The 57,671-nt window shown below is 62.5% G+C and carries 51 protein-coding genes (1 of these 51 only partly in view); 36 read left to right on the plus strand and 15 right to left on the minus strand.

Annotated elements, in window-relative coordinates; genetic code table 11:
- The 3 genes from M0D66_RS13730 to fixL form a co-directional block, all read right to left on the minus strand.
- Positions 1–858 carry the 5' portion of a DUF3300 domain-containing protein gene (locus M0D66_RS13730; RefSeq protein ID WP_200650636.1) on the minus strand. The gene continues 465 nt to the left of window position 1, outside the view, so only the first 858 of its 1,323 coding nucleotides appear in the window; its start codon is at positions 856–858; the stop codon falls past the left edge of the window.
- A 528-nt stretch (positions 859–1,386) separates the two neighbouring features.
- Positions 1,387–2,031 carry an oxygen response regulator transcription factor FixJ gene (fixJ, locus tag M0D66_RS13735; RefSeq protein ID WP_011488992.1) on the minus strand — a complete coding sequence of 215 codons (645 nt, stop codon included), beginning with the start codon at positions 2,029–2,031 and terminating at the stop codon, positions 1,387–1,389.
- On the minus strand, positions 2,028–4,544 hold the full coding sequence (gene fixL / locus M0D66_RS13740; protein ID WP_054038009.1) for an oxygen sensor histidine kinase FixL: 2,517 nt from the start codon (positions 4,542–4,544) through the stop codon (positions 2,028–2,030). The genes fixJ and fixL overlap by 4 nt, the downstream gene beginning before the upstream one ends.
- Positions 4,545–4,819: 275 nt before the next feature.
- On the opposite strand from fixL, the gene aceE reads away from it, so the two are divergent.
- From aceE to lpdA, 3 genes are all read left to right on the plus strand, one after another.
- On the plus strand, positions 4,820–7,516 hold the full coding sequence (gene aceE / locus M0D66_RS13745) for a pyruvate dehydrogenase (acetyl-transferring), homodimeric type (protein ID WP_093633567.1): 2,697 nt from the start codon (positions 4,820–4,822) through the stop codon (positions 7,514–7,516).
- Positions 7,517–7,602: 86 nt separating this feature from the next.
- Positions 7,603–9,255 carry a dihydrolipoyllysine-residue acetyltransferase gene (gene aceF / locus M0D66_RS13750; RefSeq protein ID WP_266210905.1) on the plus strand — a complete coding sequence of 551 codons (1,653 nt, stop codon included), beginning with the start codon at positions 7,603–7,605 and terminating at the stop codon, positions 9,253–9,255.
- Positions 9,256–9,528: 273 nt separating this feature from the next.
- Positions 9,529–11,304, plus strand: a complete 1,776-nt coding sequence (gene lpdA / locus M0D66_RS13755; RefSeq protein WP_200617824.1) for a dihydrolipoyl dehydrogenase — start codon at positions 9,529–9,531, stop codon at positions 11,302–11,304.
- A 339-nt stretch (positions 11,305–11,643) separates the two neighbouring features.
- Here the strand turns inward: lpdA and M0D66_RS13760 are convergent, their stop codons facing one another.
- Positions 11,644–12,216 (minus strand): phasin family protein, encoded by a 573-nt coding sequence (locus M0D66_RS13760; RefSeq protein WP_054038013.1) that lies wholly within the window; start codon positions 12,214–12,216, stop codon positions 11,644–11,646.
- 779 nt (positions 12,217–12,995) lie between these two features.
- Here M0D66_RS13760 and pbpG point away from each other — a divergent pair.
- Entirely contained in the window at positions 12,996–14,180 is a 1,185-nt protein-coding gene (pbpG, locus tag M0D66_RS13765; protein ID WP_093633563.1) for a D-alanyl-D-alanine endopeptidase, read from the plus strand.
- 104 nt (positions 14,181–14,284) lie between these two features.
- On the opposite strand, the gene M0D66_RS13770 is transcribed toward pbpG, so the two are convergent.
- Complete coding sequence (locus tag M0D66_RS13770) at positions 14,285–15,091, minus strand: IclR family transcriptional regulator (protein WP_093633562.1); 807 nt, start codon at positions 15,089–15,091, stop codon at positions 14,285–14,287.
- A gap of 180 nt (positions 15,092–15,271) precedes the next feature.
- On the opposite strand from M0D66_RS13770, the gene M0D66_RS13775 reads away from it, so the two are divergent.
- Both M0D66_RS13775 and M0D66_RS13780 read left to right on the plus strand, forming a co-directional pair.
- Positions 15,272–15,994, plus strand: coding sequence for a (Fe-S)-binding protein (locus M0D66_RS13775; protein WP_211706223.1), 723 nt, complete (start codon positions 15,272–15,274; stop codon positions 15,992–15,994).
- Between the two features lie 157 nt (positions 15,995–16,151).
- Complete coding sequence (locus tag M0D66_RS13780) at positions 16,152–17,567, plus strand: lactate utilization protein B (RefSeq protein ID WP_211706224.1); 1,416 nt, start codon at positions 16,152–16,154, stop codon at positions 17,565–17,567.
- A gap of 82 nt (positions 17,568–17,649) precedes the next feature.
- Here M0D66_RS13780 and M0D66_RS13785 read toward each other — a convergent pair whose 3' ends face one another.
- Entirely contained in the window at positions 17,650–18,201 is a 552-nt protein-coding gene (locus tag M0D66_RS13785; RefSeq protein ID WP_211706225.1) for a hypothetical protein, read from the minus strand.
- A 274-nt stretch (positions 18,202–18,475) separates the two neighbouring features.
- Here M0D66_RS13785 and M0D66_RS13790 point away from each other — a divergent pair, with 274 nt between their 5' ends.
- The 10 genes from M0D66_RS13790 (at position 18,476) to iscX (ending at position 25,671) form a co-directional block, all read left to right on the plus strand.
- A complete protein-coding gene (locus M0D66_RS13790) occupies positions 18,476–18,715 on the plus strand; it encodes a hypothetical protein (protein ID WP_211706226.1) in 240 nt (79 codons plus the stop codon).
- 119 nt (positions 18,716–18,834) lie between these two features.
- Positions 18,835–19,332, plus strand: a complete 498-nt coding sequence (locus M0D66_RS13795; RefSeq protein WP_211706227.1) for a low molecular weight protein-tyrosine-phosphatase — start codon at positions 18,835–18,837, stop codon at positions 19,330–19,332.
- A gap of 141 nt (positions 19,333–19,473) precedes the next feature.
- Complete coding sequence (iscR, locus tag M0D66_RS13800) at positions 19,474–20,004, plus strand: Fe-S cluster assembly transcriptional regulator IscR (RefSeq protein ID WP_028199491.1); 531 nt, start codon at positions 19,474–19,476, stop codon at positions 20,002–20,004.
- A 74-nt stretch (positions 20,005–20,078) separates the two neighbouring features.
- Positions 20,079–21,302 (plus strand): IscS subfamily cysteine desulfurase, encoded by a 1,224-nt coding sequence (locus M0D66_RS13805; RefSeq protein ID WP_093633556.1) that lies wholly within the window; start codon positions 20,079–20,081, stop codon positions 21,300–21,302.
- A gap of 72 nt (positions 21,303–21,374) precedes the next feature.
- The gene (gene iscU / locus M0D66_RS13810) at positions 21,375–21,788 is read left to right on the plus strand and encodes a Fe-S cluster assembly scaffold IscU (RefSeq protein WP_093633555.1); all 414 of its coding nucleotides are present in this window, start codon (positions 21,375–21,377) and stop codon (positions 21,786–21,788) included.
- A gap of 161 nt (positions 21,789–21,949) precedes the next feature.
- Positions 21,950–22,273 (plus strand): iron-sulfur cluster assembly protein IscA, encoded by a 324-nt coding sequence (gene iscA / locus M0D66_RS13815; RefSeq protein ID WP_200650629.1) that lies wholly within the window; start codon positions 21,950–21,952, stop codon positions 22,271–22,273.
- Between the two features lie 190 nt (positions 22,274–22,463).
- Positions 22,464–22,991 (plus strand): Fe-S protein assembly co-chaperone HscB, encoded by a 528-nt coding sequence (hscB, locus tag M0D66_RS13820; protein ID WP_093633554.1) that lies wholly within the window; start codon positions 22,464–22,466, stop codon positions 22,989–22,991.
- Positions 22,992–23,104: 113 nt separating this feature from the next.
- Positions 23,105–24,976 (plus strand): Fe-S protein assembly chaperone HscA, encoded by a 1,872-nt coding sequence (gene hscA, locus M0D66_RS13825; RefSeq protein WP_211706228.1) that lies wholly within the window; start codon positions 23,105–23,107, stop codon positions 24,974–24,976.
- A 140-nt stretch (positions 24,977–25,116) separates the two neighbouring features.
- Positions 25,117–25,458 carry an ISC system 2Fe-2S type ferredoxin gene (gene fdx, locus M0D66_RS13830; protein WP_012433562.1) on the plus strand — a complete coding sequence of 114 codons (342 nt, stop codon included), beginning with the start codon at positions 25,117–25,119 and terminating at the stop codon, positions 25,456–25,458.
- A 15-nt stretch (positions 25,459–25,473) separates the two neighbouring features.
- Positions 25,474–25,671 (plus strand): Fe-S cluster assembly protein IscX, encoded by a 198-nt coding sequence (iscX, locus tag M0D66_RS13835; RefSeq protein WP_007181290.1) that lies wholly within the window; start codon positions 25,474–25,476, stop codon positions 25,669–25,671.
- Between the two features lie 123 nt (positions 25,672–25,794).
- On the opposite strand, the gene M0D66_RS13840 is transcribed toward iscX, so the two are convergent.
- The 5 genes from M0D66_RS13840 to M0D66_RS13860 all read right to left on the minus strand — a co-directional run bounded on the left by M0D66_RS13840 (position 25,795) and on the right by M0D66_RS13860 (position 32,641).
- Complete coding sequence (locus M0D66_RS13840) at positions 25,795–26,514, minus strand: glycine zipper 2TM domain-containing protein (protein ID WP_200573953.1); 720 nt, start codon at positions 26,512–26,514, stop codon at positions 25,795–25,797.
- A gap of 318 nt (positions 26,515–26,832) precedes the next feature.
- A complete protein-coding gene (lysS, locus tag M0D66_RS13845; protein ID WP_211706267.1) occupies positions 26,833–28,359 on the minus strand; it encodes a lysine--tRNA ligase in 1,527 nt (508 codons plus the stop codon).
- A 133-nt stretch (positions 28,360–28,492) separates the two neighbouring features.
- Positions 28,493–29,597, minus strand: a protein-coding gene (prfB, locus tag M0D66_RS13850; RefSeq protein ID WP_200650626.1) for a peptide chain release factor 2 whose coding sequence is annotated in 2 segments (ribosomal slippage) — positions 28,493–29,515 and positions 29,517–29,597 — 1,104 coding nt in all. Because the reading frame shifts where the segments join, the coding sequence is not laid out codon by codon here.
- Positions 29,598–29,748: 151 nt separating this feature from the next.
- On the minus strand, positions 29,749–31,455 hold the full coding sequence (gene recJ / locus M0D66_RS13855) for a single-stranded-DNA-specific exonuclease RecJ (protein ID WP_211706229.1): 1,707 nt from the start codon (positions 31,453–31,455) through the stop codon (positions 29,749–29,751).
- A gap of 28 nt (positions 31,456–31,483) precedes the next feature.
- On the minus strand, positions 31,484–32,641 hold the full coding sequence (locus M0D66_RS13860) for a regulator (RefSeq protein ID WP_266210906.1): 1,158 nt from the start codon (positions 32,639–32,641) through the stop codon (positions 31,484–31,486).
- A 120-nt stretch (positions 32,642–32,761) separates the two neighbouring features.
- Between M0D66_RS13860 and M0D66_RS13865 the strand changes: the two genes are divergently transcribed.
- The 10 genes from M0D66_RS13865 (at position 32,762) to ftsB (ending at position 44,808) form a co-directional block, all read left to right on the plus strand.
- Positions 32,762–33,007, plus strand: coding sequence for a hypothetical protein (locus M0D66_RS13865; protein ID WP_093633549.1), 246 nt, complete (start codon positions 32,762–32,764; stop codon positions 33,005–33,007).
- 371 nt (positions 33,008–33,378) lie between these two features.
- Positions 33,379–34,632, plus strand: a complete 1,254-nt coding sequence (locus M0D66_RS13870; RefSeq protein ID WP_093633548.1) for a lipoprotein-releasing ABC transporter permease subunit — start codon at positions 33,379–33,381, stop codon at positions 34,630–34,632.
- Positions 34,625–35,368, plus strand: a complete 744-nt coding sequence (gene lolD / locus M0D66_RS13875; protein WP_093633547.1) for a lipoprotein-releasing ABC transporter ATP-binding protein LolD — start codon at positions 34,625–34,627, stop codon at positions 35,366–35,368. The genes M0D66_RS13870 and lolD overlap by 8 nt, the downstream gene beginning before the upstream one ends.
- A gap of 56 nt (positions 35,369–35,424) precedes the next feature.
- Positions 35,425–36,213 (plus strand): TatD family hydrolase, encoded by a 789-nt coding sequence (locus M0D66_RS13880; RefSeq protein ID WP_211706231.1) that lies wholly within the window; start codon positions 35,425–35,427, stop codon positions 36,211–36,213.
- Between the two features lie 112 nt (positions 36,214–36,325).
- Positions 36,326–39,226 (plus strand): DNA internalization-related competence protein ComEC/Rec2, encoded by a 2,901-nt coding sequence (locus M0D66_RS13885; protein WP_266210907.1) that lies wholly within the window; start codon positions 36,326–36,328, stop codon positions 39,224–39,226.
- A 107-nt stretch (positions 39,227–39,333) separates the two neighbouring features.
- The gene (locus M0D66_RS13890) at positions 39,334–40,137 is read left to right on the plus strand and encodes an alpha/beta fold hydrolase (RefSeq protein ID WP_093633544.1); all 804 of its coding nucleotides are present in this window, start codon (positions 39,334–39,336) and stop codon (positions 40,135–40,137) included.
- Between the two features lie 152 nt (positions 40,138–40,289).
- Positions 40,290–41,963, plus strand: coding sequence for a CTP synthase (locus M0D66_RS13895; RefSeq protein WP_093633543.1), 1,674 nt, complete (start codon positions 40,290–40,292; stop codon positions 41,961–41,963).
- Positions 41,960–42,814: a 3-deoxy-8-phosphooctulonate synthase gene (gene kdsA / locus M0D66_RS13900; protein WP_093633542.1), complete on the plus strand. Its 855-nt coding sequence runs from the start codon at positions 41,960–41,962 to the stop codon at positions 42,812–42,814. The genes M0D66_RS13895 and kdsA overlap by 4 nt, the downstream gene beginning before the upstream one ends.
- A gap of 170 nt (positions 42,815–42,984) precedes the next feature.
- A complete protein-coding gene (gene eno, locus M0D66_RS13905) occupies positions 42,985–44,268 on the plus strand; it encodes a phosphopyruvate hydratase (protein ID WP_054038196.1) in 1,284 nt (427 codons plus the stop codon).
- Positions 44,269–44,376: 108 nt separating this feature from the next.
- Entirely contained in the window at positions 44,377–44,808 is a 432-nt protein-coding gene (ftsB, locus tag M0D66_RS13910) for a cell division protein FtsB (RefSeq protein ID WP_093633541.1), read from the plus strand.
- Between the two features lie 155 nt (positions 44,809–44,963).
- On the opposite strand, the gene M0D66_RS13915 is transcribed toward ftsB, so the two are convergent.
- From M0D66_RS13915 to M0D66_RS13925, 3 genes are all read right to left on the minus strand, one after another.
- Entirely contained in the window at positions 44,964–45,344 is a 381-nt protein-coding gene (locus M0D66_RS13915; protein WP_093633540.1) for a hypothetical protein, read from the minus strand.
- A 170-nt stretch (positions 45,345–45,514) separates the two neighbouring features.
- Positions 45,515–46,465: an Hsp33 family molecular chaperone HslO gene (gene hslO, locus M0D66_RS13920; RefSeq protein WP_200565519.1), complete on the minus strand. Its 951-nt coding sequence runs from the start codon at positions 46,463–46,465 to the stop codon at positions 45,515–45,517.
- A gap of 63 nt (positions 46,466–46,528) precedes the next feature.
- Complete coding sequence (locus M0D66_RS13925) at positions 46,529–47,053, minus strand: gamma carbonic anhydrase family protein (protein ID WP_172173977.1); 525 nt, start codon at positions 47,051–47,053, stop codon at positions 46,529–46,531.
- Positions 47,054–47,413: 360 nt separating this feature from the next.
- Between M0D66_RS13925 and M0D66_RS13930 the strand changes: the two genes are divergently transcribed.
- The 10 genes from M0D66_RS13930 to M0D66_RS13975 all read left to right on the plus strand — a co-directional run bounded on the left by M0D66_RS13930 (position 47,414) and on the right by M0D66_RS13975 (position 56,544).
- Complete coding sequence (locus tag M0D66_RS13930; RefSeq protein WP_234486489.1) at positions 47,414–48,298, plus strand: ferritin-like domain-containing protein; 885 nt, start codon at positions 47,414–47,416, stop codon at positions 48,296–48,298.
- An 85-nt stretch (positions 48,299–48,383) separates the two neighbouring features.
- Complete coding sequence (locus M0D66_RS13935; protein ID WP_093633537.1) at positions 48,384–49,268, plus strand: alpha/beta fold hydrolase; 885 nt, start codon at positions 48,384–48,386, stop codon at positions 49,266–49,268.
- A 103-nt stretch (positions 49,269–49,371) separates the two neighbouring features.
- Complete coding sequence (locus M0D66_RS13940) at positions 49,372–50,202, plus strand: 3',5'-nucleoside bisphosphate phosphatase (protein ID WP_211706233.1); 831 nt, start codon at positions 49,372–49,374, stop codon at positions 50,200–50,202.
- A 151-nt stretch (positions 50,203–50,353) separates the two neighbouring features.
- Positions 50,354–50,989 (plus strand): L-threonylcarbamoyladenylate synthase, encoded by a 636-nt coding sequence (locus tag M0D66_RS13945; protein WP_054038207.1) that lies wholly within the window; start codon positions 50,354–50,356, stop codon positions 50,987–50,989.
- Between the two features lie 47 nt (positions 50,990–51,036).
- Positions 51,037–51,699 carry a site-2 protease family protein gene (locus M0D66_RS13950; protein ID WP_093633535.1) on the plus strand — a complete coding sequence of 221 codons (663 nt, stop codon included), beginning with the start codon at positions 51,037–51,039 and terminating at the stop codon, positions 51,697–51,699.
- A gap of 6 nt (positions 51,700–51,705) precedes the next feature.
- Positions 51,706–52,908 carry a tryptophan--tRNA ligase gene (locus tag M0D66_RS13955; protein ID WP_093633534.1) on the plus strand — a complete coding sequence of 401 codons (1,203 nt, stop codon included), beginning with the start codon at positions 51,706–51,708 and terminating at the stop codon, positions 52,906–52,908.
- Positions 52,909–52,924: 16 nt separating this feature from the next.
- Positions 52,925–53,536, plus strand: coding sequence for a bifunctional 2-polyprenyl-6-hydroxyphenol methylase/3-demethylubiquinol 3-O-methyltransferase UbiG (locus tag M0D66_RS13960; protein WP_266210908.1), 612 nt, complete (start codon positions 52,925–52,927; stop codon positions 53,534–53,536).
- 43 nt (positions 53,537–53,579) lie between these two features.
- Positions 53,580–54,494, plus strand: coding sequence for a 4-hydroxy-tetrahydrodipicolinate synthase (gene dapA / locus M0D66_RS13965; protein WP_093633532.1), 915 nt, complete (start codon positions 53,580–53,582; stop codon positions 54,492–54,494).
- A 129-nt stretch (positions 54,495–54,623) separates the two neighbouring features.
- Positions 54,624–55,763 carry an outer membrane protein assembly factor BamC gene (gene bamC, locus M0D66_RS13970; protein ID WP_211706235.1) on the plus strand — a complete coding sequence of 380 codons (1,140 nt, stop codon included), beginning with the start codon at positions 54,624–54,626 and terminating at the stop codon, positions 55,761–55,763.
- 7 nt (positions 55,764–55,770) lie between these two features.
- A complete protein-coding gene (locus tag M0D66_RS13975; RefSeq protein ID WP_175053688.1) occupies positions 55,771–56,544 on the plus strand; it encodes an MBL fold metallo-hydrolase in 774 nt (257 codons plus the stop codon).
- A 151-nt stretch (positions 56,545–56,695) separates the two neighbouring features.
- Here M0D66_RS13975 and M0D66_RS13980 read toward each other — a convergent pair whose 3' ends face one another.
- Complete coding sequence (locus M0D66_RS13980; protein ID WP_120343664.1) at positions 56,696–57,394, minus strand: Bax inhibitor-1/YccA family protein; 699 nt, start codon at positions 57,392–57,394, stop codon at positions 56,696–56,698.
- Positions 57,395–57,671: the final 277 nt, after the last annotated feature.

Below are 57,671 nucleotides of genomic sequence, written 5' to 3' on the forward strand. Positions count from 1 at the left end.
GCGGTTGATGTTCGCGTTGTTGACGTTGCGATTGACGTTGGTGTTGCGGTTCCAGTTCGTCGTGCTGCTATTCACGTTGAGCCGGTTGTTCACATTGATGTTGTTGTAGTGGTTCACGTTGATGTTGACGTCGTGCGTGTTCCAGTTGAAGCCTCCCCACAGCGAATTGGCAACCGCGACACCGGCGCCGAACGCGAGGCCGGCCGCCAACCCGCTTGCGATTGCATAACCGGGCGGCGGTGGCACATACACGGGTGGGTAGGCGGGATAGGGCCATGTGCCGTAGACCACAGTCGGGTTATAGGTAGGCACGTAGACCACTTGTGGATTGGCCGGCACGATCTGAATCGTGCTTTGCTCGACCACAACCTTTTGTTGCGAGCTCGTCTTCAGATTGCCTGCCGCTTGCGCCTGTTTGCGCAGGCGTTGCACGGAGTCCATCACGTCATTCGACTGGCCAAGAAAGGCCGTGCCGAGTTGCGCGACCCAATCGGGTTTCGACGCCATCGTTGCGAGGACCTGCGGGAAGGCGACGAGTGACTGCACGCTCGGGTCCCAGGGCTCCGACGCGACCGCTTTGACGGCGTCGTCGCCTTGCAACTTCGAGTTTGCTTTCGACCACGCGGCTGCGGCCTGCACGTCTTGCGGGAAGGTGGCGGCCATCAGCACTTGCGCAAGCAGTGCATCGGGATAAAGCGCGATGGGCGCAGTCAGCGAATCGAGTTGCTGGTTCGACAGCTTCGCGGCGCTTTGCGCATAGACCGCGCTCGGCATGGTCAGACCGACGAAGAATGGTGCGCCCGCAAGTGCGGCGCAAACAAGCAACACACGCGAACGGTGTGTTCCGGATCGTTTCACGATGAAATCCTCCCGGCTGCGTTAGACGCGCGAGATCGATGCGCAGCGCATGCTGCGTTGCTTTCGCGCGATGGAATGGAGAAGGCAGCGAATAAAGCGAGTAAAGGTCGGCTCAGCTTCGCTTGAACCGTTCGATAAGACTGATGCCTCAGCAATGCGGCCGAACCGCTTTAACCGATTTGCGCCGCAAGGCGACGCCGCATACGACAACGACAGCACATGTGTCCTGTGTTCATCGGGCATCAAAGATTCCTGCTAAGGAGTTCTTTATAAATTAAGGGGCGCAGTGAAGCTTGTCAATCTTGTCGGAGGAAAGAAGTTATTGCCGCGCAGCGTAAGCGTTTGCTGAGTAATGCGTAATGATTACGGGATAAAGATGCGGTGCGGATGCGCACGCGTCGAACTATGCCGCGCATCGCTGTAGCGAAGCGGGAGAAGGGGGAAGGAGAATGGAACAGACCGGACTTTTCGACAGTCCGGCCGTTGAAACTCAGTAACGAGCCGCGGGCCGCGCCGCGGTCGTTAAGTTTATTGCGCCGGTTGCGGCTTGTTCGACAGCGCCAGTCGCAGCAGATCGGCGACCGTGTTGACGTTGAGCTTTTCCATGATGTTCGCGCGGTGCGCTTCAACCGTCTTGATGCTGATGCCGAGGTCGTCGGCGATCTGCTTGTTCAGGCGGCCGGCGATGATGCGCTCGAGCACCTGGTGTTCACGCGCGGTCAGCTTGCCGAGACGTTCGGCCGCTGCGCGTTGCTGCTGCACGCTGGTGCTTTCGCTGCGTGCCTTGTCGAGCATGCGCTCGACCAGCTTGCGCAGTTCGGCTTCGTCGAACGGTTTTTCGATGAAGTCCATGGCGCCTTTTTTCATCGTCGACACAGCCATCGGCACGTCGCCATGGCCCGTCACGAAGATGATCGGCAGCGACGCGTTGTCGGCGATCAGGCGTTCCTGCAACTCGAGCCCGCTCATGCCGGACATCCGCACATCGAGAATCAGACACGCGATCTGGCCCGGATGCGTATGCGGCTGCCATGCGTCGATGAACTGCTCGGCGCTGGAGAAGCATTGCACGCGGTAGCCGTTCGCCTCCAGCAGCCAGCGCAGCGAATCTCGCACGGCCTCGTCGTCGTCGACAACAAATACCGTTTCCTGTGTGGTGACTGGGCTGTTCATATCTCTCCCGTAACGGTTTGTGGTTTCGGCGCCTCTGACCCGCCGTTGCTCGGGCCGTCAGGCTCTCCAATGGGCAGACTGCAATGGAACGTGGCGCCTGTGATGTGGCCGTCAGATTCGACGTTGTTAACCACCCACAGACGGCCGCGGTGCGATTCGATAATCGAACGGCAAATGTTCAGCCCCATGCCCATACCATCGGACTTGGTGCTGTAAAACGGTTCAAACAGACGCTCGGCCGTCGCTTCGTCGACACCCGGTCCCTGGTCGACGACGCTGATGCAGACAAACCCGCTCTCCAGTCGCACGACGACGCGAATCACCGGGTCGACCGCATTCGGACGCGCATCGTGCATGGCCTCGACGCCGTTCTTCAGCAGGTTCACCAACACCTGCTCGATCAGCACCGGGTCGACGTAAATCACCGGCAGGCGCGAGCGCAGATCGGTCACGATGCGAATCTTGCGCTTGCGCGCTTCGAGTTCGGCGAGACCCACGGCATCGGCGACGATATCGGCCACGCGCGTAGCCTGGCGTTTCGGCTCGCTGCGTTTCACGAACTCGCGAATGCGCTTGATGATCATGCCAGCCCGCACTGCCTGTTGGGCGGTTTTCTCGAGCACGGGCAGAAGATTGTCAGGCGTCGTTCGACCGGATTTAACCAGTGCCACGGTTCCAGAGCAATAGTTATTGATCGCGGCGAGCGGCTGATTCAGTTCGTGCGCGAGCGAGGAGGCCATTTCACCCATCGTCATCAGGCGGCTGGTGAACTGCAGCTTCTCGTCCTGCTGACGCGAGAGTTCCTGAGCCTGCTTGCGGGTGGTGATGTCGGTCGCGATCTGCATCTGCGCGAGGTGGCCATCCACCCACTGGATGTACTGGCGGCGCACTTCGAACCATTTCTGAATGCTTTGCACGTAGACTTCCTGCGCGTCGGCGGTGCTTTCGGTCAATGCGGCGGCCGGCAGACCCGCGTATGCATCCACCATATCGATCGAATCAGACGACGCCTGTGCGCTATCGAACCCGCCACCCGCCAATTCCAGATGGCCGTCCGGGCGAATGCCGAAGAGATGCCGGTAGTAGCGGTTAGCGAACAGTAACTCGGCTTCGTCGGCGGCCAGCACGGAGACGGCGGCGTCAAGACTTTCGAGGACGGTTGTGAAGCGTTCGTGTGCTGCGGCGAGCTCCTCGCGCGCGCGCTTCGGTTCGGTAATGTCGGTCATCGACGACATCCAGCCGGTCTGGCGGCCCGAGCTGTCGATCAGCGGCGACACATAGAGGCGTGCATGGAAGAGCGATCCGTCCTTGCGGCGCACCCGTAATTCGAAGCCCGAAGAGGGCGCCTTGCCGCGCAGCGTCATGTCGAGCTGGCGTTGCATCTCAGGATAGGCGTCGCGCGGCCAGTAAGCGAACGGCGCGTTCTTGCCGACCAGATCGCTTTCGTCCCAACCGGTCATGCGGCAAAAGGCCGGATTGACGTGAGTGATGCGGCCGTGCATGTCGAGCACGCGCATACCGATCAGCACCGAGTTTTCCATTGCGCGGCGAAAGAACGCTTCGGCGTAGAGCGCCTGCTGCGCCTCGAAACGTTGCCGCGTGTGCTTCCACAAGCTCCACAGACTCCACAACACGAAGCACGACAGGCCGGCCACCAGCCAGACCAGCGTGTTGTTGGTGAAGTTGGTCATCTGCGGGAACGCGTAGACGCGTACCGAGACGCCCTGGCCCGGCGGGTCGAGCGGCAGATCGTAGAACATGTCGCGCGGCAGGCGCGGGCGGGTCGACGTGGTGGTCAACTCGCGGTTGTTCACGTCGATGATCGAGATTTTGTATTTCGCCGACAACTCGGGCGGAATGTCGTGCTTCAGGATGCCTTCCACCGAGAACACGGCGGCAATCGTGCCGAGGAAGTCACGGTCGCGGTAGACCGGCGTCTGCAGCGTGATGTAGCCGTTGCCGAGGTCGTCGTAGATCAGCGGTGAGTACACCTGGCGGCGCGTATTGCGCGCCTCGTTGAAGGCGGCTTTGACGGCCTCGTCCATCTGCGCGTCGTTCGGCTTGGCGAGACGCTGGCCGAACACGGGGAGTGCAGTATTGGGCCAGCGCGGTTGCTGCAGGCTCGTGTACCAGTTCATGTAGAGGATCTCGGGATGCCCCTGCATGATGTCCGTGGTGGACACCTGGAATGAATGCGGATCGGCGTGGCCGGCGACGAGATCGCGGGCGAGGGCCTGAATCTGTTCCTGCGCGCCCGTCATGGACAGGCGGATCTGCTGCTGCGCCCACGCGACGTTGCGATAGAGCGTGTCTTCCTGCTGCTGCTGTTCGCGCCGGTTCAGACTCCACAGAATCAGGCTCATGACGACCAGGAAAACCAGGATCGACAGCAGCGGCGTGAGCAAATAGGAGTTCGACCACCACGGTCCGTGGTGCCAGCGGGAGGACGGCGTCGAATCCGCCGGCGAACCAGCGGTGCGCGCCGAGCGAGCGAAAAGCCGTTCGGTCAACATGCGTGGCATTGTAGCGCAGCGAGTCACTAGCAAATGGCGCAAAAAAGCGCTGAAAGAACCGTTATTCGGCGCAAACTAGCCGACGTATCGGTCGATCGGCAGTCAAATCAGGTTGCGCCGCAACAATTTTCCGCATTATGAGATTCGATCTCGTGATTCGAAATTTTTGTTGCGCAGACGTCGGGACCCCTTTTACAATCGGCCGAAGCTGCCGCGGCCGTGCTTCGTCCGCGTCGTCTGTTCAAAGAGCGTTCCTCTATATCCAGGAGACGAGCATGTCCGCTGTACCCGACGAAGTCATGAAATATGTCGCTGCCGAAAAAGACGACGATCCCCAGGAAACCGGCGAATGGCTGGAAGCGCTGGATGGCGTGATTTCTGCTGTGGGCCCCGATCGCGCTCACTACCTGATCGAGAAACAGATCGAATTCGCCCGCGTACATGGCGAACATCTCCCGTTCTCTGCAAACACCCCCTACATCAATACGATTCCCGTGTCGCGTCAGGCGCCGATTCCCGGCGACCAGGACCTCGAACACCGGATTCGCTCGTACACGCGCTGGAACGCCATCGCCATGGTGCTGCGCGCGGGCAAGGATACGAACGTCGGCGGTCACATCGCCTCGTTCGCGTCGGCTGCCACGCTGTACGACGTCGGCTACAACCACTTCTGGCACGCACCGTCCGCTGAACATGGCGGTGACCTCGTGTTCGTGCAGGGTCACTCGTCGCCGGGTGTCTACTCGCGCGCGTTCCTGCTCGGCCGTCTGACCGAAAACCAGCTCGACAACTTCCGTCAGGAAGTGGGCGGCGAGGGCATCTCGTCGTACCCGCACCCGTGGCTGATGCCGGACTTCTGGCAATTCCCGACCGTCTCGATGGGCCTCGGCCCGATCATGGCGATCTATCAGGCGCGCTTCATGAAGTACCTGCAGGCGCGCGGCATTGCGAAGACCGAAGGCCGCAAGGTCTGGGCCTTCCTCGGCGACGGCGAAACGGATGAACCGGAATCGCTCGGCGCAATCGGCATGGCCGGTCGCGAACGCCTCGACAACCTCGTGTTCGTGATCAACTGCAACCTGCAGCGCCTCGACGGTCCGGTGCGCGGTAACGGCAAGATCATCCAGGAACTCGAAAGCGAATTCCGCGGCGCCGGCTGGAATGTCATCAAGGTCGTCTGGGGCAGCCGCTGGGATGCGCTGTTTCAACGCGACAAGTCGGGCGCGCTGATGCGCCGGATGATGGAAGTCGTCGACGGTGAATATCAGACATACAAGTCGGAGTCGGGCGCGTATGTTCGCGAACACTTCTTCAATACGCCTGAACTGAAGGCGCTGGTTGCCGAGTGGTCCGACGAAGAAATCTGGAACCTGAACCGCGGCGGCCACGATCCGCACAAGATCTACGCAGCGTTCTCGGAAGCTTCGAACTCGCAGGGCCAGCCGACCGTCATCCTCGCGAAGACGATCAAGGGCTACGGCATGGGCGAAGCCGGCCAGGCGATGAACATCACCCACCAGCAGAAGAAGCTGCACGTCGATCAGCTGAAGAAATTCCGCGATCAGTTCCGTCTGCCGATTCCCGACGAAGACCTCGTCAACGTGCCGTACCTCAAGTTCGAAGAAGGTTCGAAAGAACTCGAGTACATGCGCGCTCGCCGTCAGGACCTCGGCGGCTATCTGCCGGCGCGTCGTCAGAAGGCCGAGTCGCTGCCGGTGCCGGCGCTCGACGCGTTCGAGCCGCTGCTGAAGGGCACGGGCGAAGGCCGTGAGATCTCCACGACGATGGCGTTCGTGCGGATTCTGAACATCCTGCTGAAAGACAAGGCGCTCGGTAAGCGCATCGTGCCGATCGTGCCGGACGAGTCGCGTACCTTCGGTATGGAAGGCCTGTTCCGTCAGATCGGTATCTGGAATCAGGAAGGCCAGAAGTACGTGCCGGAAGATTCTGACCAGCTGATGTTCTACCGCGAATCGGAAACCGGCCAGATCCTGCAGGAAGGGATCAACGAAGCCGGCGGTATGTGTGACTGGATCGCAGCCGCGACGTCGTACTCGACGCACGGCGAGATCATGATCCCGTTCTACATCTTCTACTCGATGTTCGGCTTCCAGCGTATCGGCGACCTGGCATGGGCGGCGGGCGACATGCGTTCGCGCGGCTTCCTGCTGGGCGGCACGGCTGGCCGCACGACGCTGAACGGCGAAGGCCTGCAACACGAAGACGGCCACTCGCTGCTGTGGGCGGCATCGGTGCCGAACTGCATCAGCTACGACCCGACGTTCGGTTATGAACTCGCGGTCATCATGCAGGATGGTCTGCGTCGCATGGTTGCTGACCAGGAAGACGTGTACTACTACATCACGGTGATGAACGAGAACTACGAGCACCCGGCGATTCCGCAGGGCGATGCTGTAGCGGCCGACATCATCAAGGGTATGTACTCGTTCAGGAAGGCCGATGCTGATAAGAAGGCACCGCGCGTTCAGCTGATGGGCGCAGGCACGATCTTCAACGAAGTGATTGCCGCTGCTGACCTGCTGAAGAACGACTGGGGCGTCGCTGCCGACCTGTGGAGCGTGCCGAGCTTCACCGAACTCGCTCGTGAAGGTCACGAAGTGCAGCGTTGGAACCTGCTGCATCCGACGGAAGAGAAGAAGGTCTCGCACGTCGAGAAGCTGCTGAAGGACGCACAAGGTCCGGTCATCGCTTCGACCGACTACGTGCGCGCGCTGACCGAGCAGATCCGCGCGTTCGTGCCGCAGAAATTCGTCGTGCTGGGCACGGATGGCTACGGCCGTTCGGACACGCGTGAAAAGCTGCGTCACTTCTTCGAAGTCGACCGCTACTGGGTCACGGTTGCCGCGTTGAATGCACTGGCAGATGAAGGCACGATCGAACGCAAGGTCGTCGCCGAGGCGCTCAAGAAGTACAACCTTGATCCCGCCAAACCCAACCCGATGACCGTCTAAGGCATCATTCCCCGTGTGCCACGGCGTGCGCGCCTGCTCCTGATCGACAGGAGCGGGCGGCGTGCGCGGCCCAGGAGACACTAACAATGAGTCAAGCGATCGAAGTCAAGGTGCCGGACATCGGCGATTACAAGGACATTCCTGTGATCGAGGTGCTGGTGAAGGCGGGTGACACCGTCGAGAAAGAGCAATCGCTCGTTACGCTGGAGTCCGACAAGGCGACCATGGACGTGCCGAGCTCGGCTGCCGGCGTCGTCAAGGAAGTGAAGGTCAAGGTTGGCGATAACGTGTCAGAAGGCTCGCTGATCGTCGTGCTGGAAGGCGCGGGCGCTGCGGCTGCCGCACCGGCTCCGGCGCCTGCCGCTGCAGCAGCTCCGGCTGCTGCGCCTGCCCCGGCTGCCGCACCCGCTGCTGCCGGCGGTGGCCTGCAGGAAGTCAAAGTGCCGGATATCGGCGACTACAAAGACATTCCCGTGATCGAAGTCTCGGTGAAGGTCGGCGATCGCGTCGAGAAAGAGCAGTCGCTGGTGACGCTCGAATCCGACAAGGCGACCATGGACGTGCCGAGCTCGGCCGCCGGTGTCGTCAAGGAACTGAAGGTCAAGGTCGGCGATACCGTGTCGGAAGGCTCGGTCATCGTCGTGCTGGAAGCGGATGGCGCGGCTGTGCCGGCTGCGGCCGCCGCACCTGCGGCGAAGCAGGAAGCGCTCGAGAAGCCGTCGGATGCGCCGGTTGCTCCTTCGCCTGCGCCGGCTTCGCCGTCTGCGCTTGCACAAGCGCCGCTGATTCAAGCTGGCGAGGGTGGTGCTCGCCGCGCGAGCCACGCTTCGCCGTCCGTGCGCAAGTTCGCGCGCGAACTCGGTGTCGACGTGACGCAGGTACAGGGCACGGGTCCGAAGGGCCGTATTACGCAAGCGGATGTGACCGGCTTCATCAAGGGTGTGATGACGGGTCAGCGTGCTGCACCGGCAGGCGCTGCTGCGCCGGCTGCTGCGGGTGGCGGCGAATTGAATCTGCTGCCGTGGCCGAAGGTCGACTTCACCAAGTTCGGCCCGGTCGATCCGAAGCCGTTGTCGCGCATCAAGAAGATCTCGGGCGCGAACCTGCATCGCAACTGGGTCATGATTCCGCACGTCACGAATAACGACGAAGCGGACATCACCGATCTCGAAGCGCTGCGCGTGCAGTTGAACAAGGAAAACGAAAAGGCCGGCGTGAAGTTCACGATGCTGGCGTTCGTGATCAAGGCGGTGGTTGCTGCCTTGAAGCAGTTCCCGACGTTCAATGCGAGCCTCGACGGCGACAACCTGGTGTTCAAGCAGTACTACCACATTGGGTTTGCTGCTGATACGCCGAACGGCCTGGTCGTTCCGGTGATTCGCGACGCGGACAAGAAGGGCTTGATCGATATCGCGAAGGAAATGACCGAGCTGTCGAAGGCTGCGCGTGACGGCAAGCTGAAGCCGGATCAGATGCAAGGCGGCTGCTTCTCGATTTCTTCGCTGGGTGGGATTGGCGGGACTAACTTCACGCCGATTATCAATGCGCCGGAAGTTGCCATTCTCGGGTTGTCGCGTGGCGCGATGAAGCCGGTTTGGGATGGCAAGCAGTTTGTGCCGCGTCTGATTCTGCCGCTGTCGTTGTCGTATGACCATCGGGTGATTGATGGTGCTGCGGCGGCGCGGTTCAATGCGTATCTGGGTGCGATTCTTGCCGATTTTCGGCGTGTGATTCTTTGATGTGGTGATGGCGTTGCGCGGGGCGCGGGGTTTGTTTGTTTTTTTCTGTTTATCCGCGTCTCTCTGTAGAACCTGCTTTCTTGGTGGTCTATTAGCGTTGCCCCTGTGCGGGGCGGCACCTACTTTTCTTTGTCTTCCAAAGAAAAGTAGGCAAAAGAAAGGCGCGTCCTTGGGCGGACAGCAAAGGAAGTTGCTGTTCGCCGCGCTGCCTGCTTTTAGGCTGCTTTTTTCTGGTTCTTCGTCTCATCACGATCAATAAGAGAAGGGGACACTATGAGTCTCGTCGAAGTAAAAGTGCCGGATATCGGTGACTTCAAGGACGTCGATGTCGTCGAAGTCAATATCAAACCGGGCGATGTCATCGAGAACGAGCAGGCGCTGATGACGCTCGAGTCCGATAAGGCCTCCATCGAAGTGCCAAGCGATACCGCCGGCACCGTCAAGGAAGTTCGCATCAAGGCCGGCGACAAAGTCTCGCAAGGTACGGTCATCGCGCTAGTCGAAACGTCCGCAGACGCAGCACCGGCTAAGGCGCCTGAGAAAGCGCCCGCTCCGGCAGCAGCGCCTGCACCGGCGCCGGCGCCTGCGTCCAAAGCGGCAGCGCCCGCGCCGCAAGCCGGTAGCTTCTCCGGCAGCGCGGATATCGAGTGCGACATGCTCGTGCTTGGTTCGGGCCCCGGCGGTTACTCGGCTGCGTTCCGCTCGGCCGATCTCGGCATGAAGACGGTGCTCGTCGAACGTTATTCCACGCTCGGCGGCGTCTGTCTGAATGTCGGTTGTATCCCGTCGAAGGCGCTGTTGCACACGGCCCTTGTTATCGATGAAGCGGAAGCGCTCGGCTCGCATGGCATCACGTTCGGCAAGCCGCAAATCGATCTCGACAAGCTGCGCGACTTCAAGTCGGGCGTCGTCAAGAAGCTCACTGGCGGTCTCGCCGGCATGGCCAAGATGCGCAAGGTCGAAGTCGTGACGGGTACCGGCTCGTTCGTCGATCCGTATCACATGGAAGTCGTGACGGACGGCGGCAAGAAGGTCGTCAAGTTCAAGCAGGCGATCATCGCCGCGGGCTCGGAAGCGGTGAAGCTGCCGTTCATTCCGGAAGATCCGCGCGTGGTCGATTCGACCGGCGCGCTGGAGTTGCGTCAGATTCCGCAACGCATGCTGGTGATCGGTGGCGGCATCATCGGCCTGGAAATGGCGACGGTCTACGCCACGCTCGGCGCAAAGATCGATGTGGTCGAAATGCTCGACGGCCTGATGGCCGGCGCGGACCGCGATCTGGTCAAGGTCTGGGAGAAGTACAACAGCAAGCGTTTTGCCAACGTCATGCTGAAGACCAAAACCACCGCAGCGGAAGCGAAAGACGACGGCATCTACGTGTCGTTCGAAGGTGAAAAGGCCCCGGCCGAAGCGCAACGCTATGACCTCGTGCTGGTCGCTGTCGGCCGTACGCCGAATGGCAAGAAGATCGGCGCGGACAAGGCAGGCGTGGCCGTGACGGACCGAGGTTTCATCGACGTCGACAAGCAGATGCGCACCAACGTGCCGCATATCTTCGCGATCGGCGATATCGTCGGTCAGCCGATGCTCGCGCACAAAGCCGTGCATGAAGCTCACGTCGCTGCGGAAGTCGCTCATGGCGAGAAGGCGTACTTCGATGCACTGCAGATTCCGTCAGTGGCCTACACCGATCCTGAAGTGGCGTGGGCCGGCAAGACGGAAGATCAGCTGAAGGCCGAGGGCGTCAAGTACGGCAAGGCGGTGTTCCCGTGGGCAGCCTCGGGCCGCGCTATCGCCAACGGTCGCGACGAAGGCTTCACCAAGCTGTTGTTCGACGAAGAAACGCATCGCGTGATCGGCGGCGGGATCGTCGGGTTGAACGCCGGTGACCTGATCAGCGAAGTGTGCCTCGCAGTCGAGATGGGTGCGGACGCAACGGATATCGGTAAGACGATTCACCCGCACCCGACGCTCGGTGAATCGATCGGTATGGCCGCCGAGTTGTACGAAGGCGTCTGCACTGACTTGCCGCCGCAGAAAAAGAAGTAATGCTGCTGACCCCGCCTGCATGCAGACAGGCGGGGTCGAAAAAGTAGAGGCAAAAAAAACGGCGCGCCCCGCAAGGGGCGCGCCGTTTTTTTGTGCAGCAAGCAGCGTAGAGCGTTTATCGCGAAGCGACGCATGTAACATGCGCCGCGCATCTCAGGCAGCGGGAAAAAAAATCCCGGCCTTTCGCCGGGCAAACGATACGTCATTCAACGTATCGGAGCGTTCGGCCAGATGAAACCGTGTGAGCGGCAACGGCACGACGCAGTTGCTTGCATGTTGTTGCTGCAATCGCGCCGGCCCTGCCATGAGGCGAGGCCGGCGTGATGTGCGGCTTGAAACTTAGACTGCCTTCTTTGCCGAGCGCGATGCTTGTGCAGCGGCTTGCGATGCTGCCTTCGATGCGGCCGTTGCGGCTGCATTGAAGTTGCTTTCAGCGATTTCGACAGCTTGCTTGGTTGCCTTGTGGACCGTTTCGTACGTGGTGTTGGCGGCGGTGATTGCCGACTTCAGCACGGCGACAGCGGTTTCCGAACCGGCCGGGGCATTCTTCGCAACGTTTTCGACGAGCGACTGGACCTTGCGGTTTTGCTCTTCGAATTGGGCTTCTGCGACGCGGGTGAACTCACCTTGCGTTGCCGAAACGATCTCATACACGTGACGGCCGTACGACAGCGCCTTTTCAGCCACCGGCTGTGCGAGGCTAGCTTGCAGTGCCAGCAGTTCCTGCGCGTCCTTTACCGACAGGGCGCGTTGGGCATTTTCCTGGCTTTCCGCGAGCGTCGATTTCACGACTTGCAGGTTCAGTTCAACCAGCTTTTCGACGCCTTCAAATGCTTTGGTCGTCAGGCCGAACAGCGTTTCAAAGTTGGCTTTCTGGGCTGCAGCGAATTGCTCAGGGGTCAGCAGAGTCATGGTTTACGCTCCTGGATCGCGGTCTGTCTGTGCGGACCGCATTGGGTTGGTGGCGAGACGCTCTCAGATCGTCTCCCCGGACCGCGATGTTTTGTGCATCGCAGCAATGGTTCCCATTTTAGGATGGTGTTAACGAATGTCAAGTGTTTTTTGTGCGTCGCACAATATTAAGAAATTACTGATAAAACAATACCTTATGCGGTGGGCATGACATTCGTTTGACGCAGGTTGATTTGTCCGTTGCACCGCTCTGGTGCAGAATAAATCTGCATTTGTTACCGATTTCAGGAGGGATTTTGACCGCGCGATGCGACCCGGTGCGGGTGGAATGGCAAATCGGCGTTTGACAAAAAACCCGTCGATTGCCCTTCCCGATGTAAACCAGAAAGTGTCACGGAACGTTAATGCTCTATGCCGGTCGAATGCGCGTTGGCGGTCTCCAGCAGGTGTTTAACAGCCCGCGGCAGGACTCGCTCGACGTCCCGGCGTGCCGGCAAGGCTTTACGTGCCTGCGCTCTGACCGTATTTCCCCTGATCAAGGTTGTCTCGAAATTGCCGTTATGCTGAAAGAATCGGTACGATTCCGGCATTTGGCGGCAAAGGCGAGGCGAAGCGCGTTGGCGATCGTTTTTTTCGATCGGAACGTGGCACTTATTTGTGTTTTTGCGATCGGAGCTTACAAGCCGGTTTAAGGAGCGCGTATAAGTGCTTCAAATTGCTAATTTTTCGTTGTTTTACTACACTTGCGGAAACCTCTTGCCGCTCCCTACTGAACACCCATGAAAACCGACATGTTTTCGTCGCTAAAAGTGATCCACGGCGCGGCTCGCAGCACCGCTCTGTCGGTGGCCGTCTCCATGGTCATCGCAGCGGCGTTCGCCACGCCTGTCAGCACTTTTGCCGCCACGCCCGCCACCACGGCAAAAACCTCCAAACACGCGAAAGCGGCCAAAAAGCCCGCCGCGGCCCCGGCTGACAAAGTGTCGAGCAAGAAGGCCGCCAAAGGCGCCGCTGCGAAGACCGTGGCCGCTGCAGATGACGACGCGCCGCGCGCGAGCGTCAAGCGCAAGCGCGTGACGTACTCGTCGAACGGTCGTCACCACTCGGTGATGCGCCGCGTCGCGTACGAACCGCGTCCGCCTACCGTCGGCCAGGCTTTCGGTCTGCACGACACGCCGGACGCGCTGATGCTGCGTTCGAGCGTCGCCTATGTGATCGATCAGAACACCGGCGAATCGCTGTTCGACAAGAATTCGCGCGCCGTGGTGCCGATCGCGTCGATCACCAAGCTGATGACCTCGATGGTGGTGCTCGACTCGAAAGAGCCGATGACCGACCAGATCGAGGTCACCGACGAAGACCGCGACTACGAGAAGAACACCGGTTCGCGTCTGTCGGTGGGCTCGGTGCTCTCGCGTGAAGACATGCTGCACATCGCGCTGATGGCCTCGGAAAACCGCGCGGCCGCCGCGCTGTCGCGTTACTTCCCGGGTGGCCGTCCGGCGTTCCTCGCGGCAATGAACGCGAAGGCCAAGCAACTTGGCATGACCGATACGCACTTTGAAAACCCCACGGGTTTGACGAGCCAGAACGTTTCGAGCGCGCGCGACCTCGTGAAGATGGTCAACGCGGCGTATCAGTATCCGATGATCCGCAAGTTCTCGACCGACCACAGCTACGAGGTGTACACCGGCAAGCGTTCGCTGGCGTACAACAGCACGAATGCACTGGTGCGTAACCCGACGTGGGACATCGGTCTGCAAAAGACCGGGTTCATCAACGAAGCGGGCGAGTGCCTCGTGATGCAGGCGACCATTCACGGCCGTCCGATGATCATCGTGCTGCTCGATTCGTCGGGTAAGTACTCGCGCTTTGCGGATGCGACGCGTCTGCGCACGTGGCTCGACAACGGTGGCGATCAGCCGCGCATCACCAGCGCGGATGCTGGCGGCTCGGGTACCTGAAGCCGCCCTGGCATCATCTCGCGGCCGGTTTTCGAACCGGCCAGAAAAAAAGCCTCGCAGATGCGAGGCTTTTTTATTGCGTCGGAGGACGCGTGATCACCCGCTTATGCGTGCTGGGGATGCGTATGCTCCTGTGGCGTCTGAGGGCGATAACCCAGCGACGCGGAAATCAGCAGCGCCGTTTGGCTGAGCTGCCCCAACCACGAGTCCTGCAAGCGATCCGCCGGGGCCGACAGCGACAGGCCCGCAACCAGTTTGCCGGTGTCGTCGTAAATCCCCGCTGCGATGCAGCGCACGCCCAGTTCCAGTTCTTCGTTATCGCGCGCGCAGGCCTGCTGGCGCACGTGCGACAGCTCACGTTCGAGCTTGGTCAGATCGGTGATGCTGTTCTGCGTGTGGCCGGACAGTCCGGTACGCGTGGCGTAGGCGCGCACGCGGGTTGATTCGTCCGCAGCGAGGAAGAGTTTGCCCACCGAGGTCAGATGCAGCGGCGCCCGCCCGCCAATCGCTCGCACCACCTGCATGCCGGAGCGCTCGGAGTAGGCGCGTTCTATATAGACGATCTCGTCGCCCTGACGCACCGACAGGTTCACGGTCTGCCCGGTTTGACGGTGCAGTTCGCGCATCGGCGTGAGTGCAGCGTCGCGTACCGAGAGCCGCGCCTTCACCAGATTGCCCAGTTCGAGCAGGCGCATACCGAGACGGTAAGTGCCGGGATCCGACCGGTCGACCAGCCGGCACATCACCATGTCGTTCAGGATGCGGTGCGCGGTGGACGGGTGCAGCTCCGTGCGGATGGCGAGTTCTTTCAGGCTGACCGGGTCGCTATGCGCAGCGAGTGCATCGAGCAAGCGCATCATGCGTTCGATCACCTGGATCGAAGTTTTGGGATCCGGGTTCGTATCGCTCATGGGGAGGAATCGGTTGACGCGTCAAACAGCGGAAATTGATTGTATCCCGTATTGTGAAAAGATGGAAAGCAGTTGGAACGTCTATTCCAATTTAACGTGGCATTCGTCTTATGCCTTCCGGCCGTTGGTATTGTGCGGCAAACAGCGGATAATCAGGGACGTTTTCCCGAAGGAGGGCTCATGCGAGTCGGATTGTTCGTCACCTGCCTGATCGACCTGATGCGTCCGGAAATCGGTTTTTCGGTCATCAAGCTGATCGAAGGCGCCGGTTTCGAGGTGGTGGTGCCGCCCGCGCAGACCTGTTGCGGGCAGCCCGCGTACAACTCGGGTGAGCGGCGCATCGCGCGCGATCTGGCCGAGAAAACCCTGCGTGAATTCGAACAGTTCGACTATGTCGTGGTGCCGTCCGGTTCGTGCGGCGGGATGATCCGCGCGCATTACGGCGACCTGTTTGCCGACGATCCGGAGTTGATGAACCGCTTCGGCCGCTTGCGCGCCAAAGTGTTCGAGTTGACTGATTTCCTTGTCAACGTGGCCAAGGTGCAATTGCAACCCGGTGAGTTCGCGGGCCAGGTGACGTACCACGATTCCTGTTCGGGGCTCCGCGAACTGGGTGTCAAAATGCAGCCGCGCGCGCTGCTGGCGCAGGTGGGCGTGGCGGTGACCGAAATGAAGGATTGCGAGCACTGCTGTGGCTTTGGCGGCACCTTCGCGATCAAGTACGGTGACATCTCCACGGCAATCGTCGATGAGAAATGCGCGAATATCGGCGCGAGCGGCGCCGGCACGGTGGTGCTCGGCGACCTCGGTTGCATGCTGAATATTGAAGGCCGCTTGCGACGCACCGGCGATACCGCTACACGCGTGCTGCACATCGCTCAGGTGCTGGCGGGCGACGCGTAACGATCGTCGCAGCATCCAGAACGCGCAGTTGATTCGGTACACGCCATTTCGCGCGCTTCACTCGTTCATTTGATTCGCTTTTCGCTCGCGCATTTCAACAGCGCGTTTCACTTGTTTTTTTCGTTCGCGCTTTCACTCGAATACGCTCAAGGCCGCCATGCAAGTCCAATCGATGCATTTCAAGGCCCGCGCGGGCCAGAAACTCGCCGACCAGCGTCTGCAGCAGAACCTGACCAAGCTGTCGACCAAGTTCGTGTCCGCCCGCGCTGCGGCCATGACCGCGATCGATTTCCCCGCCACCCGCGCAGCGCTGAAGGAGCGTCGCAATCGCGCGCTGGAAAATCTCGACGTCTGGCTTGAAACCTTCGAACGTGAAGCGACCCGGCGCGGCGTCACGGTCCTGTTCGCCGAGACGACGCAGGAGGCCGCGCGCCTTGTCGGCGATATTGCGCGCCGGCACGAGGTGAAGAAGGTGATCAAGACCAAGTCGATGGTCACCGAGGAAATGCGCCTGAACGAAGTGCTCGGGCAGATGGGCGTGCAATCGATCGAAACCGATCTGGGTGAATACATTCTGCAGATCAACGACAACGAGCCGCCCAGCCACATCATCGCGCCGGTCGTCCATAAAGATAAGGAGGAGATCGCCGACCTGTTCGCGAAAACGCACGGCCGGCCGCGTCTGACCGAGATCACCGACATGACCCGCGAAGCGCGCGAGATGCTGCGTCCGCACTTCATGACCTCGGACATGGGCGTGACCGGCGGCAACTTCGTGGTGGCGGAGACGGGTTCGGTCGTGCTGGTCACGAACGAGGGCAACGAGGGCATGTGCACGGTGATGCCACGCGTGCATGTGGCGGTGACCGGCATCGAAAAGGTGTTGCCCACGCTGGAAGATCTCGCGACTGCAATGCGTTTGCTGCCGCGCTCGGCAACCGGTCAGGCGACGTCCAACTATTTCTCCGTGCTGACCGGGCCGCGCGGCGCCGGCGATCAGGACGGCCCCGAGCATATGTACGTGGTGCTGGTCGACGGCGGGCGCACGGGGCTGATCGGCGGCGACTTCCAGGACATGCTGCGCTGTATCCGCTGCGGCGCATGCATGAATCACTGCCCGGTGTATCAGAAGGTGGGCGGTCACGCCTACGGCTGGGTTTATCCGGGGCCGATGGGGTCAGTGCTGACGCCGAGCTACGTCGGGATCGACAAGGCACTGGATCTGCCTCAGGCGGCGACGTTGTGCGGCGAGTGCAACAGCGTGTGTCCGGTAGGCATTCCGTTGTCCGATCTGCTGCGCAAGCTGCGCGAAAAGCAGGTCGAGCGGCATCTGCGGCCGTGGCGCGAGCGGGCAGGGCTCGCAGTGTGGGGCTTCCTCGCATTGCACCCGGACGCTTATGCGCTCTTCACCAGGCTGGCGGTTCGCGTGCTGGAAAGAATGGGCGGGCGAAATCGTTCGATTGCCAGGTTGCCGCTGGGTGGAGCGGGCTGGACCAACACGCGGGATATGCCGGCGCCGGTCGGCCGGACGTTCAGAGAGTTGTACGCCGCGCAACGCAGCCATATTGGTTGAGCGAGCAGCGCAGCGTTGAGGTTTTGCGCGGCTCATACAGGAAGCGCGACGCGAGACTACGCCCGCGTCGCGCCCCGCCGGATCAATGGTCCGTCATCCCTGGCTGGCGGCCGTTATTGCTTCTGGCCTGCGAATTCCCGCCATTGCCGCGACCACCGTTGTTGCCTGCCTGTTGTGGCGGAGGCGGCGGTGGGTTGCCTGCTCCCGGCCGCGGAGCATTAGATCCGCTCGGTCCTCTCGGCCCGCCAACCGCACCTTGAGGGGGCGGCCCCCCATGCTGCCCGCCGCCGTTCGGCTGACCATGCCAGCCGTTATCTCCCCGGTTGTTGTTTCCATCGTTGCCGTTATTCGGCCGCCCGCGGTCCGGATAACCCGGGTAGCCCCGATAGCCGGGCCCGGGCCCGTAATAGCGGCCGGGCCCATCGTAGTAACCGGGGCCCCCATAATTGCTGTAGCCCATGTAGACGTTGGTCTGCGGCACAACCGGCACGCCGGTGGCATAGCCATCGTAACCGTCATAGCCGCTGTAACCGCCGCCGTAGCCGGCCATCGGCGAGCCGTCCGGATAGACCGCGCAGCCGGCTAGCAACGCAGCAGCGACCATCAAACCGGCGAGTGGAGCAATACGTTTCATTGGAACGACCAGTGCGAAGATTTCATATCTGTAAGACAGCTATTATCGCTAAGCGTCGCACCAGCTTTGTATTCGTTTGTAAGGATTTCTTTTTCATGCCATGACGCAGGTCAGCGTCGTAGCGGCAGAGACAGGCCAGTTAATGGACTGTTCCATCCAGCGCAACGCTGTATCTCGCGCCAGTAGGTTTTTCCCGATTGTAAATTCCTATAGCATTTCGACTGGGCATAGTGGGTCACGAACTCACGAGCCCCTAATCGGAAGAAACCACATCATGAAAAAGACAATATCGGTGTACTGGCCCCTCGCCATCGTTGTGCCGCTTGCTGCGGCAGCCTATCTGCACATTTCCGGCGACGCGGCTTCGCGCGCCTCGCAGGCTCCGCTCGCCGCTGACCAACTGACCGCGGAACTGGCGCGCGCCGTCTCGTACGGCATGGTCGACAACACGACGACGTTGCCGGCCAAACCCATGCACGCTGTCACGGCAATGCCGGCGGCTGAAGCGTCGTAAGCGTCTTAGCGGCGTCCTGAGCGCGCGTAGCCTCCGGCGCGATCTGGTCGACCTTTGTATAATCGCGCCACCGTTTCCTAACTGCCGATCCGCGGGCGTTGAGCGTCCGAAAGCCTCTGATGAAAACCGTGTCCGTCTGCTTTGTCTGCCTGGGGAACATCTGCCGTTCGCCGACCGCGGAAGGCGTGATGCGCCGTCTGGTCGACGAGGCGAAGTTGACGGAGCGCATTCTGATCGATTCCGCCGGCACGGGCGACTGGCACATCGGCCAACCGCCTGACGACCGCGCGCAGCACGCGGCTGAACAGCGGGGTTATGAGTTGGCCGCCTTGCGCGGCCGCCAGGTCGCGGCTGCGGACTTCGAGCGTTTCGATCTGCTGATCGCAATGGACGACAAAAACGTCGCCGCGCTGCGCCAGATCTGCCCGGCGGAGCAGCGCGACAAAATCCGTCTGTTGATGGAATTCGTGCCTGAGACGGACGGCCGCTGGGGCGGCGCTCGCGAAGTCGTCGACCCTTATTTCGGTGGCGCCGAAGGGTTCGAGCAGGTACTGGATCAATGCGAAGCAGCCTGCCGCGGACTGATCGCAGCGTTGCGTCCCCAATTGATCACGTAAGACTGGCGGGTCATCGCCGAAGTCTGGACCGGCTTATCCAGCAATTAAGCAAATGACCCAAATCACGATAGGGATACTTGACTAATTCAGTCATGTATTTATACTTGACCAAACTTGTCGAGAATTGCGGTTCCCACACATATGAGACTCACCACGAAAGGCCGTTTCGCCGTCACGGCGATGATTGACCTGGCACTGCGCCAGGAGCAGGGCCCGGTGACGCTTGCGGGTATCAGCCAGCGCCAACATATCTCCCTGTCCTATCTCGAGCAGCTGTTTGGCAAGCTGCGTCGTCACGAAATCGTCGAGTCCGTGCGCGGACCGGGCGGCGGCTACAATCTGGCCCGCCGTGCTGAAGACGTGACCGTCGCCGACATCATCATCGCGGTCGACGAACCGCTCGATGCCACCCAATGCGGCGGCAAGGGCTCGTGCGAGGGCACCAAACAGCACGATGGCCACTGCATGACGCATGAATTGTGGTCCACGCTGAACCAGAAAATGGTCGAGTACCTCGATTCGGTGTCCCTGAAAGATCTGGTCGATCAGCAGCGTTCGCGCGAAGGTGCGCCGGCGGTGTTGCGCGACCGGCGCAACGAGGCGCCGGCGGTCGAACCCGCTCGCGTCGTGCCGAAAGGGCCTAATTCAGTTTTCAACATGGCCGGTTCCTAGGCGCGGCAATCTGAACGCACCGCAGCCTGATCAGGAAACCAGAAGCCAGAGCAATGACGTCCCCGGAGCAATTGATGAACAACGACACTCTCCACCTGCCCATTTACATGGACTACAGCGCGACGACGCCGATCGATCCGCGCGTGGTGGACAAGATGATTCCGTACCTGCGCGAGCAGTTCGGCAACCCCGCGTCGCGTAGCCACTCGTATGGCTGGGCCGCGGAGCGCGCGGTCGAAGAAGCGCGCGAGAACGTCGCCGCACTGGTGAATGCCGATCCGCGCGAGATTATCTGGACCTCGGGCGCAACGGAGTCGGACAACCTCGCGATCAAGGGTGCGGCGCACTTCTACAAGAGCAAGGGCAAGCACATCATCACGGTGAAGACCGAGCATAAGGCTGTGCTCGACACCTGCCGCGAACTCGAGCGCGAAGGCTTCGAAGTCACGTATCTGGACGTGAAGGACGACGGCCTGATCGACCTCGAAAAGTTTAAGGCCGCGCTGCGCCCGGACACGATTCTGGTGTCGGTCATGTCGGTGAACAACGAGATCGGCGTGGTCCAGGACATCGAGGCGATCGGCGAGATCACCCGTGAAAAGGGCATCATTTTCCACGTCGACGCGGCGCAAGCCACCGGCAAGATCGCGATCGATCTGCAGAAGCTGAAGGTCGACCTGATGTCTTTCTCGGCGCACAAGACGTACGGTCCGAAGGGCATTGGCGCGCTGTACGTGCGTCGCAAGCCGCGTATCCGTATCGAAGCGCAGATGCACGGCGGCGGTCACGAGCGCGGCATGCGTTCGGGCACGCTGGCTACGCACCAGATCGTCGGTATGGGCGAAGCGTTCCGTATCGCGCGTGAAGAAATGGCAACGGAAAACGAACGCATCCGCATGCTGCGCGACCGTCTGCTGGCCGGCCTGTCGGAGATGGAAGAAACGTATGTGAACGGCGACATGGAAAAGCGTGTGCCGCACAACCTGAACATCAGCTTCAATTTCGTCGAAGGCGAATCGCTGATCATGGCGGTGAAGGACGTGGCGGTGTCGTCGGGTTCGGCGTGTACGTCGGCTTCGCTGGAACCGTCGTATGTGCTGCGCGCACTGGGTCGTAACGACGAGCTGGCGCATAGCTCGATCCGCTTCACGGTGGGCCGTTTCACGACCGAGCAGGATGTCGACTACGTGATCAACCTGCTGAAGACCAAGATTTCGAAGCTGCGCGACTTGTCGCCGCTGTGGGAAATGCACAAGGACGGGATCGATATTTCGACGATCCAGTGGGCAGCGCACTGACGCGCCAGTTTGGACGACGTCGAATTTATCGAATTGCAAATTGCAGGTTGAAACGGATCAAGGAGTCTCATCATGGCTTATAGCGACAAGGTTCTGGACCACTACGAAAACCCGCGCAACGTTGGTTCCTTCGCGAAGGACGACGATGCAGTCGGCACGGGCATGGTCGGCGCGCCGGCATGCGGCGACGTGATGAAGTTGCAGATCCGCGTGGGCGCGGACGGCATCATCGAAGACGCGAAGTTCAAGACGTACGGCTGCGGTTCGGCGATTGCGTCGAGCTCGCTCGTCACCGAATGGGTGAAGGGCAAGACGCTTGATCAGGCAATGTCGATCAAGAACACGCAGATCGCCGAAGAACTGGCGCTGCCGCCGGTGAAGATCCACTGCTCGATCCTCGCGGAAGACGCGATCAAGGCAGCGGTCGCCGACTACAAGCAACGTCACGGTGAAGCAGTCGTCGAAAGCGACAAGCAACACGCGTAAGCGGCGAGTGGGTGCTCGTTAGAGTGCGCATTTGGGTAAGTCGAAGCGGACGGTGCGAGCAAAAAACACCGTCCGGCATGAGCGATATTTGAAGCAGGCAGGGTAGCAGCGCGTCAGTAGGCACAGGAGTGACGAACACGCGCGGCGCAATGAGAAACGCTATGGCAATTACGTTGACCGAAAAGGCAGCACAGCACGTCCAGAAGTATCTGACTCGCCGCGGCAAGGGTGTCGGGCTGCGCGTAGGCGTGCGCACCACGGGGTGCTCGGGTTTGGCCTACAAGCTCGAGTACGTGGATGAACTGACGCCCGAAGACGAAGTGTTCGACTGCAACGGCGTGAAGATCATTGTTGACCCGAAGAGCCTCGCTTATATCGACGGTACCGAACTCGACTTCGCACGCGAAGGGTTGAACGAAGGCTTCAAGTTCAACAACCCGAACGTGAAGGACGAGTGCGGTTGCGGCGAATCGTTCCGCGTGTAAATCGGCTCACTCCGCGTGCAGCGGATCAAAGGCGGCGCGTGCCGCCTTTTTAGTTTCATCCGCGCATCCGGGTTGGTTTTTTTGGCTGACTTAGTCGCTGAGAATCCGCCGGCGAGTCTCCACAGCGCTTTCGATCCGCGTTTTTAGCCTGCACTCCGGTGCGCTTTCCTGAACGGACTCCTTTTATCCGATGGCCTCGCTGAACGACAGCCACTTCGACCTGTTCGATCTGCCGGCGCAATTCGCGCTCGACGCAGCGGCACTCGATCACGCCTACCGCACGGTGCAGGCGCAAGTGCATCCGGACCGCTTCGCGGCGGCCGGCGACGCGCAAAAGCGCATCGCGATGCAATGGGCGACGCGCACCAACGAGGCATATCAGACGCTGCGCGATCCGTTGAAGCGCGCGACCTATCTGTTGCACCTGCGCGGCATCGACGTCGGCGCGCATGACAACACGGCGATGGAGCCGGCATTCCTGATGCAGCAGATGGAGTGGCGCGAAGGCATTGAAGACGCGGCCGCGGCGAAGAACGTCGATGCGCTCGACGCCTTGCTGACCGAACTCCGCGACGAAGAGCGCATGCGTTTCGACAAGCTCGGCGCGCTGCTCGACAGCGGCGCAAATCAGGCGGCGGGCGAGGCAGTGCGGCAGTTGATGTTCATCGAGCGGGTGGCGTCGGAAATCGGCACGCAGATCGAGCGGCTCGAGAACTAGCGGTTAGGCGGCCCGGTGCCGCCGCGCATGAATACGCAGCGATAACAGCCGTAGCAATACATCCAGCAACGCAAAAATTCAGGACGGGGCCCAGCGGCTCCGAGAAGATCCAGATGGCCCTACTGCAAATCTCTGAACCCGGCATGGCGCCGGCGCCCCATCAGCGGCGTCTGGCGGTCGGTATCGATCTCGGCACCACCAATTCCCTCGTTGCCGCCGTGCGCAGCGGCGTGCCGGACGTGCTGCCCGACGAAGACGGCTATGCGCTGCTGCCGTCGGTGGTGCGTTACCTGGAAAAGGGCGGCCGCCGCATCGGCCGCACGGCCAAGGCCGAAGCCGCGACCGATCCGCGCAACACGATCGTGTCCGTCAAGCGCTTCATGGGCCGCGGCAAGGCGGAAGTAGAAGGCGCCGAGAACGCGCCGTACGATTTCATCGACGCGCCCGGCATGGTGCAGATCCGCACCGTCGACGGCGTGAAGAGCCCGGTCGAAGTGTCGGCGGAAATTCTTGCGACGCTGCGCCAGCGTGCCGAAGACACACTCGGCGACGAACTGGTCGGTGCCGTCATTACCGTGCCCGCCTATTTCGACGAAGCGCAGCGCCAGGCGACCAAAGATGCCGCGCGTCTCGCTGGCTTGAACGTACTGCGTCTCCTGAACGAGCCGACCGCGGCCGCGATCGCCTACGGCCTCGATAACGGTTCCGAAGGTCTCTACGCGGTCTACGACCTCGGCGGCGGCACCTTCGATCTGTCGATTCTGAAGCTCACCAAAGGTGTGTTCGAAGTACTCGCGGCGGGCGGCGATTCCGCGCTCGGCGGCGACGATTTCGACCATGCCCTGTATCGTCACGTGCTGGAGCAGGCGGGCATCGCGCCGCAAACGCTCGCACCGGAAGATGTCCGCCTGCTGCTCGACAGCGTACGCGTGACCAAGGAGGCGTTGTCCGACGCGCCGAATGCGAAGGTACAGGCAACGCTCTCGAACGGCACCCAGATCGATCTGACGGTCGACGAGGCCACTTTCGAGGCCATCACTCAGGCACTGGTTCAGCGCACGCTTGGGCCGACGAAAAAAGCACTGCGCGACGCGAAGGTTGTGACCAAGGACATCAAGGGCGTGGTGCTGGTCGGCGGCGCGACGCGCATGCCGGTGATCCGCCGCGCGGTCGAGTCGTTCTTCGGCCAGCCGCCTTTGATCAACCTCGACCCAGATCAGGTCGTCGCGCTCGGCGCGGCGATCCAGGCCGATCTGCTCGCGGGCAATCGCGGCGCCGACGGCGACGACTGGCTGCTGCTCGACGTGATTCCGCTGTCGCTCGGCGTCGAAACAATGGGCGGTTTGACCGAGAAGATCATCCCGCGTAATTCGACGATTCCGGTCGCTCGCGCGCAGGATTTCACGACCTTCAAGGACGGCCAGACGGCCATGGCGATCCACGTCGTGCAAGGCGAGCGCGAGCTCGTCAGCGATTGCCGTTCGCTCGCGCGTTTCGAGCTGCGCGGCATTCCGCCGATGGCCGCCGGTGCGGCGCGGATTCGCGTCACGTATCAGGTCGACGCGGACGGCCTGCTGTCCGTGTTCGCACGTGAACAGGGCTCGGGCGTGGAAGCGTCGGTGGTGGTCAAGCCATCCTACGGCCTCGCCGACGACGACATCGCCCGCATGCTCGAAGAAAGCTTCTCGACCGCCGAAGTCGACATGCGTGCTCGCGCGCTGCGCGAAGCGCAAGTCGAAGCGCGCCGACTCGTCGAAGCCACCGACGCGGCCCTCGCTGCTGACGCCGAATTGCTCGACGACAGCGAACGAGCCGAACTCGACACGCTGCTCACAGCATTGCGCAGCATCGCCGGAAGCGACGACGTCGACGCAATCGAAGCCGCGACCAAAACGCTTGCCGAAGGCACCGACGAATTCGCCGCCCGCCGCATGAACAAGGGCATTCGCCGCGCGCTGGCCGGCCGCAAGCTCGACGAGATTTGAGCGTCTTGCGGCGTGGCCGCGCGATGCGCGCCAGCCGGCAATGAACCGCGCCGCACGGACTTAAAAAGTCCGCGTGGCGCCAGTAAAATGGTACGGAGCCTGTTTGCGGCCGCCGTGCCGCAGACCCAAACGGAAAATGTATGCCTCAAATCGTTGTGCTGCCCCACGTCGAACTGTGCCCGGAAGGCGCGGTGATCGATGCCGTGCCCGGCAAGAGCATCTGCGACAATCTGCTCGAACACGGCATCGAAATCGAGCACGCGTGCGAGAAGTCCTGCGCGTGCACGACTTGTCACGTGATCGTGCGTGAGGGTTTCGCCGCCTTGACGCCGTCCGAGGAAGACGAGGACGATCTGCTGGACAAGGCGTGGGGGCTCGAACCGGCCTCGCGTCTGTCGTGCCAGGCGATGGTGCCGGCCGAGCAGGATCTGGTTGTCGAGATCCCGCGCTACTCGATCAATCACGCGAAGGAAAATCACTAACTGGAGGATGCAGCCATGAAGTGGACCGATACGCAAGACATCGCGATGGCCCTGACTGACAAGCACCAGGACATCGATCCGCAGCAGGTGCGCTTCACTGATTTGCACCGTTGGGTCACCGAGCTGGAAGGTTTCGACGACGATCCTAACCGGTCGAACGAAAAGATCCTCGAAGCGATTCAGGCTGCATGGATCGAAGACGCGGATTACTGAGCGGGCAGTATGCTCGGTGGTTCCGTGGCGGCGGGGCGCGATTGATTCCGCTCCGGCTGCGGCAAAGAAAAAGGCGATTCCATTGGAATCGCCTTTTTTAACGCCTGGAGAATCTTCAGGTGGTCAGCTTGCCACGAGCGTGCCGTTTTCGACTCGCACGCGCTGGCCTTGCTGGAACGGCGGCGCTTCGTGATACGTGAAGTAGCGCGTCTTGCCGCTTTCCATCCGCACCCGCACCGAATAGGACGTCGTGCTGCGGATGTGCTTTTCGACCGAGTTACCGGCCAGGCCGCCACCGAGTGCGCCCAGCACCGTCATCGCGGTACGGCCGTTGCCGCTGCCGAACTGGTTGCCGACTACGCCGCCGGCCACGGCGCCGCCGACCGCACCGATACCCGTGCCATGGCCTTCCTGACGGACCGCCGAGATGCCTTCGACCGTGCCGCAGGTCGAGCAGTAGGCCGGTTGCGACGGCTGTTGCTGGGCGTACTGCGGTGCCGGCTGTGCCTGTTGCTGTTGAGCGTACTGTTGTTGCTGCTGTGTCGGCGCCGGAGCGCGTTGAGGCGCCTGTTGCTGCGCTGCCTGCTGTTGCGCTTCGGCCTGCGCGGCTGCCTGTTGAGCGGCCGGATTTGCCGGCGCCGCCGAATCGACCACGCCCGGTTGGGTGCTCACTTGCGCCGCCTGGGTCTGATCGGTTTGCGAGCCGCTGCTCGACGCCTTCGGGAACAGGCCCGTGACGGCCGCTGTCGCGGCAAGACTTGCGATGATCACTGCGCCCGCAGCAGTAGCGACGAGCGGGTGAAGACGACGTTGTTGCGTGGGCTTGGTATCTGGATTATCCATATTGGCCTCCGTCTGGAGCAGAGTCGACTGTTATTGAGACTGAGTGTCGGGCAAATCGATCCCGCAAGGGTTTCAATTTGTAACCATTTCCGGGCAATCATCGCAGCGCTTTCGCGTCAAAGCGCGCGCAGCGCAGCGGGGCGCCTGATTCCTTGCGGGTCCGCAGCAACTTAAGAAAACCCCGGCCCAGCGGGGAATACGCGCTTTTTACCGATGGTTACAAACCGTCAGCTTTCGGCTGCCAGTGTTTTTCACAAGCCGCAAGAAAAAACGCCCGACATCAAGCCGGGCGTTTTTCTTTTACGAACCTCGCAACGATCAGTCTTCGCGGCGCAGATGCGGGAACAGAATCACGTCGCGAATGCTCGGGCTGTCGGTCAGCATCATGACCAGACGGTCGATGCCGATGCCGCAACCGCCGGCCGGCGGCATGCCGTACTCCAGCGCGCGGATGTAGTCGGCGTCGTAGAACATCGCTTCTTCGTCGCCGGCGTCTTTCTGGTCGACCTGCTTCTTGAAGCGGGCGGCCTGGTCTTCCGGATCGTTCAGCTCCGAGAAACCGTTGGCGATTTCACGGCCCGTGATGAACAGCTCGAAACGCTCGGTGATGCCATCGAACTTATCCGACGCGCGTGCCAGCGGCGACACTTCGATCGGGTAGTCGATGATGAAAGTCGGCTCCCACAATTGCGATTCGGCGGTCTCTTCGAACAGCGCCAGTTGCAACGCGCCGACGCCGGCGTTCAGGAACTGCGGCTGCGATGCGTCCACGCCGAACTTCTTCAGTTCCGTGCGCAGGAAGGCGTCGTCGCCGAGTTGCGCGTCCGTGTACTGCGGCGCGTACTTCTGGATCGCCTGGCTGATCGTCAAGCGATGGAAGGGCTTGGCCAGATCCAGCTCACGCCCCTGATAGGTGATCGTCGCGTTGCCGAGCGCATCGACCGCCGCCTGGCGGATCAGCTGCTCGGTGAAGTCCATGATCCACTTGTAATCGGTGTACGCCGCGTAGAACTCGATCATCGTGAATTCCGGATTGTGGCGGACCGACACGCCCTCATTGCGGAAGTTACGGTTGATCTCGAACACACGCTCGAAGCCACCGACCACGAGGCGCTTCAGATACAGTTCCGGCGCGATGCGCAGGAACATCTGCATATCGAGCGCGTTGTGGTGCGTGGTGAACGGCTTGGCCGCCGCGCCGCCCGGAATCGGGTGCAGCATCGGCGTTTCGACTTCCATGAAGTCGGCGTCCGCCATGAACTTGCGGATCGACGACATCGCCTTGGTGCGTGCGACGAAGGTCTTGCGCGTTTCCGGCGTGACGATCAGGTCGACGTAGCGCTGGCGGTACTTCATTTCCTGGTCGGCGAGACCATGGAACTTGTCCGGCAGTGGACGCAGCGACTTCGACAGCAAACGCAGTTCGGTGCAACGCACCGAGAGTTCGCCCTTGTTGGTGCGGAACAGCACGCCGCGCGCCGCGACGATGTCGCCCATGTCCCACTTCTTGAAGGCGTCGTACGTTTCCTGGCCGACGTCGGCGGGCGTGATGAAGAACTGGATCTGACCCGAACCGTCACGCACGGTTGCGAAGCTCGCCTTGCCCATCACGCGCTTGAGCATCATGCGGCCGGCGATCGCGACTTCGAGCGGATTCGCTTCGAGTGCTTCCTTGTCGGTCTCGGCGTACTGCGTTTGCAGATCTTCGGCGTGATGCGTAGGGCGGAAATCGTTCGGATAGGCGACGCCTTGCTCACGCAGTTCGCGCAGCTTTTCGCGGCGCTCGGCCATGATCTTGTTGTCGTCGCCCTCGGGCGCGGCATTAGGCTGGGTCGGTTCGGTCATGATGGTTTGGTATTCGGTGGCCCGCACCAGGATCGTCCGCATGCGGGTGGCCAGTCAGTAAAAAACGTCAGGCGCTATAACAAAGATGCAAAGATATGGCGCGGCGATGTCAGGCATGCCGCGCCGGTTGCGCTTAGACGCCCTGTTTCAGGCTGGCGCTGATGAACGGATCGAGGTCGCCGTCGAGCACGCTCTTGGTATTGCTGATTTCGACGTTGGTGCGCAGATCCTTGATACGGCTGTTGTCCAGCACGTACGAACGGATCTGGTGACCCCAGCCCACGTCGGTCTTGCCGGCTTCGAGCTTGTCCTGCTCGGCCTGACGTTTGCGGATTTCCGCTTCGTACAGGCGCGATTTCAGCATGGCCATGGCTTCGGCGCGGTTGCGGTGCTGTGAACGGTCGTTCTGGCACTGCACGACGATGCCCGACGGCATATGCGTAATCCGCACGGCCGAATCGGTCTTGTTGATGTGCTGACCGCCCGCGCCGGACGCGCGGTACGTGTCGATGCGCAGATCGGCCGGGTTGATGTCGACTTCGATCGAATCGTCGATTTCCGGGTACACGAACACCGACGAGAACGACGTATGGCGGCCGCCGGACGAATCGAACGGCGACTTGCGCACGAGGCGGTGCACGCCGGTTTCGGTGCGCAAAAAGCCGTATGCGTATTCGCCTTCGATCTTGATCGTGGCGTTCTTGATGCCCGCGACGTCGCCTTCGGTCTGTTCCAGCACTTCGGTCTTGAAGCCCTTGCGCTCGCAGTAGCGCAAGTACTGGCGCAACAGCATGGACGCCCAGTCGCACGCTTCGGTGCCGCCGGCGCCGGCTTGAATGTCGAGGAAGGCGTTGTTCGGGTCGGCCGGATTCGCGAACATCCGGCGGAATTCCATGTCGGCGACACGTTGTTCGATGCCTTGCGCGTCTGATTCGCAGGCGACGAGGGTTTCCTCGTCGCCTTCTTCGCGGGCCATGTCGAACAGGTCCTGCGCGTCGCGCAAGTCGTTATCGAGTGACGTGAGTTTGCCGACGGTGTCGTCGAGCAGCTTTTTTTCCCGGCCGAGGGCCTGGGCGTGCTTCGAGTCGTTCCAGACGTCCGGGTCTTCGAGTTCCCGGTTGACTTCGATCAGACGTAATGCCTTGTCGTCGTAGTCAAAGATACCCCCGTAGCGAGTCCGCGCGCGTGCGCAGGTCCGCCAGTGAGGCTTCGATCGCGTTGAGACGTTCCGCTTCCATGTCGATCTTTTATAGCTTCGTAAAAAGGGGAAATTATAGCCGATCGGCGCCCCGCGCCGGAGGCTCTTGAGCGATCCGGCGCGGGTTTGGGGTTGATTTTGCGGTGATTTTCGACGCCGTTGCGCATCCTGCGGGCATCTCGAGCAACGTGCTAACTCGCCGCGTGCTCGACGATCAATTGCACTCGCGACACGCCATTCCACGTGTCGCTGGCGAGCCTGTAGGCGACGATGGTGCGTGCCGGCAGCGTATCGGTGTGATTGAACCAGATCGCGTTGAAGCGCTGGCGACCGCGCACCAGTTGCAGCTTCAGATGCTTGTCTTTCACCAGCGCCTGCGACGCAATGTCGAATTCGCCGGAAAACACCGGCGCCGGGAAGCCCTGGCCCCATACGGCGGCGTCGAGCATTTCGACGAATTGCGGTGTGAAGTAGGCGTCTTCGAGTTCGCCGTCGGTTTCGACCGTGCGCGACAGCGCCTCTTCGGAGAGCCATTCGCGGCCCACGGCCTCGAACGCGGCGGTGAAGCGCGGCACGTCGGCGGCGGCCATCGTTAGACCCGCCGCCATTGCGTGGCCGCCAAATTTGACGATCAGGCCTGGCTCGCGCTTCGAGATCAGATCGAGCGCGTCACGCAGATGGAAGCCCGAGATCGAGCGGCCCGAGCCTTTGACGAGCTGGCCGCTATCGTCGGCGAGCGCGAACGTGAACGACGGGCGGTGGAATTTCTCCTTCAACCGTCCGGCGACGATGCCGATCACGCCCTGGTGCCAGCTTGGATTGAACAGGGTGATGGTGGTCGCGCCCTCAGGATTGATCGCCGAGAGGTCTTCGAGCGCCTGCTGCTGCATGCCTGCTTCGATTTCGCGGCGCTCGCGGTTCATCGTGTCGAGCTGCTGTGCGAGATCCCATGCACGGCCGATGTCGTCGGTGGTCAGGCACTCGATGCCGAGCGACATGTCCGACAGGCGGCCGGCCGCATTCAGACGTGGCCCGAGCGCGAAACCGAGGTCGAAGCCCGACGCGCTGCGGGCGTCGCGCGCTGCGGCGCGAAAGAGGGCGGCGATGCCCGGCTGCATCTTGCCTTTGCGAATCCGCTGCAGACCTTGCGCGACCAGTACGCGGTTATTGCCGTCGAGCTTGACCACGTCGGCCACCGTGCCGAGCGCGACCAGATCGAGCAGGCCGTCCAGACGGGGCTCGGGGAAGTCGTCGTTGAAGGCGCCGCGGCGGCGCAATTCCGCGCGCAATGCCAGCAGCACATAAAACATCACGCCGACGCCGGCGATGCACTTGCTCGGGAACGTGCACCCCGGCTGGTTCGGATTGACGATCGCGCGGGCTGCCGGTAATTCGTCGCCGGGGAGGTGGTGATCGGTGACCAGCACGTCGATGCCGAGCGCATTGGCCGCTTCCACACCATCGACGCTGGCGATGCCGTTATCGACCGTAATCAGCAGTTCCGGCTTGCCCGATGCACTGCGAGCGGCTAGCGCGACGATCTCAGGCGTGAGGCCATAGCCGTATTCGAAGCGGTTCGGCACCAGATATTCGATCTGGCCGCCGAACATGCGCAGGCCGCGCACCGCGACCGCGCAGGCGGTGGCGCCATCACAGTCGTAGTCGGCGACCACCAGCATGCGGCGCTTGTTCTGGATCGCGTCGGCGAGCAGCGCGGCCGCGTCTTCGCAGCCTTTGAGCCCGGCGGGCGGCACGAGCCGGGCGAGACCGGTTTCGATTTCATCCGGCATGCACACGCCGCGCGCGGCGTACAGGCGCGCAAGCACCGGATGCAGGCCGTGGCGGGTGAGGACTTCGGCGTCGACGGGTGACGAGGCGCGCGTAACGATTCGAGTCATTCGGAGAGGCCGTGGATCATTCGATAGGTCATTCGATAAACAGCGAGGCGAACACGCGCCGTCGCCAGAATTTGCGCAGGTCGCCGCGCGTGATCGTGAGCGTCACCGAGCCGGTGTCGCCGCACAGCGTCAGGGCGAGTTCGTTTAACTGGCCGGATTGCAGTGCCTGGAGCGCGGGCTCGAACCAGTCGGTTTGCAATGCGGCGAAGGCGTCGTTCCAGCGCGCCCAGTCCTGCTCGATGTAGGGCGTGGAGAAAGGATCGAGTTCGACCAGCGTGGCGCCGTTGGCATGTGTGTCGGCGGACGTGCTAACTGACGCGCCACCCGACGTGTTGCCCGAGGCGCCGTTCGCCGCCGTAGCGGCCTGGAACGCCGCAAACGACGCCGGCGGCGCCGCGGTCTGGACGCCCGAAGTCATGGCGAGGCCACGCGTGGCCGCCGCGTCGGAAAATACCCGCGCGAACGGGCTCGTCACCGGCTGCGCCGCGCCTTGAGCGTGAAACCAGATCGAGTTGACAGCCGGCAGGCCGCGCGCCTCGCGCGCTTCATTGACGGGATGCTCGAACCATGCCATCTGGACTTCGTTCTGCAGCTTCATCCAGGCGCGTGAACGGTCGCCGGAATGGGCCTCGTGCGGCAGCCAGATTTCGATGTTGCGGCCGCTCGCGCGCAACGGTGACGCTCCTGCCAGCGTGCCGAAGCCGTCGCCCGACAGGTACCAGCGCGCGGGCTTCGGCGCTTCGATGCGCACGCCGAGTTCCTCGATCAACGGCCGGGCGATCGCCAGCAGCACGCTGGCTTCGTCGTCGGACAGTTCGAGCGAGGCCGGATCGATCAGCACCAGATGGTCGTGAGCGATACGCACGTGCACCGGTTGCACGCAGGCCCACGTGGCGTTGCCGGGTTCGCCGCCGTCTGCGCGCAGCATGTACGGGGCAAGCGGCGCTTCGTCGGCGGCAGCTGCGCCGCTCGGCAGCGCGCCGAACTGGCGCGCCACCCAGCGCTCGTGCGGCAGCGTGCGCTGAAAATCTTCACCGACCACCCGTTCGACCAGCGTCGCACGGGCGATCAGCCGGTCGAGGGCTGGACTCTGAATATCGTGCAGGGCGGTGGAGGCGTCCGCTGCGGCGGGCAGCGCGAAGGGCAGGAGAAGATGAAGACGGTTGGCGTGCATGATGCTGCGCATTGTAGGGCAAAGAGTGCGAGTATTCAGACCATATCGGCGGATTCGGGCACCCCCATCCGGGCCTCGCCGATGGCAGCAGCCGCGCGCGGCGGCACCGCGCCCATGACGAGGGAGACCGACATGTCGCGTGAACTGAAAACCGAGCAGGAACTGCTCGGATTGGTCGTGCAGGCGCTCGACGCCAATCCGGCCACGGCCGGCTGGATCCCGACCGGATTCCACGAGACCGTCGAGGATGAGGACGGCTGCAACTGGGATATCACCCATCTGCATCGCGACCGTAAGGATGCGGAAGTGCGCGACGTGGCGGCCAGCGAGGCGGCCGGGATCATCAATGGTCTGAGGAGTCGCTATAACCTGCGCTAGGGTGTGGGCGGCTCGAGGCGGCGGGCGGGCCGGTTGTCGCCGCGAGCGTTGTGCTCGATGCCGCCGGCAGGCCTGTGCGTTCGCCGTGAACCCCGCGTGCAAGGCCTTTGCGTGTGTTCGCGGCATTGTATGGCAAACTTCGCGCTTGATTGACGGCAGTGGCGGCAGTGGCGGCAGGGACGGGGCGATGGCTCCGGTGGCGCGGGGGTTGCTTGGGGCACTGGAGCGCACCGGAACGTCATACCGGAACCATCCGGGTTGCCGCGACACCAATCATCACGACGCTCGGGGCCGCATGACAGCCGCAAGCTGCCGCCGCCATGCGCGGCAAAAGGCCCGCGAGCAGACGAAGAACGCAGAAAAGGATTCGCTTGAAATTTCCCTACGAATGGCAGATTGGCTGGCGCTACACCCGCGCCGGCAAACGCACGACCGGTAACGGCTTCATTTCCTTCATCGCGCTCGTGTCGATGTCGGGCATTGCGCTCGGCGTCGCGGCGCTGATCGTCGTGTTGTCCGTGATGAACGGCTTCCAGAAAGAGGTGCGCGACCGGATGCTGTCGGTGCTGGCGCACGTCGAAATCTTTTCGCCGACCGGTTCGATGCCTAACTGGCAATTGACTGCCCAGGAAGCGCGCCAGAACAAGGAAGTGATCGGCGCGGCGCCGTATGTCGAAGCGCAGGCGCTGCTCACGCGCCAGGACGCCGTGAGCGGCGTGGCGCTGCGCGGCGTCGAGCCTACGCTCGAACCCGAAGTGTCCGACATCGGCAAGGAAATGAAGGGCGGCAAGCTGACCGACCTCGTGCCGGGCGACTTCGGCATCGTGCTGGGCGCGGACCTCGCCACCAATCTCGGTGTGGCGGTCAACGACAAGATCACGCTGGTCGCGCCCGAAGGCACCATCACGCCCGCCGGCATGCTGCCTCGGCTGAAACAGTTCACGGTGGTGGGCATCTTCGAGTCGGGGCATTACGAATACGACAGCACGCTCGCGCTGATCAATATCAAGGACGCGCAGGCGCTGTTCCGGCTATCCGCGCCGACTGGCGTGCGGCTGCGCCTGACCGACATGCAGCGGGCGCCGGAGGTCGCGCATCAACTGGCGCGCAGCCTGTCCGGCGATTTGTATATTCGCGACTGGACCCAGCAGAACAAGACCTGGTTCTCGGCGGTGCAGATCGAAAAACGCATGATGTTCATCATTCTCACGCTGATCATCGCGGTCGCGGCGTTCAATCTGGTGTCGTCGCTGGTGATGACGGTGACCAACAAGCAGGCCGACATCGCGATTCTGCGCACGCTCGGGGCGCAGCCCGGCTCGATCATGAAGATATTCGTGGTGCAGGGCGTGACGATCGGCTTTATCGGCACGGCGACCGGCGTCGCGCTCGGCTGCCTGATTGCGTGGAGCATTCCGTGGCTCGTGCCGATGATCGAGCATCTGCTCGGCGTGCAGTTCCTGCCGCCGTCTGTGTATTTCATCAGCGAACTGCCGTCTGAACTGATTCCCGCCGACGTGGCGCGGATCGGCATCATCGCGTTCGTGATGTCGGCGCTGGCGACGCTTTATCCGAGCTGGCGTGGTGCGAAAGTCCGTCCTGCGGAGGCACTGCGCTATGAATGACCGTTCCACTAGCCTGGCCATGGCCGATCAAAATAACGCGCTGCATCCCTATGTGCTGGAAGCGACCGGCATTTCGAAGTCGTTCGTGCAGGGCGGCCTCAATGTGCAGGTCCTCAACAACGCGCAACTGAATGTCCGGCGCGGCGAAAAGCTGGCGATCGTCGGCGCGTCGGGGTCCGGCAAGAGCACGCTGCTGCATGTGCTCGGCGGCCTCGACGATCCAAGTGCCGGTCATGTTTCGGTAATGGGCAAGCCCTTTACGAAGCTCTCCGAGCGCGAACGCAACGATCTGCGTAATCGCGCGCTCGGGTTCGTGTATCAGTTCCACCATCTGCTGCCCGAATTCACCGCGCTCGACAACGTCGCCATGCCGCTGCGGATCCGCCGGATGACGACCGAAGCCGCGCGGCGCGAAGCGCTCGCGGTGCTGGAGCGCGTCGGCATGGGACATCGGGCGAAGCATCGTCCAGGTGAGCTGTCGGGCGGCGAGCGTCAACGTGTCGCGATCGCGCGGGCGCTGGTGACAAAACCCGCTTGCGTACTCGCCGACGAACCCACCGGCAATCTGGACGGCGGCACCGCCGACACCGTGTTCAACCTGATGCTCGAACTGTCGCAAACGCTCGACACCAGCTTCGTGATCGTCACGCACGATCCGGAACTGGCCGGACGTTGCGACCGGATCATGCGCTTGCGCGACGGCGTGTTGTACGAAGAGCCGCCGGTGCCGGTTTAAGCACCGCGCGGAACGTAAGCGTTGCTCCGCCACCTCTGTCACTAACGAGGCGCGCCATGTGGATCGATACGCACTGCCATCTCGACGCTTCGGAATTCAACGCCGATCGCGACGAAGTCGCCGATGCGGCGCGTCGAGTGGGCGTGGGGCGTATCGTGATTCCCGCGATCGGTCGCGAGAACTTCACGACGGTGCGTGAACTCGCGCACCGTGTCGATGGCGGCGCGTATGCGCTGGGCATTCATCCACTTTTTACGCCGGGCGCGCAGGACAGCGATCTCGACCTGCTGCGCATGGAAATCGAGGCGAGTCTCGACGATCCGCTGTTCGTCGGCATCGGCGAGATCGGCCTCGATTATTTCGTCGAAGGTCTCGACGATGTGCGCCAGCAGTTCTTCTACAACGGTCAACTTCAACTGGCGCGCGAGTTCGATCTGCCGGTGATTTGCCACGTGCGCAAATCGCAGGATCAGGTGATCAAAGGGTTGCGGCGGCATCAGATCCATCGCGGCATCGCACACGCTTTCAACGGTAGTTTCCAGCAGGCTCAGGCGTATATCGACCAGGGCATGCATCTCGGTTTCGGTGGCAATCTGACCTTCGAACGAGCGCGGCAAATCCGCCGTCTTGCCGAGCAATTGCCGTTCGATGCGCTGGTCGTCGAGACCGACGCGCCGGACATCGCGCCTTCCTGGATGTACAAACAGCGCAACTCGCCGGATCAGATTCCGGCCATCGGCGCGGGCCTCGCGCAACTGCGCGGCATGAGCGCCGACGAAACCGCCCTAGGCACAACGGCTAACGCGCTCGCCGCGCTGCCGCGGCTCGCACTTTCCTCTGCATAATTGAACGCGATGGTTTGAGTGATTCGCGCCGGGCGGAACACATGCCTGGCGGGATTGCTGACGCCTGCTCGCTGTGCGTTGCGCCGTCCGGCGATGGCTGGGCGGAGGGCGGATGCGGGCATGGTGGTGCGGGTTTGCGTTGGGCGTGTTCTGGCTGCAGCGGCAGGCGGTGTTGCCGGATGGGGGTGGATGGTGCGTGCTGGTGCTGCTTGGGTGCGTTGCGATTCTCATGGCGGCGTGGGGATTGCGCCGTGGCTCTTATGGCGAAGTGAGTTGCGGTTCTTCGGAGAAAGCGTGCGTCGATTCTCCCGACAGGGTGTGCGGCAACGCGCCGGACGGGGTGTGCTGCGACTCCTCGGGCGAGGTGTGTCGCGATGTGTCGGGCGGATTGCGCTGGGGTGCTTCTGTGGTCGCGGACACGCGTGCGGCAGTCGTGAATTCGCGCGTGAGGCGCGTCTTGTTCAGCGCGCGCTTGCGTTCGGGCGTGGGCTGGAGTGCGGTGTGGATTGCGGCCTTATGTGTGGGCTTTGGCTATGCTGCCTGGCGCGCAGAAACTCGGCTCGCGGTGAGCTTGCCGAGCGCGTGGGAGGGGCGCGATATCGACGTCGTCGGCAGTATCAAGGGGCTGCCGTCACGCAATGAAAAGGGGGCGCGTTTCCTCTTCGAAGTCGAGTCGGCGAATGCACCGATCGCCGCGTTTCCACGCGTGATCCAACTGTCGTGGATTGCGGAAGATGCGCCTGCGCCGTTGCTCGAACCAGGCGAACGCTGGCGGCTGACCGTGCGGCTCAAACGTCCGCACGGCAATGCGAACTTTGGCGTGCGCGATGCCGAAGCCAGCTTGCTGGCGCGCAATGTACGCGCCACCGGCTATGTGAGCGCACCGGCTCACGCCGTGCGTTTGCCTGGCAACGCACATGGCGTAGGCGTGACGGTCGATCGCTGGCGCGCCGCGCTGCGGGCGCGCATCGGCACGGTGCTCGCCGACGCGCCACATCGTGGGATCGTGGTGGCGCTCGCCATCGGCGCGCAGGACGAAGTCAGCGCGGCCGACTGGCTGTTGATGCGCGGCACGGGCACCAGTCATCTGGTGGCGATTTCTGGCTTGCATATTGGTTTTGTAGCGGGACTGGCGGCGTGGCTCGCTGGAGCGGTGTGGCGGCGCTCGGGGTTCATCGGTCGCAACTGGCCGTTGCTGCTGCCAGCGCAGGTCGTCGCGGTGGCGGGCGGCGCGTTGTTCGCGGGGCTGCATGCGGCGTTGGCCGGGTTCAACGTGCCGGCGCAGCGTGCGTTGTGGATGGCGGGTGTCGTTGCGCTCGCGTTTATCAGTGGGCGCAACGTCGCGCGATCGGTGGTGTTGGCGTGGGCCTTGGGGTTGGTGCTGCTGATTGATCCTTGGGCGGTCGTGTCGGCGGGATTCTGGTTGTCGTTCTGCGCGGTGGCTGCGATTCTGTTCGCGATGTCGGGGCGGCCTCGTGTGCAGGATCATGAGCAGCGCCGTGACGAAGAAGGTGAAGGCGTCGTGACGCCGACAAGGCTCTCGCGCCTGTGGTCCGGCCTGTGCCGTCGCGTTCGCGCTTTCGGTGAGCGCCTGCGCAGCGCCGCGCATGTGCAGTTCGCGGTAACGGTCGCGCTTGCGCCGCTCACCGTTTACTGGTTCGCGCAGATTCCACTAATCGGCCCGCTTGCGAATGCTTTCGCGATTCCATGGGTGAGCCTGCTGGTGACGCCGGCGGTTTTGGCGGGCGTCGCGTTGCCCGCGCCATTCGATGCCTACGCCTTTCGCGCCGCGCACACCTTGCTCGACCTGCTCGCCGCAGGCTTGCAGATGCTGTCCGGCCCGGCATGGACGCTCTGGCGATTGCCGCAGCCGGACGCGTGGACCCTTGCCGCGGCGGCGGTAGGCGTTCTCTGGTGTCTGGCGCCGCGCGGCTGGCCGCTGCGCTGGGCCGCACCGCTGACGTGGCTGCCACTGCTGCTACCGGCGCCGCCCGGCCCGCCGAATGGCAGCTTCCGTCTGACGGCGCTCGACGTCGGTCAAGGCACCTCCGTGCTGGTCGAAACCGCGCACCATGCGCTGTTGTTCGACGCCGGGCCGGGGCCTGAATCGACGCACGCTGGAGAACGGGTTGTCGTGCCGTTTTTGCAGGCGCATGGCGTCAGGACGCTCGATACGCTGCTCATCAGCCACGCCGACTCTGACCACTCGGGCGGCGCACCGGCTGTACTGGACGCGATCGAGGTGCGTCAAATGATGGCGGCGTTGGCGCCGGCGAATCCGTTGTGGTCGAACGCAAGGCAACGCGGCGCGGATACGCTGCCCTGTGCGGCGGGGCAGCGCTGGCAGTGGGACGGCGTCGAGTTCGCGATGCTCTGGCCCGATCCCGGGCCGCTGCAAGGCAAGCCGAACGCGCATTGCTGCGTGTTGCGGGTGAGTACGGTGTCTGCTGAGGCGAGGTTGCCTGCCACGACGAACCTGCCGGCCGCGGTGAGCATGACGCTTGCGCAGGGCCGAGCGGCCCCCGAGAGCATGCCGGCCGAAAATGTTAAACCGACGCCAATACGCATAACTGCCTTGCTGACGGCCGACATCGAAGCGCCGGTCGAACGCATCCTGCTCGCGCGCGATCGCGACGCGTTGCGCGCCCAGGTGCTGGTCGTGCCACATCACGGGAGCAAGACCTCGTCGACCGAGCCGTTCCTCGACTCTATCGACCCGCTCGTCGCGCTATTTCAGGTAGGCTATCGCAACCGATTTCATCATCCGAATACGGGTGTGTTCGAGCGTTACAAGGCACGGCACATCGAGCTTGCGCGCAGCGATGCGGACGGCGCGGTGCGGGTCGATGTGAGCCCGGATTCCAAAATGGATTTCGGCCCAGGTCTCAACCTGAGCGTCGCGCCCGAGGGAAGCCCGGGAGTCAGCACGGGAACCGCCCCAGACCTGAACAGCGCCGCACTGACGCTCGAACGCTATCGCGACACGCAACGCCGCTACTGGATGGATCGCTGATGGATCACTGACCGTACAGATAGAACAAACGCGCCGCTGGACTTGGAACCAGGATGAAAAGCCAGGAGCCAATCCGGCGTGCCAAAACAGAACGGAGATAGTCGCAGTTGAAAAACATCATCCACTTCTCGCACGCGAACGGTTTTCCGGCGTCGACCTACCGGACGATCTTCGCCGAACTCGCCGACGACTATGAACTGCGCTCGATCGAGCGCATCGGTCACGACGCGCGTTATCCCGTCACGCAAGACTGGCCGCATCTGGTCGAGCAATTGCTCGACGACATCGGCCGCTCGTACGAGCAGCCGGTGTGGCTGGTCGGCCATTCGCTGGGCGGCTATCTGTCGCTGATGGCCGCGTTGAAAAAGCCGCAGTGGGTGAGGGGCGTGGTGATGCTCGATTCGCCGGTAATCGCGGGCTGGCGCAGCAGCATGCTGCGCGTATCGCAATGGACCGGACTCGACGAGCGCCTGTCGCCGGCGGCCGCGACCCGCACGCGTCGCACGCAGTGGGCGAGCCGTGACGAAGCATGGCGGCATTTCCACTCAAAGCCGGCGTTCGCGCGCTGGGACGAGCGCATGCTGTCCGACTACATCGACTTCGGCATCCCGCAGAGCTCGCTCGACGGCGGTCGTTCGCTCGCTTTCGACCGGCGCACTGAGTATCAGATCTACAAGACCTTGCCGCATACGCTCGGCCCCCGGCTTGCGCGCGGCGCCCCGGTGCCGGTGGGCTTCATCGCCGGCACGCGTTCGAAGGAGGTGCGCCAGGCGGGTCTGGACGCCACGCGCCGCGCGACTGGCGGTCATGTGGAATGGATCGAAGGCAGCCATCTGTATCCGATGGAAAAACCACTCGAAACCGCGCGCGCGGTGCAGCGGATGCTGCGCGAACTGGAGCGGGGCGCCTGACCGCACGCCTCGCCGGGGCAAAAAAACGGTGCATGATCGGCGCACGGCAATTGCTGCCGCCGTAGCATCGGTACGTGCAGATGTCGCTCGGATTTTGCTGGGTTGAGACCCTGCTTTACGGTATAATCCGTTTTTCCCGCGAGCATCCAGCGATGACCAAATATGTTTTCGTCACCGGCGGCGTAGTATCTTCCCTCGGCAAGGGTATTGCCGCCGCTTCCCTCGCCGCGATCCTCGAATCGCGCGGTCTTAAAGTCACCCTCCTCAAGCTCGATCCCTACATCAACGTCGACCCCGGCACGATGAGTCCGTTTCAACACGGCGAAGTGTTCGTGACGGAAGACGGAGCGGAGACTGACCTCGACCTTGGCCACTATGAGCGCTTCATCAGCACGAAGATGCGCAAGGCCAACAACTTCACCACAGGCCAGATTTACGAATCGGTGATCCGCAAGGAACGCCGCGGCGACTATCTTGGCAAGACGGTGCAGGTCATTCCGCATATCACGAACGAAATCCAGGCGTTCATCGAACGCGGCGCGGCTTCCGCGACGTGCGGTGAGCCGGACGTCGCCATCGTCGAAGTAGGCGGCACCGTGGGCGACATCGAATCGCTGCCGTTCCTCGAGGCCGCACGTCAGATGAGCCTGCGCATGGGCCGCAACAGCGCGTGCTTCGTGCACCTCACACTGGTGCCTTGGGTCGCCACCGCAGGCGAGCTGAAAACCAAGCCTACCCAACACAGCGTGCAGAAGCTGCGTGAAATCGGTATTTCGCCGCACGTGCTGCTGTGCCGCGCCGACCGCCGCATTCCGGACGACGAGCGCGCGAAGATCTCGATGTTCTCGAACGTGCCGGAAGACGCGGTGATTTCCGTGTGGGACGCCGACAGCATCTACAAGATCCCGCAAATGCTGCACGACCAGGGTCTGGACGCGATCATCTGCGAAGAGCTCAAGCTCACGCCGAAGCCGGCCGACCTGGCAATGTGGTCCGATCTCGTCGAAAAGCTCGAGAACCCGAAGCACGAAGTCACGATCGGCATGGTCGGCAAGTATGTCGATCTGACCGAGTCGTACAAGTCGCTGATCGAAGCGCTGCGCCATGCGTCGATGCATACGTCGACCAAGGTCAACATCGAGTACATCGATTCGGAAGAGATCGAGACGCAAGGCGTCGAGAGCCTCAAGCATCTGGATGCGGTGCTCGTGCCGGGTGGCTTCGGTCGTCGCGGCACCGAAGGCAAGATCGCTGCGATCCGCTACGCACGCGAAGCGAAGGTGCCGTATCTCGGCATCTGCCTCGGCATGCAACTGGCTGTGATCGAATTCGCCCGCGACGTGGTCGGCCTGAAAGATGCGAACAGCACCGAGTTCGATCAGGAAACCGAAAACCGCGTGGTCGCACTGATCACCGAGTGGTACGACCGTGAAGGCAAGGTCGAGAAGCGCACCGAAGAATCGGATCTGGGCGGCACGATGCGCCTCGGTTCGCAACGCTGCCCGATCAAACCCGGCACGATGGCCGAAGAGATCTATGGCAAGGATGTGAACGAACGCCATCGTCACCGTTATGAAGTCAATAACCGCTTCGTGCCCCAGCTCGAAGCCGGTGGCCTTATCATCAGCGCCCGTACCCCGAGTGAAGATCTGCCGGAAATGATGGAATTGCCGCGCAGCATGCACCCGTGGTTCGTCGGCGTGCAGTTCCACCCGGAATTCACGTCCACGCCGCGTGATGGCCATCCGCTGTTCAAGTCGTTTGTCGAAGCGGCGCTCGCGCATCAGCAGCCGCGCGTGGCGACGGAAGTTGGGGAGAAAGCATGAAACTGGGCGATTTCGAAATCGGGCTCGACAAGCCGTTTTTCCTGATCGCGGGCACCTGTGTCGTCGAATCCGAACAGATGACGATCGACACGGCGGGCCGGCTGAAGGAAATCTGCGCGAAGCTGAACATTCCGTTCATCTACAAATCGTCGTACGACAAGGCCAACCGCAGCAGCGGCAAGTCGTTCCGCGGTCTGGGCATGGACGAAGGTTTGCGCATTCTGTCGGAAGTGAAGCGTCAGCTCGGTTTGCCGGTGCTGACCGACGTGCACGCCGAGCACGAGATCGAGCAGGTTGCGTCGGTGGTCGACGTCCTGCAAACGCCTGCTTTCCTGTGCCGTCAAACGGACTTCATCCACGCTTGCGCGCGTTCGGGCAAACCGGTCAACATCAAGAAAGGCCAGTTTCTCGCACCGCACGACATGAAGAACGTGATCGACAAGGCGCGTGATGCGGCGCGTGAAGCCGGTCTCTCGGAAGACCGCTTCATGGCGTGCGAACGCGGCGTGTCGTTCGGCTATAACAACCTCGTGTCGGACATGCGATCGCTTGCGATCATGCGCGAAACCAACGCGCCAATCGTGTTCGACGCCACCCACTCGGTGCAGTTGCCGGGCGGGCAGGGCACGAGCTCGGGCGGTCAGCGCGAATTCGTGCCGGTGCTGGCGCGCGCCGCGGTTGCCGTCGGCGTCTCGGGTCTCTTCATGGAAACCCATCCGAAGCCTTCGGAAGCCAAGTCGGACGGCCCGAACGCGGTGCCGTTGCATCGCATGGCCGATCTGCTCGAAACGCTGGTGACGCTCGATCAGGCCGTCAAGCGCGCGCCGTTCCTCGAAAGCGATTTCAACTGATTCAGGCGTTCGCGGGGTGTCACGATCGGCGCGCATAATTGGCCCGATCGGCTCAGTTGGCACGCGGCGAATGCACGCAATGGTCGTCGAAAGCATCGGGGCGCGTAGTGTGCTGGGGAGACCGGTGCAGTTTCACAGTAAAGAATTCAACGTCATTTCTTGAGGAAACCATGAGTGCTATCGTAGATATCATCGGTCGAGAGATTCTCGATTCGCGAGGCAACCCCACCGTCGAATGCGACGTGCTGCTCGAGTCGGGCACGATGGGCCGCGCTGCGGTGCCGTCGGGTGCATCGACGGGCTCGCGCGAAGCGATCGAACTGCGGGACGGCGAAGCCGGCCGTTACGGTGGCAAGGGCGTGCTGAAGGCTGTCGAGCATATCAACACCGAAATCTCCGAAGCGATCATGGGCCTCGACGCTTCCGAGCAGGCCTTCCTCGACAAGACCCTTCTGGAACTCGACGGCACGGACAACAAGTCGCGCCTCGGCGCGAACGCGATGCTGGCTGTGTCGATGGCCGTCGCGAAGGCTGCTGCTGAAGAAGCCGGCCTGCCGCTGTACCGCTACTTCGGCGGCTCGGGCGCGATGCAATTGCCGGTGCCGATGATGAACATCGTCAACGGCGGCGCGCACGCGAACAACAGCCTGGACATCCAGGAATTCATGATTGTGCCGGTCAGCCAGCCGACCTTCCGCGAAGCACTGCGCTGCGGCGCCGAAGTGTTCCACGCGCTGAAGAAGATCCTGAGCGACCGCGGCATGAGCACGGCCGTGGGCGACGAAGGCGGTTTCGCACCGAACTTCGGCAGCAACGACGAATGCCTGTCGACCATCCTGCAAGCTATCGAAAAGGCGGGCTACCGCGCCGGTGAAGACGTGCTGCTCGCGCTCGACTGCGCAGCGAGCGAGTTCTACCACGACGGCAAGTACCAGCTGGCGGGCGAAGGCCTGCAACTGTCGTCGACGGAATTCGCTGACTATCTCGCGAACCTCGCCGACAAGTTCCCGATCGTTTCGATCGAAGACGGCATGCACGAAAGCGACTGGGCCGGCTGGAAGATCCTGACCGACAAGCTCGGCAAGAAGGTGCAACTGGTGGGCGACGACCTGTTCGTCACCAACACGCGCATCCTGAAGGAAGGCATCGAGAAGGGCATCGCCAACTCGATCCTGATCAAGATCAACCAGATCGGTACGCTGACGGAAACCTTCGCGGCGATCGAAATGGCGAAGCGCGCCGGCTACACGGCCGTGATCTCGCACCGCTCGGGTGAGACCGAAGATTCGACGATCGCGGATATCGCGGTCGGCCTGAATGCCGGTCAGATCAAGACGGGTTCGCTGTCGCGTTCGGACCGGATCTCGAAGTACAACCAGTTGCTGCGCATCGAAGAAGACCTCGGTGATATCGCCAGCTATCCGGGCAAGTCGGCGTTCTACAATCTGCGCTAAATGGATTGTTCGCTAGCGCTGACCGATGAACCGGTTATCTTTCGTTTCTGATTGACCCCGCCGCCCTGCGTATAGCGCAGGGCGGCGTGTATTTATTGTGCTTACTTCATGCGGCTTGTCACTGCTGTCCTGATCGTTCTGCTGGCGCTCATCCAGTATCCGCTCTGGTGGGGGCATGGCGGCTGGTTGCGCGTGCACGAGTTGCAGCAGCAACTGGCGCAGCAACTGCAGAAGAATGCCGACTCGAAGCTGCGCAATGAGCGTATCGAAGGCGAAGTCCAGGATTTGCAGAACGGCACCGCGGCGGTGGAAGAGCGGGCGCGTTACGAAATGGGCATGGTGAAGGACAGCGAAGTGTTCGTGCAGTTCGTTGCGCCGAACGCGCCGTTGCCGGCTGCGAACACGCCTTCGGTTACCACGTCTACGCGTGGCGTGGTGTCGGCGGCGCCGCTGCATATGGTGCCGAACCCGGAGTCGCGCGCGAAGCCGGATCGCAAGCATGGCGGCAAAGCGTCGGCAGAGAAGAAGCCCGCGCACTGAGCGCAGAAACGAACGAAAACGCGAGCGTAAAAGCGCGTAGAAAGAAAAAAAGCCGCCCGTGGGGCGGCTTTTTTATCGGCATTGGAATAAGAAGAACGGCATACCTCTCAATCGCCGCATCGTTAATGCCTCACTTTAGGCGTGCCAGTTTCGGCTTACCAGCCCCAATACGGCGAGTAGCCTACGCCGACACCCGTACCCCAGCCGTGCCCCCAGCCCCCGCCGTAATAGCTGCCGTACACGCTGACAGGCGGCGAGTAATAACGCGAGTACGCTTGAGCCGCGTTCTCGGCGGCAATGGCCTGATTCTGATCGGAGAGCACCTGACGGTCGATCGCATCATAGCGCTGGCGTTCTTCCGGCGTGAGCGGGCGGGCGGTGCTGGCCATACCCGACTGGTCGGCCGGCAGGCGGCTATAAATCGGCGATGGCCCCGGTGGGTCCATCACGCAACCCGTAAGCGCGGCGCTGCCGGCGATGACTGCCAGCACGGTCAACGAGCGTATGCAATGCTTGAGCGAAGTAGGAATGTTCATTTTTGATCTCCATCGGTCGGATGCCTAAGCAAAACTTGCGCAACGCGCACCGCCCGGGATCCAACTCAACGATCGACGATAACGCGCCGCCCAAGCCCCAAAAAAAGCAGCAGGCGACGCGTCATTTTACTGCCTGTAAAGCACGTTTAACGCGCAGCCGCCTGGCCGCTTCAGTGCCGCTGGTCGGCCGCCGGTGTCACGCCTTGTGAGAGCGCATTCGCGACGAAAAGTTGCGCCACATCGACCGGATCGAATTCGTACCGTTGATTACAGAATTCGCAATGAATCTCGACGTGACCACGCTCTTCGATCACTCCGTCCACTTCTTCGCGGCCGAGCATCTTCAGCATCGCGCCGACTTTTTCGCGCGAACAGCTGCATTCGAAGCGCGTTGTAGCCGGTTCGAAATGCTGCACGTTCTCCTGCCAGAACAGACGGCGGAAAATCGTTGCCGGTTCTTCTTTCAGCAGTTCGTCTTGCGACATCGTGCCGCCCAGCGTACAGACGCGCTCCCACGTGTCCGCATCCAGATCGCCCGGGTGCGGGACGATGCCGCCGTCGCCAGGTAGCTTTTGCAGCAGCATGCCGACTGCGCGTTCGGTGTTCGCTGCGAGCCACAGGCGCGTGTCGAGCTGCTCCGAGTGATGCATGTAGTGCTCGAGCACTTCGGACATCGACTTGAGCGGGCCGTCCACACCCGAGAGCGGCACGATACTTTGATACGGCTGCTGGCCGGGCTGCTTGTCGCGCGGGTCGAGCGTGATCACGCAACGGCCATGGCCGCTTGCGTTGACCAGGTCGATCATGGAGGTGCTGTCGTCGATCGTATTGCCCGCTTCGCCGGAGAGCTTGGCGGTGGCGCGCATCGACAGGTCGGAGCTACATTGCACCACCAGCATCTTGGCCGGGCCGTCGCCGAAAATCTGCATGACGAGCGTGCCGTCGAACTTGAGGTTCGCCGAAAGCAGCGCGCACGCGGCCATCATTTCGCCCAGAATCGTCCGGACGGGCGCCGGATAGTCCCGGCGCGTCAGCACTTCCTGCCACGTATTGCGCAGCGAAACGATCTCGCCGCGCACCGGCGCCGCGCTGAACATGAATTTTTGCAACTGGTCGCTCACAACTTTTCCTCGGTCGAATGACGCAGCCTGATGCTGCGCCGTGCGCGCCGCGCGCCCGGCTGACTAGCCGATGCGCACGAGCTGCGCCTTGAAATATTCGCGGCGCTCGGCATAGCTTGCCGTGCCGCGCTGCATATTGGCGATATCCGTCTCGGTCAGTTCGCGCACCACTTTGGCGGGCGCGCCGAGAATCAGCGAATTGTCAGGAAACACTTTGCCTTCAGTGACGATGGCGCCCGCTCCGACCAGACAGTTGCGGCCGATTACCGCTCCATTCAAGACCACGGCCTGAATTCCGATCAGCGAGCCCTCCTTGATCGTGCAGCCGTGCAGCATGACCTGGTGGCCGATCGTCACATTCGGCTCGATCGTCAGCGGGAAGCCCGGGTCGGTGTGCAGCACCGCGTTTTCCTGGACGTTGCTGCCGGCGCCGAGGGTGATCGGCTCGTTGTCGCCGCGAAGCGTCGCGCCGAACCAGACGCTCGAATTTTCCTCGAGCGTCACATTGCCGATAATGTTCGCCGAATCCGCGACGAACACGCTTTCATGGATGGTCGGGGCTGCTTCGCCAAGCTTGTAAATTGTCACGCTGTCTCCTCTTGATCGGTCGCTACACGCTGTGCGGGCGGGCCGGGGCGGCGAAACCGGTTACGAAATGGGGCCGTTAAATGAGGCAGCTAAATAGGGCAACTAAAGCCAAACGCCCAAAAAGCGGTCAGAAGGCCCCCGATGAACCGGGCTGTCCTGCCGGCCTCGCGCCATAGGCACGCGAGATGGTCGAATCGAGTATTGTAAACGGTTGTGTGCTTAGGCCGCTCGGCGGTGCTGTAAGCCGTCCGCCGCCCAGCTTCGGCGACCGTCGCGCCTTCCGTCCTGCCTGTTGCCATTCCCTTTGCCAACCTGGTTGCCATGATTTCCGCTGCTTCGTCTGTTCCGCCCGCTCTGCCGATGTCGACGAATCCTGAGCATTGCCCAAATCGCGCGAACTGCGCGCGCAGCGCGGCGCTGGCCGCATTGCGCGAAATCGATCCGGCAAGCAAGGCAGCCGCAGCACGCGCCTTATATGCAGCGGTGCTCGAAGGCAGCCTCGCATGCTCCGCGGACCTCGAACTCGCGGAGCCGACCGACCTGCCGGGCCGTCCTTCACGTCCGGAACTGGTCGATCCGCGCAAACTGAAGCGCCGCAGCATGCAATCGCCCGAAGGGCGAGCCGTCTTGCTGCACGCGCTGGCGCACATCGAATTCAACGCCATCAACCTCGCGCTCGACGCCGTCTGGCGCTTTGCCGGCATGCCCGCTGCGTTCTACACCGACTGGCTCAAAGTCGCCGCCGAAGAGGCCCATCACTTCTCGCTGCTGGTCGCGCGGCTTGCGGAATTCGGCCATGCCTACGGCGATTTTCCCGCACACGACGGCCTCTGGGACATGTGCGAGCGCACCCGTGCCGACGTGCTGGCGCGTATGGCGCTGGTGCCACGCACCCTCGAAGCACGCGGCCTCGACGCCTCGCCGCCGATCCGCGCCCGCCTGCAGCAGGCGGGCGACCTGGCGTCCGCGGCGATTCTCGACGTGATCCTGCGCGACGAAATCGGTCATGTGCTGATCGGCAACCGCTGGTTCCGCCATCTGTGCGACGAGGGCGGCCTCGATCCGCACGCCACCTACACGCGCCTCGCCGACCAGTATCACGCACCGAAATTACGCGGTCCGTTCAATTTCGAGGCGCGTCGCGACGCCGGCTTCGACGAGGCCGAACTGGCTGCGCTGGTTGCTCTGGCCGGCCTCGACGCTGAGCAGTCGGCCCCGCCGGTCACTCAAGCCTCGGGTAACTGAAGCCTTTTTCCATAGCCGGACGCCACGCATCCTCCGGCTATCTCGTTATAATCGAACGACCATTCTTTTTTCGGGCGCGCCGTTCATGAATACATCCAGGTCTGAATTCGTCGCCGTGCGCGGCATCCGTCTGCACGTGCGGCGCTGGGGCAATCCGGACGCGCCGATGCTGTTCATGCTGCACGGCTGGATGGACGTGGCGGCGTCGTTCCAGTTCGTCGTTGACGCGTTGGGCGGCGACTGGCAGGTGATTGCGCCCGATATGCGTGGCTTCGGCCTGTCGGACTGGCCGGTCGCGGAACGCGGCGGCGGCAACTACTGGATCCAGGATTACCTCGGCGACCTGGACGCGTTGCTCGACCACTATGCGCCGACCGGCGAAGTCAATCTGGTCGGCCACAGCATGGGCGCGAATATCGTCTGCCTGTATGCGGGCGTGCGGCCGGAACGGGTTCGGCGCGTGGTCGATCTGGAAGGCTTCGGTCTCGCGCCGTCGCACTCGGCGCAAGCGCCCAAGCGTCTGCGCAACTGGCTCGACGAGTTGCGCGATCCGCCCCAGTTGAAGCGCTATGCGTCGCTCGACGACGTCGCCGGCCGTCTGATCAAGACCAACCCGCGCCTCGCTCCGCAGCGTGCGGAGTTCCTCGCCCAGCATTGGTCCAAGCCGGACGGAGAAGGGCGCTTCATGCTGCTCGCCGATCCGGCGCACAAACTGCGCGGGCCGACGCTGTACCGCCTCGACGAAGTGATGGCCGTCTGGCGCAAGGTCACGGCGAAAGTGCTGCACGTCGAGGCCGCCAACTCGCCCACGCTCGCCCAGATTGCTGGCGAGATTCCGCTCGACGAGTTCAAGGCGCGCTTCCAGGCTTTTCCGAACTGGCGCGAGAAGATCATCGATGAGGCGGGGCATATGGTGCATCACGACCAGCCCGAGCAGGTAGCCGCGCTGATCGAGGGCTTCTGCGCCTGAACCTTGCAAAAGGGTTTCGGCGCGCGGGCCATTATCGCGAGATAGCGCTGCGGCCATTTACTGCGTTGCAGTAAAATGAGTGCAGAACCTTCTCAAGACAAAGATGAACGCCGACCTCCATTGCCACTCCACCGTTTCCGACGGCCAGTTCGCGCCGGCCGATGTTGCGCGCCGCGCGCACGCGGGCGGCGTGACGCTGTGGGCGCTGACCGACCACGACGAACTGGGTGGCCAGCACGAAGCGCGCAGCGCCGCTGAGGCGCTCGGCATGGACTACCTGAGCGGCGTGGAGATTTCGGTTACGTGGGCGTCGCGCACCGTGCACATCGTCGGGCTCGGCATCGATCCGACCAGTTCGATCCTGATCGACGGCCTCGCGCGAACCCGTAACGGCCGCGCCGCGCGCGCCGAAGCGATTGGCGAGCAGTTGGCCACGCTCGGCATCCCCGACGCCTATCAAGGCGCGCTCAAATACGTCTCGAACCCGGACATGATTTCGCGCACGCACTTCGCGCGCTTCATGGTCGAAAACGGCTACGCCAGCTCGACACAGGACGTGTTCACCCGCTATCTCGGTGACGGCAAGCCCGGCTACGTGTCGCATCGCTGGGCGAAACTGGCGGACGCGGTCGGCTGGATTCAGGCGGCCGGCGGCGAGGCGATCATCGCGCACCCGGGGCGCTATGCGTACTCGCCGGTCGAATTCGACGCGTTCTTCGCCGAATTCATCGACCTCGGCGGTAAAGCGATCGAAGTGGTGACAGGCAGCCACACGCCGGATCAGTACCGCGAATACGCGGACGTCGCGCGCCGCTTTGGCTTCGAAGCTTCGCGCGGTTCCGACTTCCATGCACCCGGCGAAGGCCGTGTCGATCTCGGCACGCTGCCGCCGCTGCCTTCCGATCTCAAGCCCGTCTGGGAACGCTGGCTGTGATCGCGCGCCGTGCCGCGGCGGCACGATATGCGCGACTGTCCCCGTCCGAGGGGCGTGCTTTCGCCCGATCTTCCGCCCGGCTTTCCGTCTGCTTTCTCGGCCGCTTTTTCGCCCGTAGCCACGCCGTCACCCGCAGCCACCGTTAGTCAAAATGTCCCAATACTTTCGGCTTCATCCGGATAACCCGCAGCCACGCCTCGTCAAACAGGCCGTGCAGATCATCAATGACGGCGGCGTCGTCGCGTTGCCGACGGATTCGAGCTACGCGCTCGCCTGCCACCTCGACGACAAGGACGCGGTCGAGCGCCTGCGGCGCATTCGCGGACTCGACGAGAAGGCCTTGTTGTCGCTGCTGGTGCGCGATCTCTCGGAGCTGTCGAACTTCGCGATGGTCGACAACCGCCAGTACCGCCTGATCAAGTCGGTCACGCCGGGCCCGTACGTGTTTGTGTTGCAGGCCACCAAAGAGGTGCCGCGCCGCCTGTCGCACCCGTCGCGCAAGACCATCGGCCTGCGGGTGCCGGAGCACGCGATCACGCTGGCCATCCTCGAAGAACTCGGCCAGCCGCTGCTCGGCTCCACACTGATCATGCCGGGCGAAACCCAGCCGCTGAACGACCCGGAAGAAATCCGCGAACGGCTCGAGAAACAGTTGGACCTGGTGATCGACGGCGGCCCGTGTGTGTGCGAACCATCCACCGTGATCGATCTGACCGGCGCCGAACCGGTGCTGGTGCGGGCAGGGCGCGGTTCTCTCGCGCCCTTCGGTCTCGAAGAGACGGCATGAGTGAAAGCGGACAGACGCACGCAATCGCGTTGTTACAATAGCGAGTTATGGATTCTTCCCTGATACAGACCATTGCGGTTTACGCGTTGCCGGTGATTTTCGCGATCACGCTGCATGAAGCCGCGCATGGCTACGTCGCGCGCTGGCTCGGCGACAACACCGCGTACGTGCTCGGCCGCGTCTCCGTCAATCCGATGCGGCACATCGATCCGCTCGGCACGATCGCGATTCCCTTGCTGTTGTACTTCGCGACCAGCGGCGCGTTCATGTTCGGTTATGCGAAGCCCGTGCCGGTCGCTTTCGGCAATCTGCGCAATCCGCGCTGGGGCAGCCTGTGGGTCGCGGCCGCCGGACCGGGCTGCAATTTCGTGCAGGCGCTCGTGTGGGGCCTGATCGGCGTTGCACTTGCCGTGGGTGGGGTTGATGAGCCTTTCTTCACGCGCATGGCGGCAGCCGGCGTCGGCGTGAACCTCGTGCTCGGCGTGCTCAACCTGTTTCCGCTGCCCCCGCTCGACGGCGGCCGCGTGCTGATGGCGCTGTTGCCGCCGCGGCAATCGATCGCGTTGTCGCGCCTCGAACCGTACGGCTTTTTCATCGTGATGGCGCTCGTCATGACGGGCACGCTCACGCGCTATTGGCTGAGCCCGCTCGTCACGCTCGGCTACGGTGCGATTACCGCAATTCTGACTCCACTTGTTTCGCTTTTCTAAATAACCATGTTCCCAGACCGTATCTTCTCCGGCATGCGGCCCACCGGGTCGCTGCACCTCGGCCACTATCACGGCGTGCTGAAAAACTGGGTGCGGCTGCAGTCCGAGTACCCGTGTTTCTTCTGTGTGGTCGATTGGCACGCTCTGACGACGCACTACGAAACGCCCGAAGTGATCGAAAAGAACGTGTGGGACGTGCTGATCGACTGGCTCGCGTCGGGCATCGATCCGGCGCAGGCTACGCTCTTCATTCAGAGCAAGGTGCCCGAACATGCGGAACTGGCGCTGCTGCTTGGCATGAGCACACCGCTCGGCTGGCTCGAACGCGTGCCGACCTACAAGGAGCAGCAGGAAAAGCTGAAGGACAAGGACCTGTCCACCTACGGCTTCCTCGGTTATCCGGTGCTGATGGCGGCGGACATTCTGCTGTACCGCGGCTCGCTCGTGCCGGTTGGCGAAGACCAGGTGCCGCACGTCGAAATGACGCGTGAAATCGCGCGCCGCTTCAACTATCTGTACGGCCGCGAACCGGGCTTCGAAGAGAAGGCGAATGAAGCCGCGAAGAAGCTGGGCGGCAAGCGCGCCAAGCTTTATCACGAGCTTCGCAACGCCTATCAGCAGGAAGGCGACGACGAAGCGCTCGAGCAGGCGCGGGCGATGCTGCAGGAATCGCAGAGCCTGTCGATGAGCGATCGCGAGCGTCTGTTCGGCTACCTCGAAGGCTCGCGCAAGATCATTCTGGTCGAACCGCAGGCCATGCTGACCGAAGCGTCGCGCATGCCGGGTCTGGACGGCCAGAAGATGTCGAAGTCGTACGGCAACACGATCGGCCTGCGCGAAGACGCGGAAACGATCACGAAGAAGGTCCGCACCATGCCGACCGATCCGGCACGCGTACGCCGCACCGATCCGGGCGATCCGGACAAGTGCCCGGTGTGGCAGCTGCATCAGGTGTATACGGACGAAGCCACCCACGAGTGGGTGCAGAAGGGTTGCCGAAGCGCGGGTATCGGTTGCCTCGAGTGCAAGCAGCCGGTGATCGAAGGCATTCTGCGCGAGCAGCAGCCGATGCTCGAGCGCGCGCAGAAGTACATGGACGATCCGTCGTTGTTGCGCGCAATCGTCGCCGACGGCTGTGACAAGGCCCGCAAGTTCGCCACGGAAACGATGCGCGACGTGCGTGAGGCAATGGGCCTGTCGTACAACTGAGCGCGGCGCTGAAGCGATGAGCACTTCAGTTGCCACGTCGGACGGTCCCTCGCACGGAAACGGCGAACCGTCGCGCTGGGTGCGCCACTGGGCGCATCTGGTCGCGCCGGGCGGCGCGGTGCTCGACGTGGCGTCGGGGGCCGGGCGGCATGCGCGCTTCTTTGCATCGCTGGGCCATCCGGTGACCGCGCTCGACCGCGATGCGGCCGCGCTGGACCTGATGCGCGACGATCCGCGCATTGCCACGCTCGCGGCCGACATCGAAGGCGCCGCATGGCCCTTGCCTGCCGACGCGAAATTCGCCGCGATCGTGGTCACGAACTACTTGCACCGGCCGCTGTTTCCTCAGCTGTTGAGTTCGCTCGCGCCCGGCGGCGTACTGGTTTACGAGACCTTCGCGCAAGGCAACGAAAGGGTCGGCAAACCGTCTAATCCGGCGTTTTTGCTTGCGCCGGGCGAGCTGCTCGAGGTGGTGCGCGGCCACCTTCGCGTGGTCGCATTTCAAGACGGATTTCTCGCGCAGCCGCGCCCGGCCTACGTCCAGCGGATATGCGCAATTATGGAGGCGGATCGCTCAGCCGAGCGTGCAGATGCGGCACCCCCGCGTTGTTACGAGCTGGCTGGCTAATCCGCTACAATCGCGGTTTACCTGATCAAATTCATGGCGTTTCATGACTAACGGCAATCAAAGCAGCACTGGCGGCGTTCAGATTCGCGGCAGCATCCCTGCCATCATTACTCCGATGCTCGAAGACGGCGGCCTCGATCTGCCGGCGTTTCGCAAACTGATCGACTGGCATATCGCAGAGGGTACGAACGCGCTGGTCGTGGTCGGCACGAGCGGCGAGTCGGCCACGCTGTCGGTCGAAGAACACGTGCTGATGGTCAAAACCGCAGTCGAGCACACAGCGGGCCGGATTCCGGTGATCGCGGGCTCGGGCGGCAATTCCACCACTGAAGCCATCGAGCTCACGCAGCAGGCGAAAGACGTCGGCGCGGACGCTACGCTGCAGGTCGTGCCGTACTACAACAAGCCGACCCAGGAAGGCATCTATCGCCACTTCGCGAAGATCGCCGAAACCGTCGATCTGCCGGTGATTCTGTACAACGTGCCGGGCCGCACGGTCGCGGACATGAGCAACGAAACGATTCTGCGTTGCGCGCAGGTGCCGGGCATCATCGGTGTGAAGGAAGCGACCGGCAATATCGATCGCGCCGCGCACCTGATCAAGTCGGCGCCGGCCCATTTCGGCATCTACAGCGGTGACGATCCCACGGCGATCGCGCTGATGCTGCTTGGCGGCCACGGTAATATTTCGGTTACCGCGAACGTCGCGCCGCGCGCCATGAGCGATCTGTGCAAAGCTGCGCTTGCCGCGGACGCGAAGACCGCCCGCGAGATTCATCTGAAACTCCTGTCGCTGCATAAGAACCTGTTCATCGAGTCGAATCCGATTCCGGCGAAATGGGCGTTGCAGCAATTGGGTCGTGTGCAGGGCGGAATTCGCCTGCCGCTCACGCCGCTCGACGCGCAATACCACGAAGTGGTGCGCGGCGCGCTGCGCGAAGCGGGTCTGTTGGGCTAAGCGGGCTCAAACCCGCGCCCCCAGCGCTCAAGAAAGCCTGCCACCGGCATTCCCTTAACCGACGTCGATCCAGCCCACGTTCCCGGCACACAGAACCAGGCACCGCGTTCCAGCATCACGAAGGACCTCATGAAACGTTCCGCACTTTCCCTCCACGCAACCCGCATGGCGGCGCTGGCGCTTGCCCTGGTAACGCTCGCCGGCTGTGACACGCTGAACGACTGGTTCGCCTCCGACCGCGTCAACTACAAGGGCGCGGGCAGCGCACCGCCGCTCGCCGTTCCGGGTGACCTGAGCACCGCCCCGACCGACGGGCGCTATGTTGCGCCGCCGGCCAACCTGGCACTGGGCGGCGCGCAGCAACGCGCGGTCACGGCGGCGGGTAATTCCACCGAAGGCCAGCCGAATGCGCAAGACCCGCTGGGCATGCACATCGAGCGTGACGGCGATCGTCGCTGGCTGGTCGTCGACGGCCGCACGCCTGAACAACTGTGGCCGCAGCTGCAGGAGTTCTGGCAGGAAAACGGCTTCGCGCTGAAAACCGATGCGCCGGCCACGGGCATCATGACCACCGACTGGGCTGAAAACCGCGCCAATATTCCGGACGACTGGTTCCGTCGCACGGTCGGCAAGGTGATCGACTTCGCTTACTCGTCGGGCACCCGCGACAGCTTCCGCACGCTCGTGTCGCGCGGGCCGGCTGAGACGACGGACATCTCGATCACGCATAGCGCGATGGAAGAAATGCTGACGGGCCAGGACAAGACGTCGTCGCGCTGGGAAGAACGTCCGCGCGATCCGGCGCTGGAAGCGCTGTTCCTGACCAAGCTGATGCAGAAGTTCGGCCTGACCGAAGCGCAGTCGAAGCAACTCCTGACCGATGCCCGCTCGGCCACCGCGCCGGCCACGATCGACCAGAGCGCGGGCGCATCGACGCTCGACTTGCAGGAATCGTTCGACCGTGCATGGCTGCGCGTGGGTCTCGCGCTTGACCGCACCAACTTCACGGTCGACAACCGCGACCGCGCGAAAGGCATCTACTACGTGCGTTACGCGGATTCGATGCAGGAACTGAAGAAGGAAGGGCTCTTCGGCAAGCTGTTCTACAGCGGCAATTCGGCGAAGAAGCCGGGTCAGGAATTCCTCGTCAATGTGCGCTCGAAGGGCGACACCGTGACGCAGGTGGCGGTGCTGGACGCGAACGGGCAGGTGGATAACTCGTCCGACGCGCAGCGCATCGTGACGTTGCTGCACGCGCAACTGAACTAAGCGGGCTGTGCGCTTCGCCAGTCTCGGCAGCGGCAGTGAAGGCAATGCCTTGCTGGTGGAAGCGCAATGCGGCGCGACCACCACGCGCGTTCTGCTCGATTGCGGCTTTTCGGCCAAGGAAGTCGAGCGGCGTCTAACGCGGCTCGGCGCGGGCGTCGAAGGTCTCGACGCCATTCTGATTACACATGAACACAGCGACCACATTGGCAGCGCGCTGACGCTGGCGCGCAAGTGGTCGATTCCGTTGTACATGAGCTGGGGCACCGCCCGCGCGGTGGGCGCCGACGAAGCCGACGTCGACCTGCAGGTGCTGTGGGGCGACGAGGCGGTGGCGATCGGCGACCTCAGCATCCTCCCTTACACCGTTCCTCACGACGCCCGCGAGCCGCTGCAGTACGTGCTCTCCAACGGCGCGAGCCGGCTTGGCGTGCTGACCGACGTCGGCACTTCCACGCCGCATATCAGCGCGGTGCTGAGCGGCTGCGACGCGCTGGTGCTCGAATGCAATCACGATGTGCGAATGCTGGCGGGTAGCCGGTATCCGCAATCGCTGAAGGCGCGTATCGGCGGCAATCACGGGCATCTGAACAACGAAGCCGCGGCTGAAATCCTGGCCTCGCTCGACCGTTCGCGCTTGCGCCATCTGGTGGCCGCGCATCTGAGCCAGCAGAACAACACGCCGGAACTCGCGCAGGCCGCCATGGCGGGTGTGTTGGGCGCCGCGCCAACCGAAGTGGTGGTCGCCTCTCAGGATGAGGGCTTCGCCTGGCTGAGCTTGTGATTCGTCTCTGATTGACTGGCATTTGACATTGCCAGGCTCGGTGATTCACCGCTGACTTGCCGGCAGTGCAAAGAAAAAAGCCCATGACGATTGCTCGTCATGGGCTTTTTCTTCAAGGCCGAAGTTTCGCGCGCCGCGCCTTGCGTCAGACTTAGTTGCGGTTGCCGCCGAAGATGCCGAGCAACGCGAGCAGGTTGACGAACACGTTGTACAGATCCAGGTAGATCGCGAGGGTAGCGGTGATGTAGTTCGTTTCACCGCCGTTCACGACACGCTGGACGTCGAACAGCATGTAGGCCGAGAAGATCACGATGGCCAGCACCGACACCGTCAGCATCAACGCCGGCAGGTGCAGGAAGATGTTAGCGACCGAAGCCAGCAGCAGCACGATGACGCCCATGAACAGCCACTTGCCGAGGCCCGAGAAGTCACGCTTGCTGACCGTGGCGATCGTTGCCATGGAGGCGAAGATCACACCAGTGCCACCAAAGGCCAGCATGATGAGCGACGGGCCGTTCGAAAAACCGAGCACGAAGCTCAGGATGCGCGACAGCATCAGGCCCATGAAGAACGTGAAGCCGAGCAGCACAAACACGCCGATGGCGCTGTCTTTGGTTTTCTGGATGGCGAACATGAAACCGAAGGCGATCGCGAAGAACGCCAGCATGCTCATGCCGGGGCTGGTGGCGGCGAACAGCGAGAAACCGGTTGCCACGCCCACCCATGCGCCGAGCACGGTCGGAATCATGGACAGCGCTAGCAGCCAGTAGGTGTTCCGTAGTACGCGGTTGCGTGTTTCGACCGTGCTGACTGCGCCATTGCGGCCAAAGCTATACGGATGATCGTTCATGGTCTCTCCTTACCTCAGAAGCATGTTGCGTAATGGTTGTGCCGCGGGTTGCGCAGCAGGTGGTGCGTCAGGTAGTGCGGCGCCGGCCGGAATGCTTGCCGCCAGTCGCAGGGTGTTCATCCCTAAGATTGGCGCGGTGGCAGGGAGTTTCAATACCCAGAAAATGTCCACACGACCTACGCTACCAGTATTCAGAAACTCCTGCTTGGAGTCTTTCAATGTTGTAAGGGTTCAATCGCAATCATACACTGGAACATGCTACAATAGCGGATTCATT

Origin of the sequence: Paraburkholderia sp. SECH2, assembly GCF_030464795.1 — a bacterium.
Classification (GTDB): Bacteria; Pseudomonadota; Gammaproteobacteria; order Burkholderiales; family Burkholderiaceae; genus Paraburkholderia; species Paraburkholderia aspalathi.

Bases quoted from the DNA above. Each gene is read 5' to 3' on its own strand.
- fixJ (WP_011488992.1), bottom strand. From the start codon at position 2,031: ATGAACAGCCCAGTCACCACACAGGAAACGGTATTTGTTGTCGACGAC.
- fixL (WP_054038009.1), bottom strand. From the start codon at position 4,544: ATGTTGACCGAACGGCTTTTCGCTCGCTCGGCGCGCACCGCTGGTTCG.
- aceE (WP_093633567.1), top strand. From the start codon at position 4,820: ATGTCCGCTGTACCCGACGAAGTCATGAAATATGTCGCTGCCGAAAAA.
- aceF (WP_266210905.1), top strand. From the start codon at position 7,603: ATGAGTCAAGCGATCGAAGTCAAGGTGCCGGACATCGGCGATTACAAG.
- lpdA (WP_200617824.1), top strand. From the start codon at position 9,529: ATGAGTCTCGTCGAAGTAAAAGTGCCGGATATCGGTGACTTCAAGGAC.
- M0D66_RS13760 (WP_054038013.1), bottom strand. From the start codon at position 12,216: ATGACTCTGCTGACCCCTGAGCAATTCGCTGCAGCCCAGAAAGCCAAC.
- pbpG (WP_093633563.1), top strand. From the start codon at position 12,996: ATGAAAACCGACATGTTTTCGTCGCTAAAAGTGATCCACGGCGCGGCT.
- M0D66_RS13770 (WP_093633562.1), bottom strand. From the start codon at position 15,091: ATGAGCGATACGAACCCGGATCCCAAAACTTCGATCCAGGTGATCGAA.
- M0D66_RS13775 (WP_211706223.1), top strand. From the start codon at position 15,272: ATGCGAGTCGGATTGTTCGTCACCTGCCTGATCGACCTGATGCGTCCG.
- M0D66_RS13780 (WP_211706224.1), top strand. From the start codon at position 16,152: ATGCAAGTCCAATCGATGCATTTCAAGGCCCGCGCGGGCCAGAAACTC.
- M0D66_RS13785 (WP_211706225.1), bottom strand. From the start codon at position 18,201: ATGAAACGTATTGCTCCACTCGCCGGTTTGATGGTCGCTGCTGCGTTG.
- M0D66_RS13790 (WP_211706226.1), top strand. From the start codon at position 18,476: ATGAAAAAGACAATATCGGTGTACTGGCCCCTCGCCATCGTTGTGCCG.
- M0D66_RS13795 (WP_211706227.1), top strand. From the start codon at position 18,835: ATGAAAACCGTGTCCGTCTGCTTTGTCTGCCTGGGGAACATCTGCCGT.
- iscR (WP_028199491.1), top strand. From the start codon at position 19,474: ATGAGACTCACCACGAAAGGCCGTTTCGCCGTCACGGCGATGATTGAC.
- M0D66_RS13805 (WP_093633556.1), top strand. From the start codon at position 20,079: ATGAACAACGACACTCTCCACCTGCCCATTTACATGGACTACAGCGCG.
- iscU (WP_093633555.1), top strand. From the start codon at position 21,375: ATGGCTTATAGCGACAAGGTTCTGGACCACTACGAAAACCCGCGCAAC.
- iscA (WP_200650629.1), top strand. From the start codon at position 21,950: ATGGCAATTACGTTGACCGAAAAGGCAGCACAGCACGTCCAGAAGTAT.
- hscB (WP_093633554.1), top strand. From the start codon at position 22,464: ATGGCCTCGCTGAACGACAGCCACTTCGACCTGTTCGATCTGCCGGCG.
- hscA (WP_211706228.1), top strand. From the start codon at position 23,105: ATGGCCCTACTGCAAATCTCTGAACCCGGCATGGCGCCGGCGCCCCAT.
- fdx (WP_012433562.1), top strand. From the start codon at position 25,117: ATGCCTCAAATCGTTGTGCTGCCCCACGTCGAACTGTGCCCGGAAGGC.
- iscX (WP_007181290.1), top strand. From the start codon at position 25,474: ATGAAGTGGACCGATACGCAAGACATCGCGATGGCCCTGACTGACAAG.
- M0D66_RS13840 (WP_200573953.1), bottom strand. From the start codon at position 26,514: ATGGATAATCCAGATACCAAGCCCACGCAACAACGTCGTCTTCACCCG.
- lysS (WP_211706267.1), bottom strand. From the start codon at position 28,359: ATGACCGAACCGACCCAGCCTAATGCCGCGCCCGAGGGCGACGACAAC.
- recJ (WP_211706229.1), bottom strand. From the start codon at position 31,455: ATGACTCGAATCGTTACGCGCGCCTCGTCACCCGTCGACGCCGAAGTC.
- M0D66_RS13860 (WP_266210906.1), bottom strand. From the start codon at position 32,641: ATGCGCAGCATCATGCACGCCAACCGTCTTCATCTTCTCCTGCCCTTC.
- M0D66_RS13865 (WP_093633549.1), top strand. From the start codon at position 32,762: ATGTCGCGTGAACTGAAAACCGAGCAGGAACTGCTCGGATTGGTCGTG.
- lolD (WP_093633547.1), top strand. From the start codon at position 34,625: ATGAATGACCGTTCCACTAGCCTGGCCATGGCCGATCAAAATAACGCG.
- M0D66_RS13880 (WP_211706231.1), top strand. From the start codon at position 35,425: ATGTGGATCGATACGCACTGCCATCTCGACGCTTCGGAATTCAACGCC.
- M0D66_RS13885 (WP_266210907.1), top strand. From the start codon at position 36,326: ATGCGGGCATGGTGGTGCGGGTTTGCGTTGGGCGTGTTCTGGCTGCAG.
- M0D66_RS13895 (WP_093633543.1), top strand. From the start codon at position 40,290: ATGACCAAATATGTTTTCGTCACCGGCGGCGTAGTATCTTCCCTCGGC.
- kdsA (WP_093633542.1), top strand. From the start codon at position 41,960: ATGAAACTGGGCGATTTCGAAATCGGGCTCGACAAGCCGTTTTTCCTG.
- eno (WP_054038196.1), top strand. From the start codon at position 42,985: ATGAGTGCTATCGTAGATATCATCGGTCGAGAGATTCTCGATTCGCGA.
- ftsB (WP_093633541.1), top strand. From the start codon at position 44,377: ATGCGGCTTGTCACTGCTGTCCTGATCGTTCTGCTGGCGCTCATCCAG.
- M0D66_RS13915 (WP_093633540.1), bottom strand. From the start codon at position 45,344: ATGAACATTCCTACTTCGCTCAAGCATTGCATACGCTCGTTGACCGTG.
- M0D66_RS13930 (WP_234486489.1), top strand. From the start codon at position 47,414: ATGTCGACGAATCCTGAGCATTGCCCAAATCGCGCGAACTGCGCGCGC.
- M0D66_RS13935 (WP_093633537.1), top strand. From the start codon at position 48,384: ATGAATACATCCAGGTCTGAATTCGTCGCCGTGCGCGGCATCCGTCTG.
- M0D66_RS13940 (WP_211706233.1), top strand. From the start codon at position 49,372: ATGAACGCCGACCTCCATTGCCACTCCACCGTTTCCGACGGCCAGTTC.
- M0D66_RS13945 (WP_054038207.1), top strand. From the start codon at position 50,354: ATGTCCCAATACTTTCGGCTTCATCCGGATAACCCGCAGCCACGCCTC.
- M0D66_RS13950 (WP_093633535.1), top strand. From the start codon at position 51,037: ATGGATTCTTCCCTGATACAGACCATTGCGGTTTACGCGTTGCCGGTG.
- M0D66_RS13955 (WP_093633534.1), top strand. From the start codon at position 51,706: ATGTTCCCAGACCGTATCTTCTCCGGCATGCGGCCCACCGGGTCGCTG.
- M0D66_RS13960 (WP_266210908.1), top strand. From the start codon at position 52,925: ATGAGCACTTCAGTTGCCACGTCGGACGGTCCCTCGCACGGAAACGGC.
- dapA (WP_093633532.1), top strand. From the start codon at position 53,580: ATGACTAACGGCAATCAAAGCAGCACTGGCGGCGTTCAGATTCGCGGC.
- bamC (WP_211706235.1), top strand. From the start codon at position 54,624: ATGAAACGTTCCGCACTTTCCCTCCACGCAACCCGCATGGCGGCGCTG.
- M0D66_RS13980 (WP_120343664.1), bottom strand. From the start codon at position 57,394: ATGAACGATCATCCGTATAGCTTTGGCCGCAATGGCGCAGTCAGCACG.